The following is a 57,671-nucleotide window of genomic DNA, read 5'->3' as shown; positions in this document are numbered from 1 at the left end:
TATGCGTGAAAGGGGAAAACCATGCTAGGACTAGTGAAAAAGATATTTGGCGACACGAATGAACGTGATGTCAAACGTCTGATGAAGACGGTCGACATAATTAATACATTGGAACCTAAATTTGTGGAGCTCTCGGACGAGCAGCTGCAACATAAAACGGTAGAATTTAGAGAGAGACTAGAGAAAGGCGAGGATATCGACGATATTCTGCCTGAAGCTTTTGCGACCGTACGGGAAGCTTCCAAGCGTGTATTGGGCAAGCGTCATTACGATGTGCAGCTCGTTGGCGGTATAGCTCTTCATGAAGGCCGTATTGCGGAAATGAAAACCGGGGAAGGGAAAACATTGGTCGGAACCCTGCCGGTTTATTTGAATGCACTCCTTGGCAAGGGTGTTCACGTGGTTACAGTCAATGATTATTTGGCACAGCGGGATAGCGCAGAAATGGGCCAAATCTATAATTTCCTGGGTATGACCGTTGGGGTTAACCTGAGCGGTATGGCGCATGAAGAGAAGCAGGCTGCTTATGCTTGCGATATTACGTACGGAACGAACAATGAATTCGGGTTCGACTATTTGCGTGACAATATGGTCCTCTATAAAGAGCAGATGGTTCAGCGTCCGCTCTATTTCTGCATTATTGACGAGGTGGACTCCATTCTTGTCGATGAGGCGCGGACACCGCTTATTATTTCTGGACAAGCACAGAAATCAACAGAGCTGTACTATGCAGCCGACCGTTTTGTGAAGCGTCTGGAAGCGGAAGAAGACTTCAACGTGGATATCAAGGTCAAGGCCGTATCTCTAACCGAGAAAGGCGTGGCGAAGGCGGAGAAAGCTTTTGGAATCGAGAATCTGTATGACCATGCTCATGTAACGCTTAACCACCACATTGTACAGGCTCTCAAGGCAAATGCTATCATGCGCCGTGATGTGGATTATGTGGTGACGGAAGATGAAGTCGTTATCGTTGACGAATTCACAGGCCGTCTGATGGCCGGACGCCGTTACAGTGATGGCCTTCACCAGGCGATCGAAGCCAAGGAAGGCATTGAAGTGCAGAACGAAAGTATGACACTGGCGACGATTACGTTCCAGAACTACTTCCGTATGTACCGCAAGCTTGGCGGAATGACTGGTACGGCGAAGACTGAGGAAGAAGAATTCAAGAAGATCTATGGTCTTGAAGTTCTTCAGGTTCCTACGAACCGTCCGAATCGCCGTGTGGATAACCCGGATATCGTGTATAAGAGCGAAGCAGGCAAGTTCAAGGCTGTAGTGGAAGAGATTGTGAAGCGTCATGCTTCCAATCAGCCGGTCCTTGTAGGTACAGTGTCCATTGAGAACTCCGAGCTTCTTCATGAAATGCTGAAGCGCAAAGGCGTTCCACACAAGGTGCTGAATGCGAAGTATCATGCGGAGGAAGCAGAGATTATTTCCCGTGCAGGTGAACCGGGTTCCGTAACGATTGCAACCAATATGGCTGGACGCGGTACCGACATCATTTTGGGTAACGGCGTATCCGAAATTGGGGGTCTGCACATCATTGGTACAGAGCGCCACGAGTCGCGCCGGATCGATAATCAGCTTCGCGGCCGTGCCGGGCGTCAGGGCGACCCAGGATCAACCCAGTTCTATCTGTCACTTGGTGATGAGCTGATGAAGCGGTTCGGGGCTGACAACGTGCTGGCCATGATGGACCGTCTTGGTTTCGATGAGGATTCACCGATCGAGAGCAAAATGATCACCCGTGCCATTGAGTCTGCCCAGAAACGGGTAGAAGGTAATAACTTTGACGTGCGTAAAGTCGTGCTTCAATATGATGACGTGATGAATCAGCAGCGGGAAATTATCTACAAGCAGCGCCGCGAAATTCTCGAATCCGAGAACATCAAGGAGATTGTGCTTGAGATGATTAAGCCGGTAATTGAACGTATTGTAATGGCTCACTGCAGCGATGATATTCCGGAGAACTGGGAGCTGGAGGAAGTAGCTGAGTACATCAATAGCAAGCTGCTTGATGAAGGCCAGTTGACCAAGGATGAGCTGTGGGGCAAGGAAGCTGAAGAAATCATTGAATATATCTTTAATAAGGTCATTGAGAAGTACAATGCCCGTGAAGAGCATATCGGCGTTGAAATGATTCGTGAATTTGAGAAGGTCATCGTGCTTCGTGCCGTAGATAGTAAATGGATGGATCATATCGATGCCATGGATCAACTTCGTCAAGGTATCCACCTTCGTGCTTACGGCGGTACAGATCCGCTTCGTGAGTACCAATTCGAAGGTTTTGAAATGTTCAACGAAATGACAGCGAGTATCCAAGAGGAAGTCGCAACATATATTATGAAAGCACAAATCGAGACCAATCAGGAGCGTCAGACCGTGGTGGATGAGAACCAAATCTCCACCAACGGCGAGCCTGCCGAGAAGCGCCCGGTTCAACGCGGCGAGCAGATCGGACGCAATGATGATTGCCCATGCGGCAGCAGCAAGAAATACAAGCACTGCCATGGACAGAACGACTAAGTGCAGTTTTTATATATAGGGTAGGCTGGAGTGAAGCTGCGATAGAGCACGATGCTCCCCCTGGAAGAGTGTCTATGAGAAGCAGGGAGTCCTCTCTATCCTGTGTCATATACCAGCCACCGTATATACCAAGTAGAAGAGGTGACGTAGCAACATGATCGATCCAAGTGTTAAGCAGGATCTGCGTGAAATAGCCAAGAAATTATCCAACCTTAGGGGGTCTCTTTGACTTAGATCTGAAGCAGGAAATGATTGCGAACTTTGAGGAAAAGATGGCTGCGCCTGATTTCTGGGATGACAACGAATCTGCCCAAAAAGTAATTGCAGACATGAACGCCGTCAAATCTTCAGTCGATCAATATGAGAAGCTCCAGTCCGAGAATGACGACATCGTCGTCATGATCGAGCTTGCAGAAGAGGAAGGGGATGCGGCGCTGCTTACCGAGATTGCCTCGTCCGTGGAAGCTCTGCTTAAGCGTCTGGAAGAGTTCGAGCTTCAGCTTCTCCTGAACCAGCCTTATGATAAGCTCAATGCGATCCTTGAGCTGCATCCAGGTGCCGGAGGTACCGAGTCCCAGGATTGGGGTCAGATGCTGCTCCGGATGTATACAAGATGGGCAGAGAAGCACGGCTTCAAGGTGGAGGTGCTCGATTACCTTCCCGGGGATGAAGCGGGAATTAAGAGTGTGACGCTGCTGATCAAGGGATACAATGCCTACGGCTATTTGAAGACGGAGAAAGGGGTTCACCGGCTAGTCCGGATCTCTCCGTTCGACTCTTCGGGCCGCCGCCATACTTCCTTCGTATCTTGTGACGTTGTGCCTGAAATTACGGAAGATGTCGATGTGGAGATCCGCACAGAAGATCTGAAGATTGACACCTACCGGGCCAGCGGCGCAGGCGGTCAGCACATAAATACTACGGATTCCGCTGTACGGATTACCCATATCCCAACTGGCGTGGTTGTGACTTGTCAGAATGAACGTTCCCAGATCAAGAACAGGGAGCGGGCCATGACAATGCTTCGTTCGAAGCTCTATGAACGCAAGCTGGAAGAGCAGCAGAAGCAGCTGGATGAAATCCGTGGAGAGCAATCTGATATTGCCTGGGGCAGTCAGATTCGATCCTATGTCTTCCATCCTTACAGCATGGTTAAAGATCATCGGACCTCTATTGAGACGGGGAATACCGGTGCGGTTATGGATGGCGAACTGGATGCCTTCATCGATGGATATTTGCGGAGCCAAATCAAGACTGAGGCTGAACAAGCATAAGATCAATAAATATACGATTCCTGCACAAGTTAACTTGTGCGGGAATTTTTTTGGCCATTAACACTTTGACGTAGTGAAGGAGAACTGAATGATGCCCCCAAAAGGCCGTAAACGCAGAATTAATGAGGTATTTCCTGTAAGTGGTCCAGCTCGGCATGTGCTGGATAGTATGATGATTATAATTGGATCTTTTATAACAGCCCTGGCTTTCAATATGTTCTTGCTGCCGAATCATATCGCGTCTGGGGGAGTATCGGGACTCTCCATAGTGGTGAACTCGTTATTCGGTATTGAGCCGGCGTACGTCCAGTGGGCGCTGAATATTCCTTTATTTGCTGCAGGCTTCCTGCTGCTTGGCCGTAATTATGCGATTCGTTCTCTTCTGGGGACAGTAGTGCTGCCGTTATTCGTCTATTTGACGAAAGATTGGATCATTCCAACGACCGACCCGCTGCTCTCATCTCTGTACGGAGGGATTGGGGTTGGTCTGGGGCTGGGAATCGTGTTCCGTGGACGTGGCTCTACGGGGGGGCTATCTACCCTGGCTCAAATTATCCAGAAGTTCAGCGGGCAGAGCTTAAGTACGTGCGTAGTGATGATGGATGGACTCGTTATCACGCTGGCGGGTATTGTATTGTCACCCGAAAAGGCTCTGTATGCGCTTATTGGCCTCTATATAACAGGCAAGATCATAGATGCGGTGGAGCTGGGGTTGAATTATACAAAGGTGGCTTATATCATCGCCGAGAAGACGGATGAAATCTCGGAGGCGGTGCTGGTTCACCTTGATCGGGGACTGACGAAGCTTAGCGCAAGAGGCGGGTACACTGGCGATAATCGGCCAGTGCTGATGGTTGTTGTTGGTCAAAGTGAGGTCACCCGCCTGAAGACACTGGTCCAGCAGCTTGAACCGACTGCTTTTGTCATCATCACGAATGCCCATGAGGTGCTTGGGGAAGGGTTCAAGAGACAGGCTTAGTTAAAGAAAGTTGAGCTTAAATTAACAAACTATATGTTGAAGTTAGGAAATGATCCACTGTATATATTTTATCTAAGTAAAGATTCGATATGAAGAAAATTTTGTCGATTAATATCGAAAAAAGTAGTTCCATCTCGTTTGATCTCAGTTATACTGATAGTGTTGGGAGAAGTAACCAACCAAGCACATCATGAGAGGTGGTCTTCATTATGAATAGGAGAAAGTCAGCAAGAACTGTAGCAGCTGGAATTATGGCATTTTCTCTGGCCTTAGGCGGGGGAATAGTAGCGACTGGACATGCTAACGCTGCATCGGGAACAAGCACGGTCCAGGAGCAGAAGACCACATTGCAGCAGGGGGACAAGCTTGAAGGATTGGGCAAATTCGAGAAACAGCTTCTTACCCTCCTAAAGCTGGATGCGGCGACTCTTAAAGAAAAGCTGCAAACCCAGACATTGGCAGAAATAGCTGCGCAGCAGGGAATATCCAAGGAGGATCTTAAAGCCAAGATTGTAAGCTGGATTACTGCTGAGAAGAGTGCCCAACTGGCCAAGGAGAAGGAAAAGCAAAAGCAGGCTGACAAGAAGAAGCAGCAGGAGCTAGCCAAGCAGCTTAAGAACAAGAAATTAAGTCCGAAAGCGAAACAAAAGCTGGAACAAAAGCTGAAGCAGGAGCAGGAACAGCAAAAGAAGGCGAATGAAAAGAAGGAGCAGGCTCTGAAGCTTGAAGCAGTTAAGACGGCAGAGAAGCTCATGTCGTTCACTACAGAGAGCAAAGTTGACAGTACCCAGGAGGCTCCGCTTACAGGACTTCAGAATTCTGCTGAAATCGCAAAGCTATTTAATATAACTACAGCTCAGCTGGAAGAAGAGCTGAAGGCTGGCAAAACGCTTACCGAAATCGCTGGTGAATATAAGGTTGAAACTCAAGCGGTCATTGATTTGCTGATTGCTGCTGATGTTAAAGACCTGGATGCCAAGCTGGCAGCGGGTGAAATTACTCAAGAGGAATACGATGCTCAGAAGGCAGCTAAAGCTGAAGCGGCTGCGCAGCTGTTGACCACCAAGTTCCCTGGGGTTGTTCAGGGGCTAGAGGATGTGGAGGACTCAGGCAAGTTTGGGGCCTTGGCTAAGCTGCTGGGCGTTACCGAATCTGAACTGCGGACAGCTATGAAGTCGGGGAAGAGCCTCGCTGCTATAGCTGAAGTTAATGGCAAAACTGCACAGCAGGTGGTTGATCTTCTGGTCAAAGACCGTTTGGCTAAGCTGGACGGGAAGCTGGCAGCCGGCGAGATCACTAAGGAACAGTACGACAAGTATAAGAAAAGCTTGATCGATTTCGTTACCGCACAGGTGAAGCGGGTTCCATCTCCTAAAGGACAAAAACCGGAGTCCGGCGACAAGGGTCACAGTTGGAACTTTAATGAGTCCCAGTCTATGATGAGTCCAGGGAAGAATAAATAATTATAAGTCGAACAAGGAGACGCCGTGTGCGTCTCTTTTTGCTTGGCTGTGAACAGCATATCTTTGAAGCGAGCTTTGAAAATGGCATGCAGGGGAGGCGTGAGCGGAGGGGAAGCTTGGAAATGTAGGAGTGAAAGCGACCGCCTACAAGCTTTCTGAAAGAAAGCTACATCGGAAGCATTTACTTTGGCTCCATTCCCCGTAGTTACGACATTGCCCCATTTTCCAGTATTTTAGCTGCTTCTTATATAGATGTTTGTTATCCCAAAATTACCCTGTATAATAGGTTTTATAAATAATTGACCAAAGGGTGATTAATGATGAAATTCAATGAATACCCGTATTCAAGACCTGACATCCAGAATGTCGAGAGTCAGTTCAAGGATTTATTAGAACAATTCAATCAGGCTGCGAGCTTTGAGGAGCAGGATCTTGTTTTTGAGAAAATTAACGAGCTGCGCAGCCAATTTGAAACCCTCGGGACGATTGTGAGTATACGTCATTCGATTGATACTACCGATGAATTTTACAAGGCAGAGCAGGATTATATGGATGAAGTGGGACCGCTGTATCAAGAATTCGTGACCGACTACTATAAAGCTGTTGTACAGTCTAAATTCCGGGCTCAGCTCGAAGAGAAATGGGGAGGTCAGCTGTTCAGTCTGATGGATGTGTCCTTGAAGACATTCAAGCCCGAAATAATTCAGGACCTCCAGCAGGAGAATAAGCTGGTTACCCAGTATAGTCAGCTTATTGCGTCGGCCAAGATTCCTTTTGAAGGGGAAGAGAGAACCCTGCCGCAGCTGCGTCCATTTGAAATGTCCACGGACCGCGGTCTTAGACAGAGAGCGGCCGAAGCACGGTATGCTTTTATGAGCGAGCATGAAGATGAGCTGGACCGAATCTATGATGAATTAGTCAAAGTACGGACTCGGATTGCGGGGGCGCTTGGCTACGAGAACTTCATACAGCTGGCCTATGATCGTCTTAATCGCACCGACTATAACGCGGAGATGGTTAAGAGCTTTAGAGACCAGGTGAAAGAGTTCATTGTGCCTGCAGCTCAGAGACTGAAGGAACGTCAGCAGGCCAGAATCGGTGTAGATCGACTTACCTATTTCGATGAAGACTTCAGCTTTGCTTCTGGAAATGCGGAGCCTAAGGGAGATCCAGACTGGATTGTTCAGAACGGAGCCAAGATGTACGCGGAGCTGTCTCCGGAGACGGATGAATTCTTCAAATTCATGCAGGAAAATGGGTTGATGGACCTTGTTGCCAAGAAAGGCAAGCAGGGCGGCGGTTACTGCACTTATCTCAGCGATTATGAAGCCCCGTTCATTTTCTCGAACTTTAATGGTACGTCCGATGATATCGATGTGTTGACGCATGAGGTGGGTCACGCTTTCCAGGTGTTCCAGAGCCGTCAGTATAAAGTGCCTGAATACAGCTTCCCAACACTCGAAGCAGCAGAGATTCATTCGATGAGTATGGAATTTCTTACATGGCCATGGATGGAGCTGTTCTTCAAGGAAGATACCGAGAAGTACAAATTCAATCATTTGTCCTCAGGTCTACTCTTCATCCCTTATGGGGTTGCAGTAGACGAATTCCAGCACTACGTCTATGGAAATCCGGAAGCCACACCGCAGGAGCGCAAGCTGGCTTGGCGGGAGATTGAGAAGAAATACCTGCCTCACCGTGACTATGCGGGCAATGCCTATCTGGAACAGGGTGGATTCTGGCAGAAGCAGGGGCATATCTTCAGCTCCCCGTTCTATTACATTGATTACACACTGGCGCAGCTGTGTGCATTCCAGTTCTGGAAGAAGTCACAGGAAGACCGTGAAGCGGCCTGGACTGCCTATCTTGAACTATGCCGTCAGGGCGGAAGTCGTGCATTCACAGAGCTCGTGAAGGCTGCGGGTTTAATTTCTCCATTTGAGCAGGGAAGTGTATCTTCTGTAATCAACGAGATTGAGCACTGGTTGGGTCAAGTGGAGGATAAGAAGCTGTAATGATTAATATATGATTTGCGTCAGGCCTGTCTTGTCCGGAAGTATTTTCGGATGAGGTGGGCTTTTCTTGTAAAAGGAAACATTTAGCTTACGTTAAGCTTTCATTCAGCGTGAATTCAGTTAGGTGGGATAAGATGCATTTGTAAGGCAACCTAATCCATTGTAAGCGAAAGGTGGTACTTCAATGAAAACGACAAAAAAATCAACCAAAACTTTAGCAGCCGGTGTATTGGCCCTCTCTTTAACTATTGGAGGAGGAGTTCTGGCGGTACAGCATACAAGTGCGGCGGCAGCCAATAAAACTTCCTCAGCAGCAGGGGTGACCCATAAATCAGGTCAGGATCGGGGAGGCCGACATCTGGGATTTGGTCAAATTGAATCTCAGCTGCTGACCTATTTGAAGCTGGATGAAGCCACATTCAAAGAAAAGCAGAAGACACAGACTCTTGCTCAAATTGCAAGCGCTCAGGGGATTGCCCGCGCGGATCTGAAGGCCAAGCTGGTAAGCTGGATTGAAGCGGAACACAAAGCGGATACTGCTTCCGCCGCGGCTGATAAGAATGGGAAGACGATAGACGCCTCCGTCTTTGCGGACAAGCTGCTTGACTCCAAGCTGGGAGAAGGATTCGGAGGTCAGGGACATGGACCGCTCGGTTTGGTAAAGAATAACGCCGAACTTGCGAAACTATTTGGCATTACTACGGATGAATTGAGTACCCAGCTGCAATCAGGCAAGACCCTGGCAGCGATCGCAGGCGAACATAATGTAACGGCACAGGCGGTTATCGACCTGGAAGTAACAAGTCTGAGCAGACATCTGGAGAGCGAGCTGGATGCTGGGGAGATTACACAGGATGAATATAATACTGAGAAGGCATCTCTTACAGAGAAAGCTACCCAGATCGTGAACGGCCAAATTCCGGCATTCGGTGATGGAAGAGGACACGGAGGCGGGCACTTCGGTAATTTTGACGAGGTTGCCAAGCTGTTGGGGATTACAGAGGATGCGCTTCGCACTGAACTGCAATCCGGCAAGACTTTAGCAGCCGCAGCAGCGGCGCACAATGTAACTGCACAGCAAGTCATCGATCTTCTGGTTAAGGACCGCACGGCCAAGCTGGACGAGAGACTCGCAAGCGGTGCAATTACACAAGCAGAGTATGACAAGCTCAAATCTGGCCTTACCGAGCAGGTAACCAAGGAAGTGAACAGTACGGTGCCTGAGAGGGGTAAATTCAAGGGCGACCGTGGTGGAGACGGCCATAAAATGAAGGCTGGGACAACCACTTCTGCAGCTCAATAAATAACCATGGGAATTATAGCAGGACTCGAAGGCGCCAATGGGCGCCTTTTTGCATATAAAAGTAGTCTATAGGCCAGATAGTAGTTGTATTTAAATGAATGCGTCTGTATAATAATACATAAATTCGATTCGGATATGCATAAATATAAATGAGTGATTGGAGAAAGTGGGGATACTAGTGAGCGGAGATTTTGTAAAAGTGGCTATCGTCGGTTCCACCGGGTATGGAGGGGTGGAGCTGATTCGTTTTTTATTGGAACATCCCAAGGTTGAGATCGTATCGGTCATTTCGGCATCGAGCAGCGGGGCGCCGATTACGGACGGTTTTCCTCATTTAATCAATCTTGTTGTGCAGAACCTCGATGGGGTAAATGTGCAGGAGATTGCAGCTAAGGCGGACGTGGTCTTCACAGCAACACCGTCGGGGGTCAGCGGTAAGTTGGTACCTCAGCTGGTTGAAGCCGGCTTGAAGGTCATTGACCTTTCCGGCGATTTCCGGATTAAAGACGGCGCTGTCTATGAAGAATGGTATAAGCATGACGCACCGGGCAATGACCTGCTGCAGAAGGCGGTATACGGACTTAGTGAAGTCTACGGGGAGAAGGTCAAGGATGAGCAGCTGATCTCCAATCCGGGATGTTATCCAACGGCAACGCTGCTGGGTCTGATTCCTGCGGTGAAGGCAGGCTGGATTGATCCTGCGACACTTATTATCGATGCGAAATCCGGGGTGTCCGGAGCGGGCAGAGGCACAAGTCTGACGGCCCACTATGCGGAGATCAATGAGAATTTTAAAGCCTACAAAGTCAACAAACATCAACATATACCCGAAATTGAGCAGGTACTGACCGATATTCATGGCTCACCCGTGACGGTCACATTCACAACTCATTTGGCACCGATGACACGCGGGATTATGAGTACGATGTACGCCACATTAACGGGTTCTCATACTAATGAAGAATTAGTAGAGTTATATAAGCAGTTCTATGAAGGGCGCCGGTTCGTACGCATTCGCCCTGCAGGGCAATGGCCGGCGACGAAGGAAGTCTTCGGATCGAATTATTGTGATATCGGTTTTGCGGTGGATGCGCGTACGAATAGAGTGACGATTGTCTCTGTAATTGATAATGTGGTAAAAGGGGCCGCCGGTCAGGCGATCCAGAATTTGAACTTGATGATGGGCTGGGACGAAACCCTCGGGCTGAAGAACGCCCCGGTATATCCATAGAACGGAGGACATGATGGGAGTAGCAAGTTTGTTTAAAGTGGTTGAGGGCGGTTCTGTAACGGCACCGAAAGGGTTCAAGGCGGGTGGACTGCACTGCGGTCTGAAGAAAACAACACGCAATGACCTGGCTGCGATTCTATGTGAAGTACCGGCGGTTGCCGCGGCCGTCTACACCACGAATGTATTTCAGGCTGCGCCGATCAAAGTGACTCAAGATAGCCTTGCAGCTAGCCGCACCCTTCGTGCAGTTGTTGTGAATAGCGGCAATGCGAATGCCTGCACAGGCAAACAGGGTGAAGCAGATGCTTATGCGATGCGCGAAGAGACGGCTAAGGTGCTGGGCGTATCCCCTTCGGATGTCGCGGTGGCTTCGACCGGCGTGATCGGGGAATTAATGAAAATGGACCGGGTCAGCAGCGGGATATCCGGACTTCCTGCAGTTATGTCTACGGATGAGGACGGGGCCGAGCAGTTCTGCCAAGCGATCCTGACTACAGATTTGGTCAAAAAGGAAGTCTGTGTCTCTTTGGTCATTGATGACCGTGAAGTGAAAATCGCCGGAGCGGCGAAGGGATCAGGAATGATCCATCCGAACATGGCAACCATGCTTGGATTCGTTACCACCGATGCAGCGATCCACCCGGATGCGCTTCAGTCCCTGATCAAAGATGCAACGGATGTTACCTTCAATATGATTACCGTTGACGGAGATACCAGTACGAATGACATGCTGCTGGCTATGGCAAGCGGGCTTTCCGGCAATAAGGAACTGACCGAGAAGCATCCGGATTGGGATGGATTCGCCGCCGCATTCAGGCATGTATGCCAGGTTCTGGCTCAGGCGATTGCCCGTGATGGCGAGGGAGCGACTCGTCTTGTCGAGGTAGAGGTGAGCGGGGCGGTAAGTGACTTGTCCGCGCGGGCTATCGCGAAGACGATCGTGGGGTCCAGCTTGGTAAAGTCGGCTGTATTCGGAGCGGACGCCAACTGGGGCCGTATTATTGCAGCGATTGGACGCGCAGGCGAGCCGGTGAATCCCGAGACGGTCGACATTCACCTCGGAGAGATTGCGGTGCTGACCGGATCGAAGCCGGTCACATTTGACGAAGACGAGGCGCTGGCCTATCTCAAGGGCGACACGGTTCGCATTGTGGTAGATTTGAAGAATGGCGAAGGAACAGCCACTGCATGGGGCTGCGACCTAACTTACGATTATGTGCGGATTAACGCCGCTTATCGGACTTAACGTCATCAATATATAAGGTGCTTTTAAAATTTTAACATTTTAGACGTTTGTAATTACAGGGAAGTTAAGCACCGAACTCAGCGGAGAGGTCGGAATCGTTCTGAAGAAGCGAAGCGTTCGCCTTTGTCTCCAGATTTCTACCCTTTGGGGTAGTAAGATCAGGAAATCGGGAGACAACAGCGATCGTAAGAATGATCCGACAGCGGAGCGGGCATCAGCAGATCAACGTACGTATACAATCAGAGTCACCCAAAGGAGAAGGGAGCAGGATCATGAATTCAGCATTGCAAGGTGAGCAGAAGGAGTTGGCCGGAGAACAGGCCTACAAGACATTCGTCATGAAATGCGGAGGCAGTACGCTGAACGAGCTGCCAGATTCCTTTTTTGAGGATTTAATCGCACTTCAGCGCAGTGGAATTCAGCCCGTGATTGTTCACGGCGGAGGCCCTGCAATCTCGGAGAATCTCGCGAAGCTTGGCATTGAGACCAAGTTCGTCGGTGGGCTGCGTTATACGTCTGAAGAGGTGCTGGATGTGGTCGAGATGGTACTGTCAGGCAGCATTAACAAGCAGATTGTCCGCCGGATTCAGACCCTGGGTGGGCAGGCGCTGGGACTGTCCGGGGTAGATGGCTTCCTGATTCAGGCCAAACCTGTAGCCGCAAGCGCTGAAGTCGGCCTGGTCGGAGATGTAACCGAAGTGAAAGCTTCGATCATTGAAGGTGTGACGTCCCTAGGATATATGCCGATCATTGCTCCTGTTGGTGTGAGTGAGAATGGACAGCGGTATAATATAAATGCGGACACGGCGGCTGGAGCCGTGGCATCCAAGCTTGGAGTTCAGCAGATGATCGTTGTAACGGATGTGCCAGGAATTCTGAGCACCGTGGGCGGAGAGAAGCGAGTTCTCCCTACAGTGACCGTACAACAAATTGAAGATATGATTCTAACGGGTGAAATTTACGGCGGAATGATTCCCAAGGTTCGTGCTGCTGTAGCCTGTATCCATGGTCAAGTGAAAGAGGTTGTTATTGTGAACGGCAGTGAGCCGAATGTGCTCAGCCGCGTGCTGTCCGGAGAAGCCATTGGGACCCGCATTGTCCGAATGAAGACCAGTCGCTCTTAGTATGAGCGGCCGGGAAATTACGGAATTCGAAGCGGGTACTTGCTTATACAATTTTTCAATTTAAGGAGGCAGCGAAAACGATGGCAGAATCCAATTTGCAGGAACTGGGTCAGGCAGAAGGTAAGGAACAAGAGGTCAAGGATAACCGCAGCAGCGAGTCGGTAAGCGCGCTGTTTCCGAATTACGGGGCGAGGTTCCCGATTTCTTTGGTAAAAGGGCAGGGGAGCTGGCTCTGGGATGATCAGGGTAACCGCTATTTGGATTTTTTCAGCGGAATTGCGGTCACTAATCTCGGCCATGCGCCCGAAAAGGTCAAGAATAAGATCAAGGATCAGCTGGATCAGCTGTGGCATGTATCCAACCTGTTCCAGATCCCACAGCAGGAGACCGCGGCCCGTCTGTTGACAGGGCTAAGCTCAGCAGATCTAGCGTTCTTCTGTAACAGCGGGGCTGAGGCGAATGAAGCGGCCATCAAGCTGGCCCGCCGTTATCACCAGAAGATCAAAGGCGAACAGCGCTATGAGATTATTACGTTCAAGCAATCGTTCCACGGACGTACGCTCGCGACACTTACAGCAACCGGACAGGATAAGGTGAAGGAAGGCTTCCTTCCGCTTCCTGAGGGCTTTAAGACCGTAGAGCTTCATGATATTGAGGCGCTAAAGGCTGCGATTGGACCCAATACGGCAGGCATTATGCTGGAAATGGTTCAGGCCGAAGGCGGCATTAATCTAGTACAGCCTGAATTCTTGAATGAAGTGGCGGCGCTGTGCAAGGAACATGGCATTCTGCTTATTGTCGATGAGGTGCAGACCGGAATGGGCCGCACAGGCAAATGGTTCGGCCACCAGCATTACGGTGTGGAACCGGATATTTTCACCCTGGCCAAAGGGGTAGCAAGCGGAATCGCCGCTGGCGTGATGCTGGCCAAAGGATATTTGCGTGAGGCGTTCTCTGCTGGTAGTCACGCTTCAACGTTCGGAGGAAATCCTATCGCGGCAACAGCTATTGTTGCAACCGTAGAAGCCATGCAGGAAGATCAGGTACCACAGAGAGCTGCGGAGATGGGTGAATATTTGCAGAGCAAGCTCAAAGAGAAGCTTGCCGGTCATCCATTCGTACTGGATATACGGGGCAAAGGCCTCATCGTTGGAATTGAATGCGACGGACCTGTCGCTGAGCTTGTAAGTGAAGGGCAAAAGAACGGTCTACTGTTCGTCACGGCCGGACCGAATGTGATCCGTCTTCTGCCAAGCTTGCTAGTAACGCATGAAGAAATCGACCAGGCTGTGGACATTATCGATGGAGTTATTCAGCGCCATCAGGCCAAGAAGGAGTAGATGAAGATGAGTCTAACGGAAGCGAATGCCGCATTCGACCTTAAGGGCCGCGATTGCGTGGAATTGACAGACTTCAGTACAGAGGAAATTCAATATCTTCTTGATCTTGCTATTGAGATCAAGCAGAAGCATAAGAATGGGGAAGAATACCAACCGCTGAAGGGGAAGACAGTCGGACTTATTTTTGAGAAATCCTCAACAAGAACCCGGGTCTCCTTCGAGGTGGGTACATATCAGCTGGGCGGTCACGCCCTCTTCCTGAGCAAGAACGATATCCAGCTTGGACGCGGGGAGACAATCAGCGATACGGCCAAGGTCATGTCCCGTTATCTGGATGGGATCATGATTCGTACGTTCGGCCACAACAACGTGGTGGATCTGGCCCGGTACGCTACGGTGCCGGTCATTAACGGGCTGAGCGATCTGGCCCATCCATGTCAGGTGCTTGCCGATTTCCAGACGGTGCTTGAGCATAAGGGCACTCTTAAGGGACTGAAGCTCGCTTATGTCGGCGACGGCAATAACATGGCTCATTCTCTCATGATCGGCGGCGCGAAGCTGGGAGTTCATGTCTCCATTGCAAGCCCTGAAGGCTATGAGCCGGATCAGCAGGTAGTCGCTCAGGCTCAAGAGATCGCGGAATCTACCGGAGCGAAGATCGAAGTGCTGCGCAGTCCGGAAGAAGCGGTGAAGGATGCGGACGTGATCTACACGGACGTATGGGCCAGCATGGGATTTGAAGAGGAGCAGAAAGCCCGCGAGGTTGCGTTCCAGAACTATCAGGTAAATGCCGAGCTTGCCAAGCATGCCAAACCGGATTACTTGTTCCTCCACTGTCTGCCTGCTCACCGCGGAGAAGAAGTCAGTGAGGATGTCATTGACGGAGCGAACTCTATTATATTTGATCAGGCCGAGAATCGGCTTCATGCGCAGAAAGCGCTGATGGCGGCTCTCATCGGATAGTTTTTGTGATAGACTTAGGTCTAGATAGTATGCAGTTGGGTTATTAAGGGAGGACACTGAATATCATGGCAAAAGAAAAAATCGTACTGGCGTACTCAGGCGGACTGGATACGTCGGTCATTCTGAAGTGGCTGAAGGAGACCTATGACGCCGAGATTATCGCGTTCACAGCGGATATCGGTCAGAAAGACGAGTTGGACGGGCTGGAGGCAAAAGCACTAGCTACCGGCGCTTCCAAAGTGTACATCGATGATCTGCGCGATGAATTCGCACAGGATTTCATCTACCCGATGTTCCAGGCGGGTGCCCAATATGAGGGCCAATATCTGCTCGGTACAAGTATCGCCCGCCCGCTGATCGCGAAGCGTATGGTCGATATCGCTCGTGCGGAAGGCGCAACAGCTATCGCTCACGGAGCAACAGGCAAAGGGAACGACCAAGTGCGCTTTGAGCTTGCGGCAGCGGCTCTTGCTCCAGAGATTAATGTAATCGCGCCTTGGCGTCTTAGTGAGTTCCGTGACCGCTTCCCAGGCCGCGCAGAGATGATCGCGTATGCCGAAGAGCATGGCATTCCGGTAACGGCTTCGGCAGCCAAGCCTTATTCGACTGACCGCAATCTGCTGCACATCAGCTATGAGAGCGGAGTGCTGGAGGATCCTTGGTTCGATCCAAGCGCAGAGGACAGCAAGGACATGTACCTGCTGAGTGTATCCCCGGAAGATGCACCGAATGAAGCGGAATATGTAGAGCTTGAGTTTGTTCAAGGCAACGTGGTTGCCGTGAATGGCGAGAAGCTCAGCCCGCTGGGCGTGATGGAGACCCTCAATGAGCTCGGCGGCAAGCACGGCATCGGACGTGTGGACATGGTGGAGAACCGCTTTGTCGGCATGAAGAGCCGCGGCGTGTACGAGACACCAGGCGGAACCATTCTTTTCACAGCCCACCGGAAGATGGAGTCCCTCACGATGGACCGCGAAGTTATGAATCTTCGCGACAGCCTGATTACACGGTATAGCACGCTCGTATACAATGGCTTCTGGTTCGCTCCTGAACGTCTTGCTCTGCAAGCGCTGGTTAACGAAAGCCAGAAGAACGTATCGGGAACCGTACGTCTGAAGCTGTACAAAGGCAATGTGATTGGTGCGGGCGTGAAGAGCCCAGTGAGCTTGTATAATCCGGATATCGCTACCATGGAAGCTGATCCGACCCAAGCCTATGACCAAGGGGACGCTACGGGATTCATCCGCTTGAACGCCCTGCGGCTTAAAGTAAGTTCCGGCGTAGAACAGAATAAGTAATTATATAACTAAATAAGTTGAACTTATGATTTACCCATTGGCAAGAGTGTGAAATGATTCTGGAGAAGCGAAGCGTTCGCCTACAAGCTTTCTGAAAGAAAGCTACATCGGAAGCATATTCTTTGTGACCTGATTTCTACCTCATAATTTTAAATAAGAAATCTGGGAACAACAGCGATCGGAGGAACATTTCGCACGGCCGCCCTAAGTGTAAAATCGATAATTCAACTTATTTAGAACATAGAAAATGATTATAAATACAGCATAACCATGAGGCCGTTCTCTTCACCGGGAGCGGCCCGTGGTCTGCATTCAGAAGAAGGAGTGGATTTAGTGAGCAAGCTGTGGGGAGGCCGTTTTACGAAGCAGACGAATCGCCTGGTAGAAGAGTACACTGCTTCGATCGGTTTTGATAAAGCACTGGCCGAGGAAGATGTTCAAGGAAGTCTGGCACATGTGAGCATGCTGGGCAAATGCGGCATCCTGCCGTCTGAAGATGTTGACCGGATCAAGGAAGGCCTTCATCTCGTTCTGAACAAGATCCGCCGCGGAGAAATTGAATTCTCCGTCGGAGATGAAGATATTCATATGAACATCGAGAAGAATCTGATCGAGGAGATTGGTTCGGTAGGCGGAAAGCTGCATACGGGCCGCAGCCGTAATGATCAGGTAGCTACGGACATGCACTTGTATCTGCGTAAGCGTATAGTTGAAATAACAGGACTTCTTCATGCGGTTCAGGAAGCCTTAATTGGACAGGCCGAAGCTAATCTGGATACGATTGTACCGGGTTATACGCATTTGCAGCGGGCGCAGCCGATTCTGTTCGCCCACCATTTGATGGCTTATGTCTCCATGTTCCAGCGCGATATTGAGCGGTTCCAGGACAGCTATAAGCGAGTGAATGTACTTCCTCTGGGCGCAGGTGCGCTGGCAGGAACGACATTCCCGATTGACCGTCATTACGTAGCTGAGCAGCTCAACTTTGATGCGGTATATGAGAACAGTCTGGATGCGGTCAGTGACCGGGACTTCATTCTGGAATTCCTGTCGAATTCCTCTATTCTGATGATGCATCTGTCCCGCTTGTGTGAGGAGCTGGTGCTCTGGAGCAGCACGGAATTCCGCTTTGTAGAGCTTGACGATGCTTACTGTACAGGCAGCAGCATTATGCCGCAGAAGAAAAACCCGGATGTGGCCGAGCTTGTACGCGGGAAGACCGGCCGTGTATATGGCAATCTGGTTGGACTGCTCACCGTGCTGAAGTCCCTTCCTCTGGCTTACAACAAAGACATGCAGGAAGACAAGGAAGGCATGTTCGATACTGTGGCTACCCTTGAAGGCGCACTGCAGCTGTTCGCAGGCATGATTGCTACGATGAAGGTGAACAAGCAGCGGATGCGTGAAGCCGTGAATCAGGACTTCTCCAATGCGACAGATATCGCAGACTTCCTGGTCGGCAAAGGCCTGCCATTCCGTCAGGCTCACGAGGTAATTGGCAAGACGGTCCTATACTGCATTCAGAACAACAAGTATCTGCTGGATCTGACCCTGGATGAATTCAAGACATTCTCTCCGCTGTTCGACGACAGCATTTATGGTGTCCTTCAGCCAGAGACAGTAGTTAACGCTCGTAATGTATACGGGGGAACGGCATCGAGTCAGGTGGCTGAAGCTATTTCCAGAGCCGGGGAGAAGCTGAAGGCTACTGAGCAATGGGTGACTGAGTATATTGAGAAGAGCAAATAGAAAGCGGATCGGCACTGGACTCCGCGGGACCATCAGGTTCCGCGGTTTTTTTGACTACATAAGTGAAATTAAGAATTACCTATAAGCAAGAGTGTGAAATGATTCTGAAGAAGCGGAGCGTTCGCCTGCAAGCTTTCTGAAAGAAAGCTACATCGGAAACATATGCTATGTGATTAAACTTCTACCTATAAAATTCTCTTAAGAATTCTGGGAACAACAGCGATCGTAGGAACTTTTCATACGGCTGACTAGTATGTAAATCAATAGTTCAACGTATATACATCATATTTTCATAGGAATATGCCGATATATATATTAAAAAAATGTGGGGAGTATGTGAAATTTAATGTCTGATAAATTGCTGGCTCTGCATGAGCGAAATAAACTGATGGTATGGCTCCTCTGGATCTCGCTGTTACTCGGGGTCGGGGTATCCTCTTCGAACCATCTTAGACTGACGCTGGCTATAAGCGGACTCCCAATCTGTATTCTATGTGTGCTTCTGGTATGGAGAAAAGTTGCAATCCGCTATGTGATGTACCTGGTGTCTATTGGACTTAGCCTGATCACGTTTTTCTTTATCGAGGAAAGCGAGGCATTTAGCAGTTATTTTCTGATTTTCTTCTCCTTTGCGATCATCTCAATCTATCACAACTATCGTCCCCTTCTCCTGAACGGCATCGTAGCTATGGGAATGACTACATATTTCGTGCTGACCAAAGCAACTTTTGAGGGCGAAAACGTATTTTATATGAATGCGTACCTCTTCGTCATCTTGGGTGCGTTGATCTCCCAAAGTCTCATCGGTGCAAAAATGAACCGGCAGCAGGAGGCCAGCGCAGCTGAATCGGCAGCCGCCAAGGAAAGAACGGAGGAAGTGCTGGTAGAGGTAAAGGGCTCTGTTCATGTGCTGGGAGCATCGATTACGAACCTGCAGAAGAATGCATCAGACACCGGTGAAATATCGGGTCAGGTTGTTCTTGCTTTCAACGAGATCGCCAGCGGCATTGCGACGCAGTCCGTCAGTGTCTCGGATATTTCGGAGGCGATGGAGCAGGTGAATCAGAACGTAAGTGCCGCTACGGAGGCATCTATTCAACTGAGTGACAAATCCAGAGTTACAGCTGATTTTACAACTCAGGGACAAGGTCAAATGAAGGATCTGGCCAGCAAAATCAATCAAATTGATCATATCGTCTCCGATACCTCGGGAGTCATGGAAGAGGTCAATCAGGAGAATCAGAAGATTGGCAGTATTGTAGAAATGATTGGTGAAATCGCGAATCAGACCAACCTGCTCTCTCTCAATGCTTCCATTGAAGCGGCCCGGGCTGGCGAGCACGGGCAAGGGTTCTCGGTCGTTGCCACCGAGATTCGCAAGCTGGCCCAGCATGCACAGGATGCCTCGACGGAGATTGCCGGTATTCTGGCAGCGATACAGAGCCGAATTGCTCAGGCGTCCAGCTTGGTCGGAGACGGCCTCACGGTAGTCACAGAGGGCAAAGAGTCAGCGCATAGCGTGGAACAATTGTTTGACGGAATTCATGCCAACACGGCCGAGGTGCTCCAGCAGGCTGAGCAAATTCGCGACATGAATGCCAGGCTGCAGCAGTCTTCTCAAACAGTGCTTCAAGAGGTGACCACGGTAGCTGCATTTACTGAGGAATCTGCAGCCTCGGTTGAAGAGGTGCTGGCAAGCTCGCATGCCCAGCAGCAGCATGTTGTGGATATAGTAGAATCTATCAAGCAATTGGATGAAATGATGAACAAGCTTGAAGAGGTAATTAAGTAACCGGAAGCGGCAAGTTGAAATTCGTGGATAGAGTAGGAGCGGTAATCCAGAACAGCATGTTCTGGGATGCCGCTCTTTTTGTTGTTTTAATTTTAAGGTTAACTAGGTAGATCAATGGGAGGGACCTATATTTAAAGGAGAAGCGATTCTAAATATTTAAACCATCTCCGTAAAAAAAGCCCTTCAATAGTGAAGGAGCCGGGGTGTGACCCTATGATTAGTATACATTGATCTCTGTTAGCCAGTAACCAGTGCTTCCATATGGAACCTCAAATTCAAAGTGTGCAGCTATATCCGAAAATGCATCAAAACCTTCAGGGTGGACAGTATATTGAAAGCTCGCTATATTGCTAAGTTTTGATGTGTATGTAATTTTCACATCAGAGGTAGACATATTCTGAATTTTATCAGACCATTCATTAATAATAGATTGTTCATTTTTTTGTCTGGTATTCTTAATAATTTCGTGAAGGTCCTCTTTCGTGCCACTTGGGCCTTTCCAGAAGCTATCCTTAGAGGCTGGAGCAGTAGAAATAGAAGAGTCAATGAATTTATCCAGTCGGCCGAATTCTCCTGTTTTAACTGCATAGGCATAGGCTTTGAAGAACGAAAGGGCTTGGCCTTTATTTTGGGACGCAACTGTATCCTTATTAAAGTCCGTTGACAGTTTAGTGACAAATCCTCCAGATGCTTCGCTTCCGCTATCAGAACTGTTTCCAGAGTTGCTGCCTGAACCTGTATTAGCAGAAGAGGAGGATGGTGTACTAGTTGAGGAGTTGTCCTTATCAGGAATTCCAGCATTGGATGGGGTAGAGCTATTCGAGGTCACTTCTACAGTTTGTGTACTATTGTTCCATTTAACCGTTGCTCCTAAACCTTCTGCTAGAGCCTTTGCAGACACGTAGCTATGTCCATTGTACTCAATAGGGTACATGGTTCCTTCATCACTGGAAAGATCGATTGCTTGTCCGTCTACCTTTACCTTAAGAGCTGAATTTTGATATGCGGTAATTTTCTTGATTGTAGAGTCTGCATAAGCAACGGCTCCTACGGCAATAGCCATGGAAAGTACGGTTGTGCTTAATAGAATTTTTGAAGATAGTTTCTTTTTCAAAATGAGCACCTCTTCTATGTATTTATGCATACTAAGTTCAATTCCCCTTAGGATCAAAGCCTGATATATCTGGTTCTTCAGACATAATAAGTATGCAATTACCATAATAATACATACCAAGCTACTATGGGTCAATAGTATAGGATAATAGATTGGTAGAATAACCCATCTAGGATTCGTGATCTATTACCCTTCATCAAAAAGTAAAAGTCCAAGAACATACACGTTAATCTTGCTTTGTAGAAAACGGTAATTCAGAACAGCATGTTCGGGGTTAACGTATTTTTTTGTTTACGTACAATACACTGTTTTGCGAATAGGATGTTGCGTAACGTAACAATGTTATGTTACACTGACCGTGCAAGGAGGAGGTATCGTAATAATGAATGATGAACTGATCTCCAAAAAAGAACTGTTGGACCTTACAGGAATCTCCTATGGGCAGCTGTACCGCTGGAAAAGAAAAAGTCTGATTCCAGAAGAATGGTTTATTCGAAAGTCATCTTTTACGGGGCAGGAGACCTTTTTTCCCAAAGATAAAATCCTCTCCCGGATTGATAAAATCCTTAATATGAAAGATGGATTATCGCTGGATGAGCTGGCCGACGTCTTCTCACCCAGCCTGAAAGAGATCTCTCTGACAGCAGAGCAGCTTTTGGAACGTAACATTGTTACCTCTATTGCGCTGGATGTGTATTTGAAGGCATCGAGGCATGAAGGCTCCTTTATGTTCGAGAAGATTCTCTCGGTATTTGTGCTGGAGAGACTGCTGCAGAGCGGCGATATCTCAATGGAAGAAGGCAGGCTGCTCGTTCAGACCCTTACGGAGCACTACCCGGCCTTCGCGGGGAGGGATTGCGAACTGCTGCTGATCCGCAAGATGGGTGTAGCGGCGTTCATACTGATGTCGAAGAATAGTGAGATTTATTTTGACCGGGGTGTGAAGGTAGTTGTCCGGTTATCCATGGCCCAGGTTACGGAAGAGCTTAAGCTGAAAATTGGAGAAGGCGGGGAATAGCTGTGGAACAATCTATTCGGGATATGAAGTTAAATGGTGTAGGTCAAGCGGCGGGAGGTCGCTACAAACGGGTTCAGATCGATGGGATCGGAACGATAGGCGGGGAGGTACATTGTGAGGAGCTCCTATGTAATGGACAGCTGAAGCTGAATGCCCCGCTTACAGCCGAGCAGATTACCATTAACGGAACAGGGAAGATTACCGGGCCTGTGCACAGCGGAGATTTTCGTACGGACGGGATGCTTAATATAGAAGAAGAGGTTCGCTTCGACAAGCTTGTGATCAATGGGATGTTCAAGTGTGGCGCAGGGGCGAGAGGGGAGCACGCTGAAATATACGGCACGCTGAAGCTCAAGAAGGACCTGCAGTGTGAGATTCTGGAAGTATGGGGAAATCTTCAGGTCGAAGGACTCCTCAACGCAGGTACGATTAGACTTGAGATGATTGGGAAATGCAAAGCCCGGGAAATAGGCGGTGAACACATCATTATTCGTAAGCGCGGCACAGCTCCCAAACTGCTTGAATTGTTCTCGGGAAAGCTTGCCTCCAGGCTTACGGCGGACGTTATTGAGGGCGATGACATTGAACTTGAGCATACGAAGGCCCGCATCGTACGCGGCAGCAGGGTGCGTATTGGCCCCGGTTGCGAGATTGATTATGTTGAATATAAAGACACCTATGAGGCTGATCCCAAGTCAGATGTATCCCAAGCCAAGCATATATAAGAAAGAGATACACTTCGGTACAAAGGAGCGATAGGTTATGGAAGGAAAGAGTACGTTACAAGAAAGACCGGATGTGAAGATTGTAGGCACTGGCGGATCGGCCGGGGGAATAGTCGGGAAGCTGAACATTACGGGTGATGGAGAGCTGAACGGAGATATTGACGCGCTGAGCTTCAAGTGTACGGGGAATGCGGTGGTCTTTGGGAAGTTGAAGACGGAATCATTAAAGCTTACCGGAGAACTTATTGTTCAGGGCCCTCTTCAGGGAGAGAAGCTCAGTGCCATAGGCAAACTTCATGTTGGAGGTGACCTGGATGCCCAGGCTGCCAAGATAAGTGGAGAAATCAGAATTGACGGCCAAATAAACGGTGAACAAATTGAATTGTCCGGTTATAATACCGTTAGAGGCGGCTGTCAGGCAGAAAAATTCAAGCTCCATGGCTCGGTGCATATGGATGGCATGCTGAATGCAGAGAACATTGAGATGAGGCTATTCGGAGAAAGCCGGGTCAAGGAAATCGGCGGAGGGCAGATTCGGATTAAGCGTTCTGGCGGTGTCTGGGCGGTGCTTGGGATGTTCAACACAGGCGGATTGAAACGGCTTATTGTTGATTCCATAGAGGGCGACGTTATAGAGCTGGAGAATACGGAAGCTGAATTTGTACGTGGTAGTAAAGTTACAATCGGTCCGGGCTGCAGGATTGGCCTGGTTGAATATATAGATTCATTCCATCAGGACCCAACCTCCAAGATAGAGCAGTACAACCAAATAGGATAGGGAAAAGGAGAAATTAGAACGTAATGGAAGTGAAAAAGAAAAATATGGGCCTGGTTCTTGCAGGCCTGCTGCTCGGTATTCTGATGGCATCGATGGATAATACCATCGTAGCTACGGCTATGGGGGATATTGTCGGCAAGTTGGGCGGACTGGACAAATTCGTCTGGGTAACCTCGGCTTACATGGTCGCAGAGATGGCGGGGATGCCGATTTTTGGCAAGCTGTCAGACATGTATGGAAGAAAAAGATTTTTTATTTTCGGTATCATCGTGTTCATGTTAGGTTCCGTGCTGTGCGGAACGGCAACGTCGATCGTTGAACTGAGTATTTACCGTGCCATTCAAGGAATTGGGGGCGGAGCCCTGGTTCCCATCGCCTTCACCATTATGTTCGATGCTGTACCGATAGAGTCCAGAGGCAAGCTGGGCGGACTATTTGGCGCTGTGTTCGGCCTTTCCAGTATCTTCGGACCGCTGTTGGGTGCTTATTTGACGGAGTATGCGCAGTGGGAATGGATCTTCTACATTAACCTGCCTCTCGGCTTGATTGCCTTTGTATTTATCGCATTCTTCTACCACGAGTCACGTCAGCATGCCAAGCAGACGATCGACTGGGCTGGGGCGATCACCCTGATTGCCGCTGTCATCTGTCTCATGTTCGCCCTTGAGCTGGGCGGTAAGAAGTATGCTTGGGATTCGTGGCAGATTCTAAGCTTGTTCGCAGGCTTCGCAGTCCTTACTATCTTGTTCCTGATTGCAGAGAGCAAGGCGAAAGAGCCGATTATTTCATTCAAAATGTTCAAAAGCCAGATTTACTGGTCAAGTAACGTCATCGGTATTCTCAGTGGGGCAGCGTTTATTACCGCATCGGTGTATATCCCGATCTTCATACAGGGGGTGCTCGGCGGGAAACCAACGAACTCCGGACTTGTTCTCCTGCCTATGATGCTCGGATCCGTAGTGACAGCAACCATGGGCGGCTTCCTGATGACGAAGCTCAAATATCGCACCATTATGATTCCTACCCTGGCTTTGCTAATTGTTGGCCTTGGACTGCTCACGACTTTGAATGAGTCCACCACCCTGTGGACCCTGCGCTTCTTCATGATTCTTGTGGGCTTGGGAATCGGGGCTTCGTTCTCCGTACTAAGTAACGCAGCCATTCATTCAGTTAGGCCGCAGGAACGCGGCTCTGCGAGCTCGACGCTGAACTTCCTGCGTTCCCTCGGGATGACGCTTGGCATCACGGTATTTGGGATCATTCAGAGTCATATGTTCACGAAAAAGCTTGCCGAGTCGATGAGCGCAGGGGGTGGAGCAGCAGGCGAAATTCCTAAAGAGCTGGATCTGAAGGATCCGCATGCGCTGCTGTCTCCAGAGTTACGTAAAGCGATTCCTCCGCAAATTCTGGAGAATATCTCTACGGCCATGTCGTCTTCTATCGTACAAACCTTCGTATGGGCGATCATTCCTGCTGCTCTAGCCCTGCTTGCGGCGTTCTTCATGGGACGCGACAAGATGGACCCGCATGCTGAGCTTGAAGGGGAATACCAAGCGGGGCATTAACACGAAATGTGAAGAAAGGACTCTACGCACAGACCTTGATCTTGCGCAGAGTCCTTTTTTGTCATGGATTAGGGGAATGTCGGACCCTCTACGCCATCTTCAATCAGAGGGGCTTTGGCCCTTTTGGGCTCTGAAGGAACACGGCTTTGCTCAGGCATGTTGATTGCGATTATAGTCGGCTGAGGACTGTAAGTATCCCGGGAGATTTTGCGAGTCTCGGTCCTCTCTCCGTCAACATATTTGATCACGTAAGTTTCAATGATATAGCCGATCCTGCCCTGTGATATCATTTCCTGCTCCCCTAATGCAAGCGTATTGTTCTTGACGAACTTATGCGGGATGGGCAGGACTTTCACAGTCCGCGATTCCAGTCTGTAGTTGATATTACTAGGAATATCTCCGAAAAGCTTGATGCTCAGATTGTTCGAATTAAGGGTGGCTTTAATCAGAATATAGTGGGAAGTTGTATTCTTGAATCGGAAATTAATGAATCCCTTGGCAAAAGTCGCATCCTGCCCCTTAGGCAGGTAGCTGACCGGGAGGGAGTGATTGCGCCGCTCTATAATGCCAAGCCCCGCTTGGATCGCTGCATTGTACAGCGTGCTGGAGACCTGGCAGATTCCGCCGCCAATTCCAGGGACAAGCTTGCCTTGTACAATTACCGGGGCAGGCTGAAAGCCGTATTTCGTTTCGGCCTGGTCAATCACTTTGGCATAATCGAAAATAGCTCCAGGGGCGAGCAGCATGCCGTCGATCACTTGAGCAGCAGCGCCTATGTTGTGCAGCCTTCCCGCCTTGCTGGATGCAAGGCCTGTAGCAAATTCAGCAATTTTGCGCTGGATGCCCTGGCGCCTCAGCGTGTCCAAAGTTACGGCAGGGTTTTGTTCGGTAAGAGCGACCGGTATGAGGGAAGGTGACAGCCTTTTCTTTGTATTTATCATAGACACGGGAATAGACTGCTTGAATGTCTTCTCGAACACCTTCCAGTCAATTCGTGTAACCGGTCGCCCTGGCTCATAGCTGATGCGGTCATCCGGCCCGATGATCCTCTGCGCATTGATGGCCTCCCCGAACTGCTTGGCCTCCCAAGAAGGACTGAAGGTCCTTCGGAGGTTGGTTTTATCCCAATGAGCCGTTAGATTCCACTGCTTGGCCAGATGCCATCTGGCGGATGCGCGGCGCAGGACGGATCCTTGGGTAAGCTGCTGCATGGCATCTAACCAGTCCTCGGCTGTATAGTGAACTCCCGCCCGTTTCCAGTCAGACATAATTTCCAGCTTGGGGCTGTTCTCTGACTCGGGCACGGTGAACAGAACGGGCGTAAGCTCCAACTTCGAAATTTCGTCATTCAATCTCCTCTCCGCGGCCTTGAAGGTCAACCCCCCGATATCTATCCCTCCTACCCGTACTCCGGATGGAACGGTATTCTTCGCCGCATAAAGCTGGAGAAGTCCATAGACAACGGCCGTAATTAGCAGAAGAGAGATCAGGATAATTAGGAGAACATGAAGCTTTTTCATTCATATCACCCTTTATGTTTGTTATGTGATGGGACGGGACGCTTAAGCTTAAGCAGCATGACATCCGATATATTAGGTGGGGCTATCTAAGACTCAGAGAAAAATTCGCATTTTGGGTCCGGTCGTAACTACAGGGAATGCTTGGACTTCCGGCCGCTGCCCGCCCCCAGATTTCCTGATTTGAAACTTAGGCGGATGAAATCCGGAGCCTGATGTTATCTTTAAAACGGCGTCTTATATCGGGCCTCAAGCCAAGAGTGGCTGCTTGCTGGGCACCGTTACATTCCTGTGAACAAACGACTCAAGCTATGTATATGTCAAAAGAATGGAAAACTTGCGGGTACTCAAATAGTAACAAATTTGTTACAATGGTTAACGGACTGATGAAATTACTCATCTTTTAAAGGATTTGGCTGGAACATGTCGAAGTTTTATAAGCTTGGAACATACCATCTTCGTTAATATAGATGAGATGAACTAAAGAAATGAGCAAGCAGTTTTTGTTCAATTCATATAGATCGCCTACTTGGATTAATTTCTGTAGAGACATAATTATTTAGGAAGTGATGCTGTGATAGAAATGCAGGATGTCTGGAAGACTTATGCGAACGGAACCCACGCCCTTCAAGGCGTTTCGGTAAAGATTGACCGCAATGAGTTTGTGTATCTCGTCGGTCCCTCGGGTGCAGGGAAGTCTACTTTTATGAAGCTTATTTATAGAGAAGAAGTGCCTACTAAAGGGCAAATTTCAGTAAATGGATTTAACATCGGCAAGCTGAAGCCGCGCAAGATTCCTTATGTCCGACGGAATATCGGCGTTATTTTCCAGGATTTCAGATTGCTACCCAAACTGACTGCATACGAGAATGTAGCGTTTGCGTTAGAGGTTATTGAAGCGCCGAAGAAAATCATCAAGAAGCGGACGATGGAGGTGCTTGATCTCGTCGGACTGAAGAGCAAGGCGAACCGTGAGCCGTCCCAGCTGTCGGGCGGGGAGCAGCAGCGTGTCGCGATTGCAAGGGCGATCGTGAACAATCCGTCTGTGATCATTGCGGACGAGCCTACCGGGAACCTTGACCCGGAGACTTCATGGGGGATTATGCAGCTGCTGGATGAGATCAATTTCCGCGGAACCACGATTGTCATGGCAACGCACAACAAGGATATCGTGAACACGATGCGTAAGCGGGTTATAGCCATCGAGCAGGGCAACATTGTCCGCGACCAGCTGAGAGGAGAGTACGGATATGACTTTTAGAACCTTCTTGCGGCATTTACGGGAAGGTACGAAGAACGTATTCCGTAACGGTTGGATGTCTGTCGCGTCAATTACATCAATTATTGTGTCTCTATTTATACTGGGCGTATTTATTCTACTTGTGCTGAATGTCAACCAATTTGCTGATGAAGCTGACAGTCAGGTTCAGATCAGCGCTTTCCTGAATTCGAAAGTGGATCAGAAGTCGATTCAGGAAGTTCAGACCGAGATCGGCAATATGCCAGAGGTGAGCCGGGTTACTTTCGTATCAAGATCCCAGGGGCTGAAGGATTTCAAGCAGAAGCTGGGAGAGAACGGCAAGGATCTCCTTGAAGGGTATACGGAAGCTACCAATCCGATTCCCGATACGCTTAAAGTTGAAGTGATCGAACCATCAACGGTACCTTTTGTTGCCAGCAAGATCAGTGCTCTTAACAATAAGTACAAAGCGCCTCCGATTTATAAAGTGAATTATGGCAAAGGGACGATTGAGAAGCTCTTCAAAGTGACCCGCGCCATTCGTAATATTGGATTTGTCTTCGTCATTGGACTCGGCATTATGGCCATGTTCCTGATCTCCAATACGATTCGGGTTACGATCCTGGCCCGCCGCCGGGAGATTGGCATTATGAAGCTCGTAGGTGCGACGAATTACTTCATTCGGTGGCCCTTCTTTGTGGAGGGAGCCCTCATCGGCATGATTGGATCACTTGTTACTGTAGCCGTGCTGTATGCCGGTTATCATCAACTGGTTCAATCTGTGAGTCAGGATATTACGATTCCGATTCATCTGATCTCCATTCAGTCCATTGGACTTCCGCTGGCCGGATTAATTATTGGACTTGGACTGATTATCGGCATTTGGGGAAGTACCGTATCCATCCGCAAATTCTTAAAAGTGTAGCGATATGGATTGAGCATTCCATACTATAGATTTTCAAAGAAGGACGGGGAATATAGAATTGAAAAAATGGTTATCTGTCGTCGTCGTTATGGCTCTCGCCGTTGTTATCTTCCAGCCTACTGAAGGGTACGCCAAGAAAAGAACGATCGATCAGATCGATCATGAGCTGAGATTGCTGCAGCAGCAGGCCAAGTCCGCGAAGAATCAGCAGCAGCAAGCTGAAGAAGATAAGCAGGAAGCTATGCATTACAAGAATAAAGCTACCAATTTCCTGCAGCAGGTTATGGAGCAGATTGATACTGTAAGTAACGAGCTCGCGGGTATCACAAGCGAGATCGATAAGACCGAAGATCAGCTTCGTGCTACCGCGGAGAAGATCGACCAGACCCAGAAGCGGATCGATGAGCGGGAGAAGCTTCTGGATTCCCGGGTTCGGCTCATGTACACAGATGGAGCTGTATCCTATCTGGATGTGCTGCTCTCTTCAACAAGCTTCACGGATTTCCTGGACCGGGCGGATTCGCTTCAAGCGATTGCCCAGCAGGATCAGACTATTCTCGAGGATCATAAGAGAGATAAAGCACTGATTCTAGAGGAGCAGGCGAACCTGAAGAATGCCTATGCCAAGGCGAAGGACCTGTACAGCGAAGCCGAGTCGCGTAAAGTTCTTTTGGCAGCCAAAGAGAAAGAGAAGCAAAAGCTGATCGCGAACTATCAATCCGATATTGAAGAGTCCGATGATATCAGTGCGAAGCAGGATCAAATGCTTGTCCAGATTGCTTCCAAGAGAGCACAGCTGGGACAGGAGAAGAATAAGCTGAGAGCTGCTCAAATCTATGCTTACAACCAGAAGAAGAAGAGCAAGACCGTGAAGGTCGCAAGCTCGAGCAGTAGTTCCCACAGCAATTCCAGCAGTTCGAGTTCATCGGGAAGCAGTGAAGGGTTCAAAGGAAATGGCGGCTCTATGGGACTGCCTGTATCGGGTGCCCGCATCTCGTCCCCTTACGGTTATCGGATTCACCCGATTACGGGTGTGAAGAAGCTTCATACGGGAACTGACTTTGCTGTCTCCGAGGGAACAGATGTACATGCGGCAGACAGCGGGAATGTAATCGTGGCAGAGTGGTGGAACGGTTATGGTAACTGTGTCATCATCGATCACGGGAATAATATTTGGACATTATACGGTCATCTCAGTAAGATCAATGTGCAGAAGGGCGACAACGTGAAGCGCGGTGAAGTCATTGCAGAATCCGGGAATACCGGTGCTTCTACGGGGCCCCACCTTCATTTTGAGGTGCGTGTCAACGGGACTCCGGTAGATCCGATGCCATATCTGTAAGCAGCAAAGTATTAAAACTTTAAGAAACGGTACCTAATTTCCTTTGGGATGCAGGTCCGTTTCTGCTTTTTTCTAGATAAATATTCCGTACAAGCTAAACATATACTATGATGGATATCAAAGGCCTGCTATCTGTATGGAATGAAAATCCATCTAGTCAGCCAGATAAGGAAAGGGCGGTGAATGAACCGTGTATAAAGGACGCACAGTCGCTCTGTTCGTTGTGGTAGCCGTGCTCGTAAGCAGTGTGCTCACGATGACGCTAACAGGGAATTGGGGCTTTGTAAGCAGCAGTGGTTCACCGGTTAGTGGAATATTTGCCTCGAATGGAAGCCAGTCTGCGAGCAAGGAAGACTTGAGTAAAATTGAGACCGCGCTTAATCTGGTCAAGAAGAATTATGTGCAGGATGTGGATCAGAGCAAGCTTGTCGACGGAGCAATTAACGGGATTATGAGTGCACTTGATGACCCGTTCTCTTCTTATATGGGTAAAACAACCGCACAGGAGTTCACTTCCCAAATCCAGGGTTCCTTCTCGGGGATAGGAGCCGAGGTCTCCATGGAGAATGGGAACGTCGTAATAGTATCTCCCATCAAAGGATCGCCTGCTGAGAAAGCGGGTATCCATGCCAAAGATATTTTGCTATCGGTAAATGGGGAATCTTTTGAAGGACTCAGCTTGAATGAAGCGGTCAGCAAGATCCGCGGGCCAAAAGGCTCAGAGGCCAAAGTGAAGGTCAAACGTGCCGGTTCTGCGGCTCCGCTGGAGTTCGCCATTAAGCGCGATGACATTGCTATGGAGACCGTTCATGCCCATATGGAGAAAGACCATATTGGATACATTGAGATCACGGAGTTCTCCATGAATACAGGCAAGCGTTTCGAGAAGGAACTGAACTCGTTGGAGAGTAAAGGGATGAAGGGGCTTGTCATTGACGTTCGTAACAACCCGGGCGGTGTCTTGTCTGTAGTTATCGACATGGCGCAGCGCCTGATCGGTAAAGACAAGGTGATTGTTCAGGTGGAGAACAAGCAGAAGCAGAGAGAGCAGACGCTGTCCAAAGGCACAGCGAAGACTTATCCGATTGTTGTGCTTACGAACAAAGGAAGCGCCAGCGCTTCGGAGATTATGGCAGGTGCGCTTAAAGAATCGGCCAATGCCAAGCTGATCGGGGACACCACATACGGAAAAGGAACAGTACAGACCAGCTTCGACAAGGAGCTTGGAGATGGCAGCCTTCTGAAGATTACCATCGCCAAATGGCTGACACCAAATGGAGAATGGATTCACAAGAAAGGCATCAAGCCTGACATTGCCGTATCCCAGCCGTCTTACTTCTCCGTAGCCCCAATCAACAAAGAGAAGACGCTTAAATTTGATATGAACACTGAAGACGTCAAGAGTGCACAAGTGATGCTGGACGGACTGGGCTATGCTCCAGGACGCAAGGACGGTTATTTTGATGCCAAGACGGTTACTGCGGTTAAGAGCTTCCAGAAGGACAACAAGCTGACTGCTAATGGTGAGATTGATGCCAAGACCGCGGATGCGCTGGAGAAAAGCTTGATCGCCCATATCCGCGATCCGAAGAATGATGTACAGCTCGGGCGTGCATTCGCCGAAATCCGGAAGGAGATAGCCTCTCCTTCGTCGAATAAATAAGGAGGCTGATTTCAGCCTTCTTTTTTTCTGAAATTCTACCTACATCCAGCATGAAGCAGAGGAGAGTGACGATGACTTGGAAACCGTGCTTGAATGGTTATGGAGGCTGTCGGATGCCCTTGTGCAGTTCCTTGCACAGCCGTTCTATTATATTTCGATTATTTTGATCATGCTTCAATACAGAAGACAGGTCCATCTTGAACGCAAGCTGTTCCATGTTCGTCTTCACAGCTGGGGACGTCAGACGTGGATTACCCTGCTTGGCGGACTAGTGGCCGGGGTTATGGTGTCGCTTGTATCGGCATTTCTGGGAACAACGCTTACCTTTAATGGTGTGCTTCTTATTTGGGCAGTTTCTATTATACTGCTGCTCTTCCGAGTGCGTTATCTGTGCTTTGCCTATTCGGTTGGCCTGCTCGGTGTGATTCAGTTCATCTTGAGCTGGTTCCCGGATTTCAATTTAGATGGCTATGGACAAGAAGTCCTTACTGCTGTTCGTGAACTGGACATTCCGTCTTTACTAGCACTTGTTGCTCTGCTTCATCTTGCTGAGGCGATGCTGGTTAGATGGCAGGGTGCGGCATTCGCCGGGCCGCTGTTCTACGAGGGTAAACGGGGGAAAGTGGTGGGTGGCTACCAGATGAAGAGTTTCTGGCCGGTGCCGCTGTTCCTCCTAATCCCGGCACAGACCACAGGCAGCCTGCTGCCATGGACGCCGTTCTTCGGCGGAGATGCATGGCAGAGCGGCTTCAGTCTGATTGCCCTGCCGGTTGTCATCGGCTTCAGTGAGATGACGGTCAGCGCTCTGCCGAAGAACAAAGCCCGGCTGACCTCGAGCCGCTTGCTTATATACAGCATCGTAATTCTGGGGCTGGCACTGCTTGCAGGTTGGTGGAGTCCGCTGACCGTAGTAGCTGCGCTTGCTGCATTCGTGCTGCATGAGCTGCTCGTATGGTACAGCCGCTTTGAGGAACAGAATCGCAGCCCGTTCTTTGTTCATCCGCAGCGCGGACTGAAGGTGCTTGCTGTGCTGCCTGGCAGCCCGGCTGAAGAGCTGGGGATCCAGGCAGGGGAAGTTATTTTTAAAGTGAACGGTACACCAATTAATACAAAGGAGCAGCTGCATTCCGGGCTGCGTATGAACCCGGCCTTCTGCAAGCTTGAGGTGCTGAACCAGCAAGGCGAGAGCAAGTTCCTCCAGCGGGCGATCTATGCTGGAGATCATCACCAGCTGGGAGTTATTCTTGCACCGGATGATGATGCACCGGTGGCCTTAAGGCTCAAGCCGCTGTCGCTGCTTGAGCTGCTGTCACCACGCCGGGGCGCATCGGAGCGTAAGGGGAGTTCAAAGGCAGCCGGAGGCGGCACTTTGGACAGGTAGTAAGCCGCCTGAGGCAGGCTTGCTAGTCAATGATTAAGCCTCAAGAGGTCGGTGCAAGCTCCATGGTGTTAGAAGTTAAGCCTCAGGAGGTTGGTGCAAGCCCTATGGTGTTAGTAGTTAAGCCTCAAGAGGGGCAAATGCAAGCCATTTATGATGTCAAGGGATAAAGCTACAAGCGGGAGCTGCAAGCGCCTCTTGATGTCAAATGGTTAAACCTCAAGGGAGAGTTTAGTTCCCTTGATGTCAATTGACTCTCATAAGAAAGAACATGCTAACCTGCATGTTCTTTTTCTTTTCTACCCACCCAAGGCCGCAGAGCATGATCTATCTGCGGCCTTGGGTGGGTAGCGGAGGGAGGAAGAAGCTTCTCCGAGCAGAGCTCCTGCTCTGATTAGAGGCAGAATGAGTCATGGAGGGGAGATGTCCGAGCTGAAGAAGCGTAAGCGTTCGCCTTTATCCACGGATTTCAACCCTGAACAGGGTTAGATTAATTGAGGAAATCCGAGGATAACAGCGATCGTAAGCCGGGCAGCTCACCGTAATGACACCCATCTGCCTCCCCCACCAGAGCAGTAGCGAAACCGGCTCTGCAGCACTATCCTTGCACCACAGAGAAGGCCGCCATGATCTTTCCGCTGCCTACCCCAAGGCCGCNAGGATAACAGCGATCGTAAGCCGGGCAGCTCACCGTAATGACACCCATCTGCCTCCCCCACCAGAGCAGTAGCGAAACCGGCTCTGCAGCACTATCCTTGCACCACAGAGAAGGCCGCCATGATCTTTCCGCTGCCTACCCCAAGGCCGCCATGATCTATCTGCGGCCTTGGGGTGGGCAGCGGCGGGAGGAAGAGGCTTCTCCGAGCAGAGCTCCTGCTCTGATTAGAGGCAGAATGAGTCATGGAGGGGAGATGTCCGAGCTGAAGAAGCGTAAGCGTTCGCCTTTATCCACGGATTTCAACCCTGAACAGGGTTAGATTAATTGAGGAAATCCGAGGATAACAGCGATCGTAAGCCGGGCAGCTCACCGTAATGACACCCATCTGCCTCCCCCACCAGAGCAGTAGCGAAACCGGCTCTGCAGCACTATCCTTGCACCACAGAGAAGGCCGCCATGATCTTTCCGCTGCCTACCCCAAGGCCGCCATGATCTATCTGCGGCCTTGGGGTGGGCAGCGGCGGGAGGAAGAGGCTTCTCCGAGCAGAGCTCCTGCTCTGATTAGGGGCAGAATGAGTCATGGAGGGGAGATGCCCGAGCTGAAGAAGCGTAAGCGTTCGCCTTTATCCATGGATTTCAACCCAGAACAGGGCTGGATTAATTGAGGAAATCCGGGGATAACAGCGATCGTAAGCCGGGCAGCTCACCGTAATGACACCCATCTGCCTCCCCATCAGAAGAGCAGCAGCGAAGCCGGCTCTGAACCCTCCCCCTCTGCATCACAAAAAAAGGCCGCAGAAGCAAGCATGCTCTGCGGCCTTTCCCCTCTTACTTTTGCAGCTGTCTAAGCACCGTAATCTCCACGCGCCTGTTCTTCTGCCTGCCCTTCTCCGTTGAGTTGTCTGCGGACGGACGCGTATCGGCGTAACCAGCATACTGGAACTCGGCTGCATTCAGCTTGGCGCTATCGATGAAATACCGGAGCACCGACAGGGCCCGTGCGCCCGACAGTTCCCAGTTGTCCTTGTAGCGTGAGCCCCGGCCAATCGGCTGATTATCTGTGTGTCCTTCAATACTGATCACCGTATCCAGCTTGCGGAACAGACTGGCCAGCCTGTCCAGGGTCTGGGAAGAGCCTGCCTTCAGATCTGCCTTCCCTACATCGAACAGGAAGCGGTCGCTGAGCGTGATCGTAATGCCTTTTGCCAAATCGGCGACAAAGATCTGGTCCTCCAGATTATTGCTCTTGATATACTCCTGGATCACCTTCATCAGACTCTGCAGCTGCTCCTCCTGCTTGCGAAATGCCTGCTCCCTGTCGGTAAGGGGTTTGGTGCTCCCGGAGTTTGCGTTTTTGTTGGCTGTACTATTATCCGTTCCGGGTGCGGTAGGAGCGGGATTCTTGGAACGATACTTGTCAGCGGAACCTGTAATGCCGGAGCCTTTCTCAAGCAGAGAATCACCGCTTTTGAATGTGAGCTGAAGCGATTCGGTAACGATGGCATATTTCTCGACATCAAGCCGGCTCATGGCATACATTATGATGAAGAAAATAAGCAGCAGAGTGATCAAATCTGCATAGGTGATCATCCACCGGTCCTTGGAGTCACCGCTTTCCTGCCGTTTACGTCGGTTCAGCCGCTGTCTCATTCTGCCGTCTCCTCAGGCAGCAGGGCGGCGCGTTCGGGCTTCTTGAAGGCGAAGGATTCCAGCTTTTTGCGGACCAGCAGGTGGTGGTCTCCGTTCTGGACAGCCAGAATTCCGTGCAGCAGCATTTCCATACGAAGAATTTCATCCTCGCCCCGGGTTTTGATTTTGGTAGCAATGGGAAGAAAAATAAGGTTGGCACTTGCTACACCATACAGCGTCGCAGTAAAAGCGAGCGCAATAGACGGTCCGAGCATCGTCGGCTCCGTCAGACTCCCCAGCACGTGGATGAGGCCCATTACGGTACCGATAATCCCCATGGTTGGGGCATAGCCACCGGCAGTTTCGAATATTTTAGCGTAGCCGTTATAACGATTCTCCGTGGCATCAATCTCAAACTCCATGATCTGTTTGATCAAATGCTGATCTGTTCCATCGACGACAAGCTGTATACCTTCCCGGAGAAAAGGATCCTCGTGTTGGGCGGCCTGACGCTCCAAGGCAAGAACACCAGAACGGCGGGCGGTGACAGCCATGGATACAATATCCTCAATAATTTGATCATGATTCTGTCTTCGGGATCTGAAGGCAAGGGCAAGACCATAAGGAATCGTCTTCAGCTTGGAAGCAGGGAAGCTGATCAGCACGGCAGCAATTGTCCCTCCAAAGACGATTACAGCAGCAGTGATTTGCATGAGACCCGTGAATTGTCCACCTTCCCAGATAAACCCGCCGACAATCGCTATCAATCCAACTATGATCCCAACAACTGTAGTTACATCCATATGGTTCATTCACTCCTAGTTCGGACTCTCCATTGCAACCATTTCATGAAAAAGGTATAATATTATGGGAACAGGCATTCTTATTCATGGAATACAAAGGATTTCCGTGATTTTATTAGACATCTTATATGGAATGAACTAAGAATTGAACGTTTAGTTCATTCCATATTGATAAGGGTTATATTAATAAGGAGGCGAGTACGCCTCTTTTCTATAGATATCGACATGATTCGAAGCTATATATGAACTTAGCATAACGTTTGCGAGTATAAATGGGTACAGAATACTATTTTAGACGATAAGGGTGATGTTGGACAATGAGTGATATTGTCGTCAGTAATCAAAAATTCGAGCTTATCTCTGATTATACGCCACAAGGAGATCAGCCGACTGCGATCGTTGAACTGGTAGAGGGCATCAGACAAGGAAAGAAGCATCAGACTCTGCTGGGCGCTACGGGAACAGGGAAGACATTCACCATCGCCCATACGATTGCGAAGCTTGGTCGTCCAACGCTTGTCATTGCCCATAACAAGACGCTTGCCGCCCAGCTGGCAAGTGAGTTCAAGGAATTTTTTCCAAACAACTCCGTCGACTACTTTGTCAGTTACTATGACTACTATCAGCCAGAGGCTTATATCCCTTCTTCTGATACCTACATTGAGAAAGATTCAAGCATTAATGAAGAAATAGATAAGCTGCGCCACTCCGCTACGAGTTCTCTGTTTGAACGCCGTGATGTGATCATCGTAGCCAGTGTATCGTGTATTTATGGTCTCGGATCACCTGTGGAATACAGAAACCTGCTGCTATCTTTGCGCGTAGGGATGGAGAAGCCGAGAAATCAGATCCTGGCGAGACTGGTCGACATCCAGTATCAGCGTAATGATATTAATTTCGTCCGGGGGACTTTCCGGGTGCGCGGAGATGTAATTGAGATTTTCCCTGCCTCCAAGGGGGAGCAGGCCGTTAGGGTAGAGTTTTTCGGGGATGAAATCGAACGGATTACCGAAATCGACGTTCTGACAGGTGAATTGATCGGGGAACGCGACCATATTGCGATCTTCCCGGCTTCTCACTTCGTAACTCAGGAAGAGACCATGCGTGTCGCCCTGGTTAATATTGAACGCGAGCTGGAAGAGCAGCTCGAGAAGTTCCGTGCAGAAGGCAAACTGCTCGAAGCACAGCGACTGGAACAGCGTACGCGCTATGATATCGAAATGATGAAGGAAGTCGGCTTCTGTTCGGGGATTGAGAACTATTCCGGACCGCTGACATTCCGTGAACGCGGGGCAACGCCATATACGCTGCTGGATTATTTTCCGGATGATATGCTGATTGTTATTGACGAGTCCCATGTGACGCTGCCGCAGATCCGGGCCATGTACAACGGAGACCAAGCGCGTAAGAATGTGCTGGTGGATCACGGGTTCCGTCTTCCGTCGGCCCTTGATAACCGGCCGCTCAAGTTCGAGGAGTTCGAAGAGAAAGTCAAGGAGATCATTTACGTATCTGCAACGCCGGGACCTTATGAGATTGAGCATACAGATACCATGGTGCAGCAGATTATTCGTCCGACAGGTCTTCTTGATCCAGTTATAGAGGTACGCCCGACGAAAGGCCAAATCGATGATCTGATCGGGGAGATCAGAGACCGGATTGCCAAGGATGAACGGGTTCTAGTGACTACACTCACCAAGAAGATGTCTGAGGATCTGACAGATTACCTCAAGGAGATTGGCATCAAGGTCAGATATCTGCACTCAGATATCAAGACCCTGGAGCGTTTGCAGATTCTAAGAGATCTGCGTCTGGGGACCTTCCACGTTCTGATCGGAATCAACCTGCTTCGGGAAGGGTTGGATCTGCCGGAGGTTTCTCTTGTGGCTATTCTTGATGCAGATAAGGAAGGGTTCCTTCGCTCCGAGCGTTCTCTGATTCAGACGATTGGGCGTGCTGCGCGTAACTCTGAAGGGCGTGTCTTGATGTATGGAGACAAGATCACCGATTCGATGGACAAAGCCATCAAGGAGACGGAGCGCCGCCGCGCCATCCAGATCGCGTATAATGAGAAGCACGGAATTACACCACAGACGATCAAGAAGAAGATCCGTGAAATCATTGAGGCTACCAAGGTGGCTGAGGGCAAAGCGGATTATCTGGCAGATGGAGCTCAGAAGATGTCGAAGAAAGACCGCCAAGCTTATATTGGTCGTCTGGAAGCCGAGATGAAAGAAGCAGCCAAAAATCTGCAGTTCGAGAGAGCGGCAGAGCTTCGTGATGCCATACTGGAATTGAAGGCAGAGTAATAACAGATTAAGCGGAACAAGTTCTGTCCGAAGGGGAAGAACTCCAAGGAGATGATACGATGGCTATAGAGAACATTGTCATTAAGGGTGCGAGAGCACACAATTTGAAGAATATAGATATTACGATCCCGCGAGACCGCTTCGTTGTTCTAACTGGACTTAGCGGATCGGGGAAATCCTCACTTGCCTTCGATACCATCTATGCGGAAGGTCAGCGCCGTTATGTGGAATCCTTGTCCGCCTATGCGAGACAATTTTTGGGCCAAATGGAGAAGCCGGATGTCGACTCGATCGAAGGTCTGTCGCCGGCAATCTCCATTGACCAGAAGACGACAAGCCGTAACCCGCGTTCTACGGTAGGTACCGTTACGGAGATCTACGACTACTTGCGTCTTTTGTTCGCCCGGATCGGGCACCCGCATTGCCCGGATCACGGGGTAGAGATTACATCCCAGACCGTTGAGCAGATGGTAGACCGGATTATGCAGTATCCGGAGAAGACCCGTCTGCAGATTCTGGCTCCTGTCATCTCAGGCCGAAAAGGAGAGCACAAGAGCTTGTTCGCGGAGATCAGCAAGCAGGGATTTGTACGTGTACGGGTCAATGGCGAACTCCGCGACCTGTCTGAGAGCATCGAGCTTGAGAAGAACAAGAAGCACACAATTGAAGTGGTTGTAGACCGGATTGTGGTGAAGGAGGACGTGAAGTCGCGGCTCGCGGATTCCATTGAGACTGCCCTGAAGATGTCCGGGGGTCAGCTTCTGGTCGATATTATCGGCCAAGAGGAGCTGCGTTTCAGCTCTAATTTTGCCTGCCCGATCTGCGGCTTCAGCATCGAGGAGCTGGCGCCGCGAATGTTCTCGTTCAACAGTCCGTTCGGGGCCTGCCCGGAGTGTGATGGTCTGGGAGCCAAGATGGTCATTGATCCGGAGCTGTTGGTTCCTGATACCCGTAAGAGTATTGAGAACGGAGCGTTTGAAGCCTGGGCCGGCAGCACGTCCAACTACTATCCTCAGTATTTGAAGTCTGTAGCGGAGCATTACCATATTCCGCAGGATGTGCCGGTATCAGAGCTTACTAAGGACCAAATGGACAAGCTGCTCTATGGTACGGGTTCACAGCGGATCAAGTTCCGCTATCAGAATGACTTTGGTCAGAGCAAGGAGGCCTATGTTACCTTTGAAGGTATTGTTCCGAATCTGGAACGTCGGTACCGGGAGACGGCTTCCGATGGCATTCGCGAATTCATCGAAGGTTTCATGGGTGCGAAGCCGTGCGGCACCTGCAAAGGACAGCGTCTGAAGAAAGAGAGTCTTGCCGTGACCGTGGATGGCCAGAATATGGCTTACGTCACGTCCCTATCGATCGGTGAAGCGATGAATTTCTTCCATGAGCTGAAGCTCAGCGAGAAGGAACAGACTATTGCGAATATGATCTTGAAGGAAATTAACAGCCGGCTTGGCTTCCTGGTGAACGTGGGTCTTGATTACCTTACCATGAGCCGTGCAGCAGGCACGTTATCAGGCGGGGAAGCTCAGCGTATTCGCCTGGCAACCCAGATTGGTTCAAGTCTCATGGGCGTGCTCTATATTCTGGATGAGCCTAGTATCGGTCTGCATCAGCGGGATAACGACCGTCTGATTGAGACCTTGAAGCATATGCGTGATCTTGGAAATACGCTGATTGTGGTTGAGCATGATGAAGATACGATGCTGGCCTCCGACTATATTATCGATATTGGCCCAGGTGCGGGAATCCACGGGGGGAGTGTCGTCTCTCAAGGTACACCGAAGGAGGTCATGGAGGACCCTAACTCTCTAACGGGGCAGTATTTGAGCGGGCGAAGGTTCATTCCTGTAAGTGCGGAGCGCCGCAAGCCGGATGGGAGATGGATCGAGATCCGAGGTGCGAAGGAGAATAATCTGAAGAATTTGAATGTGAAGATTCCAATTGGGGTATTCTCTGCCGTAACCGGAGTATCCGGATCTGGCAAATCCACACTGGTTAACGAGATCCTCTATAAGACTCTCGCCCGTGATCTGAATCGTGCGAAGGTTCGCCCGGGCCAATACCGTGAAATGAAAGGTCTGGAACATGTAGAGAAGGTCGTTGACATTGACCAATCTCCAATTGGACGTACGCCTCGTTCTAATCCGGCGACGTATACAGGCGTCTTTGACGATATTCGTGACCTATTCGCCCAGACGAATGAGGCCAAGATCCGCGGCTACAAGAAAGGGCGCTTCAGCTTCAATATTAAGGGCGGGCGCTGCGAAGCCTGCCGCGGGGATGGAATCATTAAGATTGAGATGCACTTCCTTCCCGACGTCTATGTCCCTTGTGAGATTTGCAAGGGCAAGCGGTATAACCGGGAGACTCTGGAAGTGAAGTATAAGGATAAAAGTATCGCCGATGTTCTGGAGATGACTGTGGAGGATGCGACCGAGTTCTTCCAGAACATTCCGAAGATTCACCGCAAGCTTCAGACGATTCTTGATGTAGGGCTCGGTTATGTAACGATGGGTCAACCGGCCACGACGCTGTCCGGCGGTGAGGCTCAGCGGGTGAAGCTGGCATCCGAGCTGTACCGTCGCAGTACAGGCAAGACGATATATATTCTCGATGAGCCTACTACAGGATTACATGTGGATGATATAGACCGTCTGCTTAAAGTGCTTCACCGTCTGGTAGACTCAGGAGAGACGGTACTGGTAATTGAGCATAATCTGGATGTAATTAAGACAGCGGATTATCTCATCGACCTGGGTCCTGAGGGCGGAAGCGGGGGCGGTACAATTATTGCTACCGGTACACCTGAAGAAGTTATTAAAGTTAAAGAATCATATACAGGTAAGTACCTTAAGCCTGTGCTCGAAAGAGATACGAAGCGGAGTGAGGAGCTTCGGGAGCAGGCTGCCTCTACAGTGTGAGCCTCTCCAAGCGTAGGCATAAGTATAAATATGAGCGATGAAGTAGGGCGCTCTGTTTACAGATCATAGAAAAAGGCTCCCTTGACGGAGTTGTGTCCCTTTTTGACTAGACTAAGTGAGGATAGTACTTGTCGGTTCACAGAGGACATCAACTCTACGAGGGAGCTTCTTTGTGTATTTTGTAAGCTGAAATTTGAATTTTTTTGTGATTTCTCTTGCATCTGCCTTACTGTGAAGATAACATATAAGAAGATGTGTAAATTTTGTGAATTCAGAGGGGGTCCCAGCATGTGGTTGCTTGCCATCGAGCCAGGAGAAACAACAACAACCTTTAATATGTTTGATATTTTTATGCTGCTGTTCACTGTTCTCATCCTGATCGGGGTGTATCGCCTGATTAAGGCCCGTGACAAGAATCTTTTTGCAATCGGTTTCGGAATCGTAAGCTTGCTCGTCTTCTTGGCATCGGACTTTGCAATGATCAAAGCTTGGTTTAGCAGTTAATTATAACGAACATTAGAGAGTTCTTAATCTATAATTATGAACTTCAAGACACCTTGTCTGCATAAGCAGGCAGGGTGTCTTTTAATTTTATAAAGTTGAACTGAAGATTCACCTATAGGCAAGAGAGAGCAATGATTCCGGAGGAGTGAATCGTTCGCCTAGAAGCTTTCTGAATCGGGGAGCAACAGCGGCCCGAAGAATATTTCAACCGGCTTCCTGACGTGTGCATCACAACTTATTAGAGGCGAATTGTGAGGGGAATCAAACTATGATACATTGAATCTACCAATACATCCCAATTTCATAGAAATGGGAGTAGAGTTTCGATTAGTGAGAGAGGGCCGGTGAGAGGATGAGAGTTAAGAGCAAAGCGGCTGTAGGACTGCTGCTAGGCACCGTGATTGGAGTGAGCGGTTGTCTGAGTGCGTCTGCAGAGAGTGGACCGAAGGCTTCTCAGACTGGCATTAGCACCATGTCTATTGCTGCAGTGAAGGTACAATCTACGGATAAGGCCACTCTACCCAAGTCTAAGGCAGCTGGGGGAGTGACGATGCAGGGCGATGTCGTTCCTCAAATCATCAAGAAGGTCTCCCCATCGGTAGTAGGCATTATTGGTAGAACCACGAATGCAGAGAGCAAGGATCAAGGGGACAATAGGTACAATCTTGCTCATGGAACTGGAGTTATCCTTAAATCCGATGGATGGATCGTGACGAATACCCATGTGGTACAAGGCTTGACGAATGCCCTCGTTGTCACTTCGGATGGCAAGTCGTACAATATCTCGGAATCCTTTGAGGATGAAGTCAGTGATATTGCCCTTATCAAAATAAACGCCAAGAACCTTCAACCTGCGAAGTTTGCGGCTTCCTCACAGAATGTACTGGTCGGCGAAAAGGTGATCGCTTTAGGGACACCGATTTCCTTCTCCCTGCGTAACTCAGCAACTCAAGGAATCGTTAGCGGACTCAATCGGGCGGTGAACGCGGCATACCGGCTGATTCAGACCGATGCGGCCATCAATCCGGGCAACAGTGGTGGCCCTCTTTTGAATATGAAGGGTGAGGTTATAGGGATTAACTCTATGAAATTTGAAGCGGTTGGCGTAGAAAATATGGGCTTCTCCATCCCGGCAGAAACCGTTCAGTATGTGGTGAGACAGCTTTTTAAATATGGAGAGGTGAATCGGCCTGCGCTCGGTGTCAGTCTGGAGGAAAGCTGGTCAGCCATAGTTGGGCTGCCTGGCGACGAACCGATGACCATTACCAAGGTGAACTCCTCTGAGGCCAAAAAGGCAGGCCTGCATGAAGGCGATGTGCTTTACCGTGTAAATGGGAAGAAAATTTCATCCATAGTTGACTTAAATGAGCTGCTGAAATCGTTCATTCCGGGGCAGACAGTGACCCTTTGGCTGGAGTCGGATGGAGATATTGTGACTCGCAAGCTGGTCCTATCCAAGGATACAGGTTCTTCTGAAGACGCTGGAAGTGAAGCCGATGATTCATAACGGCTGGGTCTTCTAAGATCAAGGTCGATCAAATCAAAGAGTCATTATATTGTTATAGAACTTAGGAATTACCTTTAGCTCAACTTATTTAGATTCTCAGGAGAAGAGGTTGAATCTCAGTATGAAAATATTTCATAGATCAGGTGTCATCCTTCTTAGCTTGGCCCTAACCCTCATGACTTGCGGAGTATATAATGCGGCACATGCCGCTGGGGTACAGGTACAGGAGCTTCGCCTCAAAGTAGGCAGCAAGAATGCGGAGATCAATGGCTCCGCCCAGACCATTATTCAGCCTTACCAGACGCATGGTGTTACTATGGTACCCCTTAGTGTATTCAAGAAAGCCTTCGAGGCGGACATTAAGCTGGGTGACGGCAATACAGTCAAAATCCTGAAGGGCAAGCACACTATAACTCTCACGCTCGGCAGCCCTGTAATTTGGGTGGATGGGCATAAACTCAGATCTGAGTCGGCACCAGCTATGCTTCACAATACATTCATGGCTCCTCTGCGGATCGTTGCCAGTGGAATAGGGGCTAAGCTCAGCACTGGAGAAGGAGGACAGATTGTTGTCCGGCTTGGACTGGACGAAGCCGCAGATCCTGCCGGCGATGGAGGTATGGATATCGATACCGGGAAGACCAGAATCGGCAACAGCTTTTATGGATGGACGATGCAGTATCCAAGCGGGCTGATTCCGGGAAGCAGCGGCGATGAGAGCATGGCGACTTTTTCCGATAGTGAAGATACTTATTATTTGGAGATTCATGCAGGATCACGAATTAGTGAGACTGCGGACGTAGATACTCTGATGGATACACTGCTCACCAGTGCCAGGAACAGCGGGGAGACCGTGCTTGATCAGCAAGTTTTCCCAACAGCTAAGGTTCCTTATGCCAGAATAGTGACTACGGATAAAGATGGATCCATGTGGCAGGAGCGTGCCTATTACGGGGCAGGTCGAATTTATACCCTGTACCTGGCGTCTCAGACGGCCAAGAGCTATAAGGATCTGCAAAAGTATGATGCTCTCCTGAACACCTTTGAGCCGGGGTTCAACCGGGAAGACAAGTCCATTAAAGACCTCTCCAAAGTCAAGAACGGGATGACCGAGACCTATAATGACGACTATGGAATCTCCATGCAGATTCCCGCGGAGTGGACGGCGGATAACTCGCACAGAGTGTACACAGGCAGGGGTGGGACATCCCTAAGCATCCATGCAGCCTCTGCTCCAGCAGGGCTGACCCTGGACAGCTGGGCAGCTCAGCTGCAGGAGCAGTCTAAGCGGACCTTCCTTCCAGAGGCTTTTAAATGGAAAGGTACCACTGTGGTTGAAGCTTCAGGTGAGAAAGCACTGCTGCAGCAGGCCGAATATACTTACGGGGGCATATGGTATCAAGAAAAGCAGCTTTTACTGATTAAGGGAGGATACCGATACCTTCTCGACTATTCGGCACCAAAGGAACTGGAGTCAGGGAAAGACCGCTTCCAGGATATTTTGACATCGCTGGATATTGATTTTGAAGGCAATGCCGAAATTCTTGGATCTCTGGAGGACTATTATTTCTTATCGGATACGACCCGAAGTGTACTCAAAACCTCGAATAACTATCAATATACAGTGAGCATTCCGCTGTACTGGACAGCCATCAATGAACGCTATGAGCAGTCCCAGGCAGAATATCAGTTCCCGGGTGGAAGCTTCAAGCTCGAAGCTGACTCCAGCGTTGATCCGGACTTAACAGTCTGGCAGCTGCGAAGCTATTATACCGAAGCCGCCAAGAGCATTAAGGACTTCTCACTGCAAAGTATAGATAATGTGACACTGGCCGGTGTTCCGGCTACGGTATTCCGCATTCATCAGACTGTGAATGGTGTGCCGCAGTCCAAACAAGTGATTCTATTTAGCGATAGCAGCGGCCAATTATACCGAATCACAACTACTCTAAATGATACAAATGGCACACCTGAGCAGAAGGCAGCGCTCGAGAAGGCTGTCCAATCTTTTAAATTTGCAAAATGAAGTAGGTACGGCGGTAATATGAAGCAATGAGCAGGCAGTTATAGCGGAAGTATAAGAGCAGATCCACTCAGGGTCTGCTTTTTGCTAATTTCTTTTCACTAGAGCATTCCTCGAAATTCTGATAAACTATATTAGTTACACTGACGTTGATTTAGAATTCATGATCACCTTTAAAATATATCTGATCGGTTAGCCGATCCAGGAGGACATAAATGAGCAGTACAGTATTAACAAGACAAGACGTGGAGCTGCTGGCACCCGCAGGGGATTGGGATTGCATGCGGGCCGCAGTGGCGAACGGGGCAGATGCGATCTTTTTCGGCGTGGAGAAGTTCAATGCACGGGCACGAGCGAACAATTTCCGGATGGCCGAGCTGCCGGAGATCATGGCGTATCTACACAGCTACGGGGTTAAAGGCTTCCTGACCTTCAATATCCTCGTATTCGAGAATGAGTTAGCCGATGCCAAAGAATTGATTGAAGCTTGTATTGATGCGGGCGTGGACGCAGTTATCGTGCAGGATTTGGGTCTGGTCAAAATGATCCGCGAGATCTCCCCGGACTTCCCGATTCATGGTTCTACGCAAATGACGATTACCTCTCCGGAAGCCGTCGAGTTCACCAAACCCTTCAACATGGAGCGTGTGGTGCTTGGGCGGGAGAACAATCTGAAGCAGATTCAGAAGATTGGCGAACAGGCCAAGCTGCCGATGGAGGTATTTGTTCACGGGGCACTGTGCGTATCGTATTCAGGTCAATGCCTGACCTCGGAAATGTGGGGCGGACGCTCTGCGAACCGCGGAGAATGTGCGCAGGCCTGTCGTTTGCCGTATGACCTGATGGTCGATGGCGAACAGAAGCCGATGGGCGATGTGGCTTATCTGCTGTCGCCTAAGGATCTGGCAGCAGTGGATATTATGCCGGAGCTGATCGAAGCGGGCGTAACCTCCTTCAAGATTGAAGGACGGATGAAGAGTCCGGAGTATGTGGCGAACGTGGTCAGCAAGTATCGCAAGGCGATTGACCTTTATTTCGATGGGAATGAACAGCGTATCTCCAAGGAAGAAATTCGTGAGCTGCAGCAGAGCTTTTCGCGTGGATTCACTCATGGCTTCCTGGAGGGTACGAATAATAAGAAGCTGGTAGAGGGGACTTTTCCCAAGAGCCGCGGGGTATATCTCGGTCGTGTGGAACAGATTCTAAGGGATGGCGTCGTCTGCCGACTGGATGCTCCGGTGAAACGTGGTGACGGGATTGTATTCGACGCCGGAGACCCGACGAAGAAGGAAGAGGGCGGACGCGTCTACGATCTGCGCCGCAAAGGCGTGAAGATCGAAGGGGAAGCTGGCGAAGGCTGGGTTATCGACATCATCCCTGGCCGTAATGACGTGGATCTGCGCAAGCTACATGTGGGCGACCGGATCTGGAAGACGAGCGACCCGGCGCTCGATAAGCGGATGCGTCAGACCTATGAGACGGAGAAGCCATACCGGGTGTTCCCGGTGCGTGTTCGGGCAATTGGTCATCCCGGTCAGCCGCTAGTGACCTTCTGGACCGATGTTCAGAAGGGAACTACGGTGCGGGTGGATTCCGAAATGGAGCTTGAAGTAGCGCAAAAGCGCCCGATGGACCATGAACTGCTGGAAGAGCAGTTCGGCCGCCTTGGCGGCACGGTGTTCCAGCTCGAAGAGCTGGACACGGAGCTTCATGGCGACGTGATCGTGCCTATGCGCGAGCTGAACAGCATCCGCCGCCGTGCGGTGGAGCAGCTTGCGGGCGAGCGTCCCAAGCCGCCCGTGTATGTGAAGCGGGCGGTCGAGATCTACGGCGACGCGGCGAAGTCCGCGCAGCCGATCCCCCGCGGTCAGGCGAAGCTGACCGCGCTGTGCCGCAGCCTGGATCAGGTGCAGGCTGCACTGAAGACCGGCGTCGACATGATCTATGCCGACTTTGAATTTATCAAGCAGTTCCCGGCAGCGGTAGACGCCGCTCGAAGCGCCGGCAAGCAGATCGCGCTGGCAACGCCGCGCATCCATATGCCTGGCGAGAACGGCTACCATAACAACATCCTGCGTCTTCAGCCCGACGCGGTGCTGGTACGCAACACCGGTGCGCTGTATTTCTACCTGCGCCACCGGCTCGAGAATCCTTTGGCGCCGCAGCCGAAGCTGATCGGCGACTTCTCGCTCAACATCGCGAACCACAAAGCAGTGGAGTTGTTCCTGGAAGCGGGAATCGACACCGTAACGCCTTCCTATGACCTGAACATCCAGCAGATGGTTGACCTCCTTGGCAAAAGCCGCACGGCCGATATGGAGATTGTCATCCATCAGCATCTGCCGATGTTCCATACGGAGCACTGTGTGTACTGCACCTTCCTGAGTGAGGGAACGGACTATACGAACTGTGGACGGCCTTGTGAAGATCACCGCGCTTCCCTTCAAGACCGAATCGGCATGTCTCACCCGGTACGGGTGGATGAAGGCTGCCGTAATACCGTGTACAATGCGATTGAGCAATCCGGTGCGGAATATTTGAATCATTTTCTGGAATCCGGTGTGCCAAGCTATCGCGTGGAATTTCTGGAAGAGACACCGGATCAGGTGCTTGAAGTCATTGATCTATATACCCGTGCACTGCGCGGAGAGATCAGCGGTACACAGGTATGGAAGCAGCTTAAAGCGACTAATCAGCTCGGGGTTACCCGTGGACAGCTGGTGAAATAATAGAACGGATAAGTGATACAGAGCTTCTCTGGTATCTACCCACTGAAGTCAAGGCCGCCCTGAGAGGGCGGCCTTTTTAATATGACTATGTATTCGACCGGGCTTCCTCGCAGCTTTTATATCGAAGTTCAGAATTCTCATGAAATCGCACTTTCCTGTCTCGTACCCCGAAATCCTCATCTTTCCCATACCTCGGTTTCGCATCTTCCACGTAACCAGTAACCCTGTAACCATGCCCGTTCCTCTCCCTTACCAAGCAGAAGTCCTGTCTGGCTGCAACACTCACCCCGCCCAGTCTCTGATCATATACTGCTTGAAATACATTCACGAGGAGATTTGATGATGATGAATTACTTTTCAGGGTCTCATGTTCGGCCTGAGGGAACGGAACAGGTCCTAGACCGTGAAATTGGAGACGTGACGGGGGATAGAGTGCCGGATACTGTTACCCTTACGGGGCAGACTAGCGCGGCGGGGAGCCCTTTTATCACAGGGATTACCTTAGTCGTTCATAGCTGGGGAGACCGCCGTACGTACCGGGTTCCACTGCGTAACAATGCGGGTTATCAGCCTACATTGTTTCTGGGCGATTTTACCGGAGACTCCGTTTCTGATGTACTGGTACGCATAGATTCCGGCGGTTCGGGTGCGATAACCTTTGATTATGTCTATACGTTCACGGGGGGACAGCCGAAGCTGTTGTTCGACTCCGAGCAGTATAACCAGCAGTGGAATTACACAGTTAATTACCTGGATTTCTACCGACTTCAAGTGAACAGCCCGCATTCCGGCAAGAGCTTTACAGTAGATATTTCATCTCGGGGTAAGGAATATTTGGATCAAATCTATAATCCAGACGGCACCTTGAAAAAACCGGTTCAAGGTTTTGTGGACCCGCTTAGCGGCCTATACCCCATTGATCTGGAACGTGATGGAACCTACGAGCTAATGGCGCTTCAGGGAGTCAGCGGGCTGTATCATGCCGACCGTTTCGGTTATATGACCAACCTGCTCAAGTGGAATGGGGGCTCTTGGGAGCTGACGCAGCAGTGGTTTTCTTTTCTTGGATAGCACGGAAGGCACAAGCGGAATAATCGTACAGCTTATTTCCCGAACAGATACAGGAAGCTCGTTCTGGCAGATTGCCGTTAACGTATTAACGGATATTAGAAGAATACAGGAGGCTGATCTGCCGAAATTTGTATCTTTTGCTGTTCCCCTTTAATACGAACATTGACACTAACACGTGGGTATCATAGACTGGAATTAAGCAGTTTAAAAAGATTCACGTTGGAGCAGTTGGCTCCATTTTCTCATAATCTCAGTTGGCGGAGCGGTCAGAACCAGATGCTCCGTTTTTTGAGGTGGATTGTGTACATCGCTGCGTTTTTGGAGGAATTTTTTTGAAGCAAATGATAGATGAATGGAGACACGTATTTAAGCTGGATCCGGACAAGGTCATTTCAAATGAGGATCTGGATGCGGTATGCATGTCAGGTACCGATGCCGTCATGATCGGGGGTTCCAGCGGAGTTACTTATGACAATACCGTGGACCTGTTGTCCCGTGTCCGTCAATATGAGGTTCCTTGCGTGTTGGAGATATCGGAATTGGATGCCGTAGTTCCAGGGTTTGATCTGTATATGATCCCCATGGTACTCAACACACCCCGCGCGGAGTGGATCATCGGCCGACATCAGCAGGCCATTGAGCGTTATGGGTATATCATTCCATGGGACCTTGTTGTTCCGGAAGGTTATATCATACTTAATCCGGAGTCTACAGCAGCCAAGCTAACTGGAGCCATAGGCGGTTTGTCTATTTCTGAAAGTGCAGCATACGCGCAGACGGCGGACAAGCTGATGTCCCTCCCGGTTATTTATATGGAGTACAGCGGAACCTTTGGTGACATGGAGCTAGTATCTTCTGTCCGCCGATCCTTATCGAGGTCCCGTCTGTTTTACGGCGGTGGAATTACGGACACCAAGACAGCGCGCCTGGCCGCTGATGCAGCCGACACGATCATCGTTGGTAACATCATCTATACGAATCTGGCTCAAGCCCTAACTACAGTATCTGCAGTAAAAGACTTATAGCGAATCCCGCAGGGAGAGCGCTCCAAGCACGGAGCAGCCCCAGCAGCGCCGAAGCACCGCCCACGGGCCCTGCGCAAACCTAAAGCGAATCCCACAGGGAGAGCGCTCCAAGCACGGAGCAGCCCCAGCAGCACCCAAGCATCGCCCAAAGGCTCTGCGCAAATCTAAAGCGAATCCCGCAGGGAGAGCGCTCCAAGCACGGAGCAGCCCCAGCAGCACCAAAGCACCGTCCCGGGCCCTGCACAAGTCTAAAGCGAATCCCGCAGGGAGAGTGCTCCAAGCACGGAGCAGCACCCGCAGCACCAAAGCACCGCCCATTGGCCCTGCACCAACATAGAGCGTGTCCCGCAGGGACGACAAGCGGCTCCCTAATCACAATCATCTCACTTTATATATAGCAGCTCTCACCGCCCAAGAACTTTCAGTAACTAAGATCCGCAACAATTCAAGCGGGTCCCGCTAGGGACGGCAAGCGATCCCAAATCCAAGCCTAACCAAGTACCTGTGCCAAATCTCATTCGCCCATTCCGGGTGTCCAGAGGGCGTAGCCCTTGGGGCCCTCCCTTAGGAAGGGAGGGTTTGGGAGGGTACAACGAACGAAAGGATGTTCACAATGATTGACATAGAACAAGCGATTAACAAGCTTAACCCCCAGCAAAAAGAAGCCGCACTGGCCACAGACGGGCCGCTCCTAATTATGGCCGGCGCAGGAAGCGGCAAGACCCGGGTGCTGACGCACCGTATTGCACACCTGATCGCAACGCGCAAAGCTGCGCCGTGGAGTATTTTGGCCATTACATTTACCAACAAAGCCGCAAGAGAGATGCAGGAAAGGGTCTCCAAGCTCGTCGGGCCGCAGGGCCGTGACATTTGGGTATCCACCTTCCACTCCATGTGTGTGCGTATTTTGCGCAAGGATATTGAGCGCATCGGATTTACATCGAATTTCTCGATCCTGGACTCTACCGACCAATTGTCAGTCATCCGGAACTGCATGAAGGAGCTTAACGTAGATCCCAAGAAGTTTGAGCCGAAAGCCGTTCAAGCCATGATCAGCAACGCCAAGAATGAACTGGTAAGTCCTCAGATGTATGAACAGAAGATTGGAGATTATTTCGAGGGTATTGTGGCTAAAGTGTATACCATGTACCAAAAGCGTCTCAGAAACAACAACTCCCTTGATTTCGATGATCTGATTATGAAGACGATTGATTTGTTCAAAGAGGTACCTGAGGTGCTGGACTTCTACCAGCGCAAATTTCAATATATTCATGTCGATGAGTACCAGGATACGAACCGTGCCCAGTATATGCTCTGTAAAATGCTGGCCGACAGCCACCACCGCATCTGCGTGGTAGGGGATAGCGACCAGTCCATTTACCGCTGGCGCGGAGCAGATATCAGCAACATCCTCAATTTTGAAGAGGATTATCCGGAAGCCAGAACCATTCTGCTCGAGCAGAACTACCGCTCAACTTCGAACATCCTGAATGCAGCCAATGAGGTAATTGGCCTGAACACTGGCCGGAAGCCGAAGAGGCTGTGGACGGACAAAGAAGGCGGAGCCAAGATCAAGGTATACCGTGGAGATTCCGAGCATGATGAAGGGTATTTCGTAGCTTCGGAGATTCATAAGAACATTAAGATGAACAAAAGCTATGGACACCACGCAATTCTATACCGGACGAATGCCCAGTCCCGGGTTATCGAGGAAATTCTGATTAAGTCGGACATTCCGTATCAAATCGTGGGCGGCATCAAGTTCTATGATCGCAAAGAGATCAAGGACATTCTGGCATACCTGCGCCTTCTGTCCAATCCGGACGATGATATCAGCTTGACCCGGGTTATTAATGTGCCAAAGCGGGGTCTTGGAGATACTACCGTGGCGAAGCTGGCTACGGCTGCAGCAGAGCGGGGAACATCCATTTACCGGGTGCTGGAGTATGTTGACGACCTTGGATTTGCGGGACGGACACGTAATAACTTAGTGGATTTCTTCGACATGATCGCTGGACTTCACCGCATGGTGGAGTACTTATCCGTGACGGAGCTTACCGAGAAGCTACTGGAGATGACTCAATACCGGATGGAGCTGCAGAACGAGAATACGATTGAATCGCGCTCCCGTCTGGAGAATATTGATGAGTTCCTGTCCGTAACCATGGAGTTCGAGAAGAATAACGAGGATAAGTCCCTCGTTTCTTTCCTTACGGATCTTGCATTAATTGCAGATATAGACAGCATGAATGACTCGGAAGAAGAGCAGAGCGATGCTGTTGTCCTGATGACCATGCATAGTGCCAAAGGCCTCGAGTTCCCGGTGGTGTTCATTATTGGGATGGAGGAAGGCGTATTCCCGCACAGCCGTGCATTTCTGGATGAGGAAGAACTTGAGGAGGAACGGCGACTGGCTTATGTAGGGATTACACGAGCGGAGGAGCAGCTCTTCCTTAGCTGTGCTCAAATGCGGACCTTGTTCGGACGGACCACCGCAAATGCGCCGTCACGCTTCCTGACTGAGATTCCGGACGAGTACAAGGAAGATACGGATATCGCGCGCGACCGCTATCGCCGCGGGGCCAACGTGGGCGGCGCCTACGGGGGCCGTGGATTCGGTGGCAGCGGTGGGGGCGGCAACTTTGGCCGCCGGACTGAAGGAAGCACCGCGAAGGCAGCGCCTACCGCTTCCCGCGTAACGGTGACAACCGGGGTGCCGGGTGCGGTACAAGCTAAGCCTGCAGGAGCAACGGGCACCGGTGATTTCAAAGCAGGCGACAAAGTGGCGCATGGCAAATGGGGCACCGGAACCATTGTGGCAGTCAAAGGATCGGGTAATGATATGGAGCTGCAGATCGCTTTTCCAGCTCCTGTTGGCGTGAAGCGTCTGCTTGCAGGCTTTGCTCCGATTACGAAGGTGGAAGCCGAATAAACGGCATTACTACAAGTTTTAATTGGATATTTAATATAGAAGGAAGCCGTGCTATTGGGCAAGTGACTCTGGTCAACAAGGCCCAATAGCCGTGTGTACATATTTATCATTCATTATGGGAGGGTTGCCCTGCATGGATCCAATGCATTCGATGGAGCAGCTTGTGGAGGAGCTTAATAAGTATAACTATCACTACTACACACTGGATAATCCACTTGTTAGTGACAAAGAGTATGACGTCCTCTATGACAAGCTGGTAGCGCTTGAGGCGGAGACTGGAGTGACACTGCCCGATTCCCCTACCCAGCGGGTGGGCGGCGAATTGCTGAAAGGCTTTAAGCCTCACCGTCATTTAACCCCTCTCTGGAGCCTGGACAAAGCTCAAAATGAGGACCATCTGCAAAGCTGGAATAACCGGGTGCTGAAGCTGGTTGGAGACTACAACACTAAGAATCCTGATGCCCCGCTGCCCGCACCTTCCTATGTAGTTGAACTGAAGTTTGACGGACTTACCCTGAATCTGACCTACACAGATGGACAGCTGGTTCAGGCGTCTACCCGGGGGAATGGGGTAGTGGGGGAAGGCATTCTTGCCCAAGTGAAGACGATCAAGTCGGTCCCTCTGAGGATCCCCTACACAGGCGGAACGATAGAGGTCCAAGGTGAAGGAATTATGAATCTTTCTGTACTTGCAGCACATAACGAGTCTGGGGCTGATCCGCTGAAGAATGCACGGAATGCTGCTGCCGGAGCTCTGCGGAATCTTAATCCGAAGGTCACGGCAGACCGCAAGCTGAGCGCTTTCTTTTATAACGTCGGTTATGCAGAGGGGATCAGTTTCGGGAATCATAAGGAAATGATGACTTTCCTCAAAGATAACTTTTTTAAAGTCAATCCGTTCGTATCTTATTTCGATAGCTTCGATCAGGTTATGCATGAGCTTCATCTTATTCAGGAGCGCCGCAGTTCCCTAGACTATCTTATTGATGGGGCCGTCATCAAAATCACCGATATGCGTACACGCGAAGTGCTAGGTTATACCGACAAATTCCCGCGCTGGGCAGTGGCCTTCAAATTCGAAGCGGAAGAAACAACCACAGTTCTGGAGTCCGTAGTCTGGAATGTAGGCCGTACTGGCAAAATAACACCGTTAGCGAAGGTAGAGCCTGTCGAGCTGGCTGGAGTTACGGTGCAGAACTGTACGCTCAACAATGTCGGGGACATTGAGCGCAAGAATTTGAAGTTCGCGATCGGCACACGTGTATTCATCCGCCGCTCCAATGACGTAATCCCAGAAATTCTGGGCAAGGTCACGGAGGAAAGTGACGGAGAGGAAATCATTTATCCAGAGAAGTGCCCGGCTTGTGGTTTCCCGCTCGAGCAGCGCGGTGCCCATCTGTTCTGCAATAACCGGTTTGGGTGTAAGCCGCAAATTGTCTCGCGGATTACGCACTTTGCCTCGCGGGACGCTATGGACATCGAGACCTTTAGCGATAAGACGGCGGAGCAGCTCTACGATGAGCTGGAGGTACGCGAGTCAGCTGATCTATACACCCTGACCTATGAGGATCTGGTAAAGCTGGAGCGTTTCGGAGCCAAGAAGGCGACCAATCTGCTTGAGGCGATTGAGCAAAGTAAGGGCCGCGACCTTGCTGCATTTCTGTTTGCACTTGGAATTCCGAACACGGGCAAGTCGACAACTAAAGTGATTGCCGAGCATTTCGGCAGCCTCCAGGCCATCATGTCCGCAACGGCGGAGGAATTGACGGCTCTGCCTGATATCGGAGGTATTGTGGCTGACAGCATTGTGAACTTTTTTGCGGATCCATTCATGCAGGCAGGGATTAACAAGATGTTATCCTTGGGTGTAGAAGCCAAGGCTCCTGAGAAGCCGCAGCCCGTGGCTACGGATTCTTTCTTCAGTGGTAAGACGGTCGTGCTTACAGGAACCCTGCACAAGCTGACCCGCGATGAGGCCGCCGAGAAGCTTGAGGCGCTGGGAGCGAAAGTCACCGGCAGCGTATCCAAGAAGACAGATCTTGTTATAGCCGGAGAGAAGGCAGGCAGCAAGCTGACGAAAGCAAAGGAACTCGGAATTCAGGTCATTGAGAATGAGGACGAGTTGATTAAGCTGCTGGAAGGCTGATTGGAGAATCAGGTGGAATATCACCGTGCTAAGCACACAATTCCGTTATCAATGTCCTACGAGGGGATTAGGAGTCTCGCTCGGAATAAAGTCATAAAGGCTGCGCTGTTCACCCAAGTGAATAAGCGCAGCCTTATTTATTTTTACCCCATATAACGCCGGCATTTGCCTTTGGAGCTCCGTGGTTCATTCGGCAATCCGGCACTCAAGCTTTGCGATCCGCGGGGACCCAGGCGTCCTTATCGTATCCCCGTACCTCCCAGTAACCTACATGCTCCTCTTTAATAAGTTCAATCCGATTCAGCCACTTTACGGATTTGTAGGCATACATCTGAGGCACAATTAGCCTGACGGGACCGCCAAGCTCGCTCGGAATGGCTCTACCATCGTGCATAACGGCAACCATCACATCATCCAAATGAGCCTGCTCTATCGTCAGGGAGTCGGTATACTCACCATCCCCGGAGTAGAACTTCACATAAGTGGCATCTGGACTTGCGCCAGCAATGGATATCAGTGTTTTAAGGGGGATGCCTTCCCAAGTGTTCTTATACACTGACCAGCCTGTTACGCAGTGGAAGTCACTAACCTGAACGCTTCTTCCCAGCTTGACGAACTCTTCCCAGTTCCATTTCAGCGTCCGCTCGACCAGACCGTCAATGCTGAACGACCAGTTCGTATTGTCGAAGGCAGGAATAGGGGTCACCGTGTAGACACGGAATTCACCTATAGCACCTCCACCCTTCGGTGGAGAAGAGGCAGGAAGCGGAGTGGGAGCAGGTTGCAGTCGATTTGAATCCTTTTGTACAAGGTCTTCGGTGGAGCTTGAACCAGTTCCCAGAGAGCGTCCCATCCATTTAACAAAAGAAGGCCCAAATATGGCCGCCAGGCCAAGTACAACCGTCCATTTGAGAAAGGAACGCCTTCCGTATATAGGCCTCGCCTCAGATAAACCCTCAGGGGCTTCCACAACCACAGCTCGGCGGTTCGGTTCTTTCAGCCATTTTGTACGGGTAATGGAGTGATAAATGATATAGGGAAGACCTAACCAGGTAAGAAGGTCATGTACGATCAGAGCGTTATTGGTCCACGTGGGTCCCGCTAATCTGAGCTGCCATAAAATAATTCCTGATAGCAGCCAGCCTCCCAGCAGGATAAGAATAAGAATCACATTGAGCTTTTGCAACGGCCGATCCTTGAGCTGCTTCCAGTGCTTTGCTGCTAACATGAGATAGAGCAATACAGGAACGAGGAGCGCAAGTCCAACACCGATATGGAGCCACTTCACCCAGCTTCTCACAGCCCCGAGAATTTGGCGCCAATAGCCACTTAGCAGAACAAGACCAGATAATGAGAGAACGAGCACCATCCAACCATTCCAGGCATGGATGGAGATGAGTTTCTTACCATAGCCCTTGCGAATCTGCTTTAACCATTCCTTCAATATATGACCTCCTTATAAGCTGTACTTAAGCGGGATACTTAACATTAGAATACATTAAAATGAAACAACGAGAAAAAGATAGACAAAATCCCGAAAAGTGTACTGGGATATTTTGTGTGGTTGCGTAATGCTGCGAAACATGATAAATTATTTCTTGTCGCTTCGGAAGCTAACTTGCTGAATTGCAGAAATGCAGTAATGCAAAAATGAATATCGAAATAAGTTGTTGACAAAGCGGGTTGAATTAGATACAATAATATTCTGTTCGGTCGAGTTGAGCTAACTGAGTCGCTTGATAGAATAGAGCAAGTTCTTTGAAAACTGAACAAATGGAATACGTTAAGAATAACAGATTCTTAATTAAGAATCGTCAGTTTCAAAATGAGCAAG

At 49.9% G+C, this 57,671-nt stretch carries 43 protein-coding genes; 37 read left to right on the top strand and 6 right to left on the bottom strand.

Annotated features, from left to right (window positions below; translation table 11 throughout):
• Nucleotides 1-21 precede the first annotated feature (21 nt).
• The 14 genes from secA (at nt 22) to EJP77_RS06220 (ending at nt 20,306) form a co-directional block, all read left to right on the top strand.
• A complete protein-coding gene (gene secA / locus EJP77_RS06285; RefSeq protein ID WP_127198375.1) occupies nt 22-2,529 on the top strand; it encodes a preprotein translocase subunit SecA in 2,508 nt (835 codons plus the stop codon).
• Between the two features lie 154 nt (nt 2,530-2,683).
• A protein-coding gene (gene prfB / locus EJP77_RS06280; RefSeq protein WP_127198374.1) for a peptide chain release factor 2 occupies nt 2,684-3,803 on the top strand; the annotation gives its coding sequence in 2 pieces (ribosomal slippage) (nt 2,684-2,755 and nt 2,757-3,803; 1,119 coding nt in all).
• Between the two features lie 91 nt (nt 3,804-3,894).
• Complete coding sequence (locus tag EJP77_RS06275; protein ID WP_185897270.1) at nt 3,895-4,782, top strand: YitT family protein; 888 nt, start codon at nt 3,895-3,897, stop codon at nt 4,780-4,782.
• Between the two features lie 209 nt (nt 4,783-4,991).
• On the top strand, nt 4,992-6,245 hold the full coding sequence (locus tag EJP77_RS06270) for an SHOCT domain-containing protein (protein WP_127198372.1): 1,254 nt from the start codon (nt 4,992-4,994) through the stop codon (nt 6,243-6,245).
• A 320-nt stretch (nt 6,246-6,565) separates the two neighbouring features.
• The gene (locus EJP77_RS06265) at nt 6,566-8,260 is read left to right on the top strand and encodes a M3 family oligoendopeptidase (protein WP_127198884.1); all 1,695 of its coding nucleotides are present in this window, start codon (nt 6,566-6,568) and stop codon (nt 8,258-8,260) included.
• A 184-nt stretch (nt 8,261-8,444) separates the two neighbouring features.
• A complete protein-coding gene (locus EJP77_RS06260) occupies nt 8,445-9,563 on the top strand; it encodes an SHOCT domain-containing protein (RefSeq protein ID WP_127198371.1) in 1,119 nt (372 codons plus the stop codon).
• Nucleotides 9,564-9,741: 178 nt separating this feature from the next.
• Entirely contained in the window at nt 9,742-10,794 is a 1,053-nt protein-coding gene (gene argC / locus EJP77_RS06255) for an N-acetyl-gamma-glutamyl-phosphate reductase (protein ID WP_127198370.1), read from the top strand.
• A 13-nt stretch (nt 10,795-10,807) separates the two neighbouring features.
• Nucleotides 10,808-12,040, top strand: a complete 1,233-nt coding sequence (gene argJ / locus EJP77_RS06250) for a bifunctional ornithine acetyltransferase/N-acetylglutamate synthase (RefSeq protein ID WP_127198883.1) — start codon at nt 10,808-10,810, stop codon at nt 12,038-12,040.
• A gap of 272 nt (nt 12,041-12,312) precedes the next feature.
• Nucleotides 12,313-13,164 (top strand): acetylglutamate kinase, encoded by an 852-nt coding sequence (argB, locus tag EJP77_RS06245; protein WP_127198369.1) that lies wholly within the window; start codon nt 12,313-12,315, stop codon nt 13,162-13,164.
• 80 nt (nt 13,165-13,244) lie between these two features.
• The gene (locus EJP77_RS06240; RefSeq protein ID WP_127198368.1) at nt 13,245-14,504 is read left to right on the top strand and encodes an aspartate aminotransferase family protein; all 1,260 of its coding nucleotides are present in this window, start codon (nt 13,245-13,247) and stop codon (nt 14,502-14,504) included.
• Nucleotides 14,505-14,510: 6 nt separating this feature from the next.
• Nucleotides 14,511-15,467, top strand: coding sequence for an ornithine carbamoyltransferase (gene argF, locus EJP77_RS06235; RefSeq protein WP_127198367.1), 957 nt, complete (start codon nt 14,511-14,513; stop codon nt 15,465-15,467).
• A gap of 65 nt (nt 15,468-15,532) precedes the next feature.
• Nucleotides 15,533-16,765 carry an argininosuccinate synthase gene (locus EJP77_RS06230; protein WP_127198366.1) on the top strand — a complete coding sequence of 411 codons (1,233 nt, stop codon included), beginning with the start codon at nt 15,533-15,535 and terminating at the stop codon, nt 16,763-16,765.
• A gap of 333 nt (nt 16,766-17,098) precedes the next feature.
• Nucleotides 17,099-18,514 carry an argininosuccinate lyase gene (argH, locus tag EJP77_RS06225; protein ID WP_127198365.1) on the top strand — a complete coding sequence of 472 codons (1,416 nt, stop codon included), beginning with the start codon at nt 17,099-17,101 and terminating at the stop codon, nt 18,512-18,514.
• 346 nt (nt 18,515-18,860) lie between these two features.
• The gene (locus tag EJP77_RS06220; RefSeq protein ID WP_127198364.1) at nt 18,861-20,306 is read left to right on the top strand and encodes a methyl-accepting chemotaxis protein; all 1,446 of its coding nucleotides are present in this window, start codon (nt 18,861-18,863) and stop codon (nt 20,304-20,306) included.
• Nucleotides 20,307-20,523: 217 nt separating this feature from the next.
• Here the strand turns inward: EJP77_RS06220 and EJP77_RS06215 are convergent, their stop codons facing one another.
• Entirely contained in the window at nt 20,524-21,420 is an 897-nt protein-coding gene (locus tag EJP77_RS06215) for a stalk domain-containing protein (RefSeq protein WP_185897201.1), read from the bottom strand.
• Nucleotides 21,421-21,802: 382 nt separating this feature from the next.
• Here EJP77_RS06215 and EJP77_RS06210 point away from each other — a divergent pair, with 382 nt between their 5' ends.
• The 4 genes from EJP77_RS06210 to EJP77_RS06195 are packed head-to-tail and all read left to right on the top strand — an operon-like array spanning nt 21,803 to nt 25,506.
• On the top strand, nt 21,803-22,438 hold the full coding sequence (locus EJP77_RS06210) for a YhbD family protein (protein WP_127198362.1): 636 nt from the start codon (nt 21,803-21,805) through the stop codon (nt 22,436-22,438).
• 2 nt (nt 22,439-22,440) lie between these two features.
• A complete protein-coding gene (locus EJP77_RS06205) occupies nt 22,441-23,163 on the top strand; it encodes a hypothetical protein (RefSeq protein ID WP_127198361.1) in 723 nt (240 codons plus the stop codon).
• 37 nt (nt 23,164-23,200) lie between these two features.
• On the top strand, nt 23,201-23,941 hold the full coding sequence (locus tag EJP77_RS06200) for a hypothetical protein (protein ID WP_127198360.1): 741 nt from the start codon (nt 23,201-23,203) through the stop codon (nt 23,939-23,941).
• A 23-nt stretch (nt 23,942-23,964) separates the two neighbouring features.
• Nucleotides 23,965-25,506, top strand: coding sequence for an MDR family MFS transporter (locus EJP77_RS06195; protein ID WP_127198359.1), 1,542 nt, complete (start codon nt 23,965-23,967; stop codon nt 25,504-25,506).
• A 68-nt stretch (nt 25,507-25,574) separates the two neighbouring features.
• Here EJP77_RS06195 and EJP77_RS06190 read toward each other — a convergent pair whose 3' ends face one another.
• Nucleotides 25,575-27,026, bottom strand: a complete 1,452-nt coding sequence (locus tag EJP77_RS06190) for a VanW family protein (protein WP_127198358.1) — start codon at nt 27,024-27,026, stop codon at nt 25,575-25,577.
• A gap of 571 nt (nt 27,027-27,597) precedes the next feature.
• On the opposite strand from EJP77_RS06190, the gene ftsE reads away from it, so the two are divergent.
• From ftsE to EJP77_RS06155, 8 genes are all read left to right on the top strand, one after another.
• On the top strand, nt 27,598-28,284 hold the full coding sequence (gene ftsE / locus EJP77_RS06185; protein ID WP_127198357.1) for a cell division ATP-binding protein FtsE: 687 nt from the start codon (nt 27,598-27,600) through the stop codon (nt 28,282-28,284).
• Complete coding sequence (ftsX, locus tag EJP77_RS06180; RefSeq protein WP_127198356.1) at nt 28,274-29,188, top strand: permease-like cell division protein FtsX; 915 nt, start codon at nt 28,274-28,276, stop codon at nt 29,186-29,188. Before ftsE ends, ftsX begins: the two co-directional genes overlap by 11 nt.
• A gap of 58 nt (nt 29,189-29,246) precedes the next feature.
• Nucleotides 29,247-30,530, top strand: a complete 1,284-nt coding sequence (locus tag EJP77_RS06175; protein ID WP_127198355.1) for a murein hydrolase activator EnvC family protein — start codon at nt 29,247-29,249, stop codon at nt 30,528-30,530.
• Between the two features lie 190 nt (nt 30,531-30,720).
• A complete protein-coding gene (locus EJP77_RS06170) occupies nt 30,721-32,193 on the top strand; it encodes a S41 family peptidase (protein WP_246021733.1) in 1,473 nt (490 codons plus the stop codon).
• Between the two features lie 76 nt (nt 32,194-32,269).
• Nucleotides 32,270-33,574 (top strand): PDZ domain-containing protein, encoded by a 1,305-nt coding sequence (locus tag EJP77_RS06165; protein WP_127198354.1) that lies wholly within the window; start codon nt 32,270-32,272, stop codon nt 33,572-33,574.
• A 29-nt stretch (nt 33,575-33,603) separates the two neighbouring features.
• Complete coding sequence (locus EJP77_RS20590; RefSeq protein WP_185897199.1) at nt 33,604-33,741, top strand: hypothetical protein; 138 nt, start codon at nt 33,604-33,606, stop codon at nt 33,739-33,741.
• Between the two features lie 525 nt (nt 33,742-34,266).
• Entirely contained in the window at nt 34,267-34,548 is a 282-nt protein-coding gene (locus tag EJP77_RS06160; protein ID WP_127198353.1) for a hypothetical protein, read from the top strand.
• Between the two features lie 55 nt (nt 34,549-34,603).
• On the top strand, nt 34,604-34,894 hold the full coding sequence (locus EJP77_RS06155; protein WP_127198352.1) for a hypothetical protein: 291 nt from the start codon (nt 34,604-34,606) through the stop codon (nt 34,892-34,894).
• 163 nt (nt 34,895-35,057) lie between these two features.
• Here the strand turns inward: EJP77_RS06155 and EJP77_RS06150 are convergent, their stop codons facing one another.
• Complete coding sequence (locus tag EJP77_RS06150; protein ID WP_127198351.1) at nt 35,058-35,879, bottom strand: flagellar motor protein MotB; 822 nt, start codon at nt 35,877-35,879, stop codon at nt 35,058-35,060.
• Entirely contained in the window at nt 35,876-36,661 is a 786-nt protein-coding gene (locus EJP77_RS06145; RefSeq protein WP_127198350.1) for a flagellar motor protein, read from the bottom strand. The genes EJP77_RS06150 and EJP77_RS06145 overlap by 4 nt, the downstream gene beginning before the upstream one ends.
• A gap of 317 nt (nt 36,662-36,978) precedes the next feature.
• On the opposite strand from EJP77_RS06145, the gene uvrB reads away from it, so the two are divergent.
• From uvrB to pcrB, 9 genes are all read left to right on the top strand, one after another.
• Nucleotides 36,979-38,970 (top strand): excinuclease ABC subunit UvrB, encoded by a 1,992-nt coding sequence (gene uvrB / locus EJP77_RS06140; RefSeq protein WP_127198349.1) that lies wholly within the window; start codon nt 36,979-36,981, stop codon nt 38,968-38,970.
• Nucleotides 38,971-39,029: 59 nt separating this feature from the next.
• On the top strand, nt 39,030-41,900 hold the full coding sequence (gene uvrA, locus EJP77_RS06135; RefSeq protein WP_127198348.1) for an excinuclease ABC subunit UvrA: 2,871 nt from the start codon (nt 39,030-39,032) through the stop codon (nt 41,898-41,900).
• A 288-nt stretch (nt 41,901-42,188) separates the two neighbouring features.
• Nucleotides 42,189-42,404 (top strand): DUF2759 family protein, encoded by a 216-nt coding sequence (locus EJP77_RS06130; protein ID WP_127198347.1) that lies wholly within the window; start codon nt 42,189-42,191, stop codon nt 42,402-42,404.
• 352 nt (nt 42,405-42,756) lie between these two features.
• Nucleotides 42,757-43,911, top strand: a complete 1,155-nt coding sequence (locus EJP77_RS06125; protein WP_127198346.1) for a S1C family serine protease — start codon at nt 42,757-42,759, stop codon at nt 43,909-43,911.
• 121 nt (nt 43,912-44,032) lie between these two features.
• Nucleotides 44,033-45,937 carry a stalk domain-containing protein gene (locus tag EJP77_RS06120; RefSeq protein ID WP_127198345.1) on the top strand — a complete coding sequence of 635 codons (1,905 nt, stop codon included), beginning with the start codon at nt 44,033-44,035 and terminating at the stop codon, nt 45,935-45,937.
• 212 nt (nt 45,938-46,149) lie between these two features.
• Nucleotides 46,150-48,663, top strand: coding sequence for a U32 family peptidase (locus EJP77_RS06115; protein WP_127198344.1), 2,514 nt, complete (start codon nt 46,150-46,152; stop codon nt 48,661-48,663).
• Between the two features lie 342 nt (nt 48,664-49,005).
• Complete coding sequence (locus EJP77_RS06110) at nt 49,006-49,734, top strand: VCBS repeat-containing protein (protein ID WP_127198343.1); 729 nt, start codon at nt 49,006-49,008, stop codon at nt 49,732-49,734.
• Entirely contained in the window at nt 49,727-49,888 is a 162-nt protein-coding gene (locus EJP77_RS20585; protein WP_185897197.1) for a hypothetical protein, read from the top strand. Before EJP77_RS06110 ends, EJP77_RS20585 begins: the two co-directional genes overlap by 8 nt.
• 187 nt (nt 49,889-50,075) lie before the next feature.
• Nucleotides 50,076-50,759, top strand: coding sequence for a heptaprenylglyceryl phosphate synthase (gene pcrB, locus EJP77_RS06105; RefSeq protein ID WP_185897268.1), 684 nt, complete (start codon nt 50,076-50,078; stop codon nt 50,757-50,759).
• Here pcrB and EJP77_RS06100 read toward each other — a convergent pair.
• Nucleotides 50,754-51,119 carry a hypothetical protein gene (locus tag EJP77_RS06100; RefSeq protein WP_127198341.1) on the bottom strand — a complete coding sequence of 122 codons (366 nt, stop codon included), beginning with the start codon at nt 51,117-51,119 and terminating at the stop codon, nt 50,754-50,756. The genes pcrB and EJP77_RS06100 overlap by 6 nt on opposite strands.
• Nucleotides 51,120-51,363: 244 nt before the next feature.
• Here EJP77_RS06100 and pcrA point away from each other — a divergent pair, with 244 nt between their 5' ends.
• Together pcrA and ligA are read left to right on the top strand one after the other, a co-directional pair.
• Nucleotides 51,364-53,691: a DNA helicase PcrA gene (gene pcrA / locus EJP77_RS06095; RefSeq protein WP_425464228.1), complete on the top strand. Its 2,328-nt coding sequence runs from the start codon at nt 51,364-51,366 to the stop codon at nt 53,689-53,691.
• A gap of 133 nt (nt 53,692-53,824) precedes the next feature.
• Nucleotides 53,825-55,837, top strand: a complete 2,013-nt coding sequence (gene ligA / locus EJP77_RS06090) for an NAD-dependent DNA ligase LigA (RefSeq protein WP_127198339.1) — start codon at nt 53,825-53,827, stop codon at nt 55,835-55,837.
• 205 nt (nt 55,838-56,042) lie between these two features.
• Here the strand turns inward: ligA and EJP77_RS06085 are convergent, their stop codons facing one another.
• A complete protein-coding gene (locus tag EJP77_RS06085) occupies nt 56,043-57,281 on the bottom strand; it encodes a molybdopterin-dependent oxidoreductase (RefSeq protein WP_127198338.1) in 1,239 nt (412 codons plus the stop codon).
• Nucleotides 57,282-57,671: the final 390 nt, after the last annotated feature.

The sequence above is a fragment of the Paenibacillus zeisoli genome, from assembly GCF_003994465.1.
In the GTDB taxonomy this organism is placed as follows: domain Bacteria; phylum Bacillota; class Bacilli; order Paenibacillales; family Paenibacillaceae; genus Fontibacillus; species Fontibacillus zeisoli.
This window is presented reverse-complemented; position numbering and strand designations above follow the sequence as displayed.

Coding starts and splice junctions, on each gene's coding strand:
- secA (WP_127198375.1), top strand. CDS start 22: ATGCTAGGACTAGTGAAAAAGATATTTGGCGACACGAATGAACGTGAT.
- EJP77_RS06275 (WP_185897270.1), top strand. CDS start 3,895: ATGCCCCCAAAAGGCCGTAAACGCAGAATTAATGAGGTATTTCCTGTA.
- EJP77_RS06270 (WP_127198372.1), top strand. CDS start 4,992: ATGAATAGGAGAAAGTCAGCAAGAACTGTAGCAGCTGGAATTATGGCA.
- EJP77_RS06265 (WP_127198884.1), top strand. CDS start 6,566: ATGAAATTCAATGAATACCCGTATTCAAGACCTGACATCCAGAATGTC.
- EJP77_RS06260 (WP_127198371.1), top strand. CDS start 8,445: ATGAAAACGACAAAAAAATCAACCAAAACTTTAGCAGCCGGTGTATTG.
- argJ (WP_127198883.1), top strand. CDS start 10,808: ATGGGAGTAGCAAGTTTGTTTAAAGTGGTTGAGGGCGGTTCTGTAACG.
- argB (WP_127198369.1), top strand. CDS start 12,313: ATGAATTCAGCATTGCAAGGTGAGCAGAAGGAGTTGGCCGGAGAACAG.
- EJP77_RS06240 (WP_127198368.1), top strand. CDS start 13,245: ATGGCAGAATCCAATTTGCAGGAACTGGGTCAGGCAGAAGGTAAGGAA.
- argF (WP_127198367.1), top strand. CDS start 14,511: ATGAGTCTAACGGAAGCGAATGCCGCATTCGACCTTAAGGGCCGCGAT.
- EJP77_RS06230 (WP_127198366.1), top strand. CDS start 15,533: ATGGCAAAAGAAAAAATCGTACTGGCGTACTCAGGCGGACTGGATACG.
- EJP77_RS06220 (WP_127198364.1), top strand. CDS start 18,861: ATGTCTGATAAATTGCTGGCTCTGCATGAGCGAAATAAACTGATGGTA.
- EJP77_RS06210 (WP_127198362.1), top strand. CDS start 21,803: ATGAATGATGAACTGATCTCCAAAAAAGAACTGTTGGACCTTACAGGA.
- EJP77_RS06200 (WP_127198360.1), top strand. CDS start 23,201: ATGGAAGGAAAGAGTACGTTACAAGAAAGACCGGATGTGAAGATTGTA.
- EJP77_RS06195 (WP_127198359.1), top strand. CDS start 23,965: ATGGAAGTGAAAAAGAAAAATATGGGCCTGGTTCTTGCAGGCCTGCTG.
- EJP77_RS06190 (WP_127198358.1), bottom strand. CDS start 27,026: ATGAAAAAGCTTCATGTTCTCCTAATTATCCTGATCTCTCTTCTGCTA.
- ftsX (WP_127198356.1), top strand. CDS start 28,274: ATGACTTTTAGAACCTTCTTGCGGCATTTACGGGAAGGTACGAAGAAC.
- EJP77_RS20590 (WP_185897199.1), top strand. CDS start 33,604: ATGATTAAGCCTCAAGAGGTCGGTGCAAGCTCCATGGTGTTAGAAGTT.
- EJP77_RS06160 (WP_127198353.1), top strand. CDS start 34,267: ATGACACCCATCTGCCTCCCCCACCAGAGCAGTAGCGAAACCGGCTCT.
- EJP77_RS06155 (WP_127198352.1), top strand. CDS start 34,604: ATGACACCCATCTGCCTCCCCCACCAGAGCAGTAGCGAAACCGGCTCT.
- EJP77_RS06150 (WP_127198351.1), bottom strand. CDS start 35,879: ATGAGACAGCGGCTGAACCGACGTAAACGGCAGGAAAGCGGTGACTCC.
- EJP77_RS06145 (WP_127198350.1), bottom strand. CDS start 36,661: ATGGATGTAACTACAGTTGTTGGGATCATAGTTGGATTGATAGCGATT.
- uvrB (WP_127198349.1), top strand. CDS start 36,979: ATGAGTGATATTGTCGTCAGTAATCAAAAATTCGAGCTTATCTCTGAT.
- uvrA (WP_127198348.1), top strand. CDS start 39,030: ATGGCTATAGAGAACATTGTCATTAAGGGTGCGAGAGCACACAATTTG.
- EJP77_RS06130 (WP_127198347.1), top strand. CDS start 42,189: ATGTGGTTGCTTGCCATCGAGCCAGGAGAAACAACAACAACCTTTAAT.
- EJP77_RS06125 (WP_127198346.1), top strand. CDS start 42,757: ATGAGAGTTAAGAGCAAAGCGGCTGTAGGACTGCTGCTAGGCACCGTG.
- EJP77_RS06120 (WP_127198345.1), top strand. CDS start 44,033: ATGAAAATATTTCATAGATCAGGTGTCATCCTTCTTAGCTTGGCCCTA.
- EJP77_RS06115 (WP_127198344.1), top strand. CDS start 46,150: ATGAGCAGTACAGTATTAACAAGACAAGACGTGGAGCTGCTGGCACCC.
- EJP77_RS06110 (WP_127198343.1), top strand. CDS start 49,006: ATGATGAATTACTTTTCAGGGTCTCATGTTCGGCCTGAGGGAACGGAA.
- pcrB (WP_185897268.1), top strand. CDS start 50,076: ATGATAGATGAATGGAGACACGTATTTAAGCTGGATCCGGACAAGGTC.
- pcrA (WP_425464228.1), top strand. CDS start 51,364: ATGTTCACAATGATTGACATAGAACAAGCGATTAACAAGCTTAACCCC.
- ligA (WP_127198339.1), top strand. CDS start 53,825: ATGGATCCAATGCATTCGATGGAGCAGCTTGTGGAGGAGCTTAATAAG.